The following is a 57,671-nucleotide window of genomic DNA, read 5'->3' on the forward strand; positions in this document are numbered from 1 at the left end:
CGCGAAAGGACTCCGTCCCGCTAACGCGAAAGGACTCCGTCCCGCTAACGCGAAAGGACTCCGTCCCGCTAACGCGAAAGGACTCCGTCCCGCTAACGCGATCGGGCTGGGCTTAACCCTCTGGCAGCGATCCTTTGAGGTCGTGAATACCGAATGGCTACGCTGGTGTGATCGGGAGGGGCAGGTTTTGCCCACCGGCGAAGAAAAGGCTGCTCTGGAACAACAGCGCGCTGAGGCAGAACGCCAACGGGCCGAAGCCCTTTTGGAGCTGCTGCGTTCCCACGGCAAAGGACTCCGTCCCGCTAACGCGATCGCACCGCCGGCAGCCTGAAAAATCCCGTCCCTAACGGGGCTTCCATTGTCCATTGCCTATCCACCGCCATGTCTACCCTCCCCAGCAGCAGCGAAGCCGCCCAACGGGCCGCCCGCCTGGAAAAAGCCCAACACCTGCGGGAACAAGGGATCCCGCCTTACGCCTATTCTTTCCCTGTTACCCACTTGGCTGCCGAGCTGCAGGAGCAGTTTGCCGACCTAGAGCCCGGCGGCGAGCGGGAGGATGTGCAGGTGGCCGTGGCCGGTCGGATCCGGGCGCGGCGAGTCATGGGCAAGCTGGCCTTCTTTACCCTGCAGGATCGCTCTGGCACCATTCAGCTTTATCTAGACAAGAAACGGCTGACGGAGCAGATGGGGGAGCTGGCCTTCAAGAACCTGGACAAGCTCCTCGACGTTGGCGATTGGCTGGGGGCCAAGGGCTGCCTCAAGCGCACCGAAAAAGGGGAATTGTCGGTGCGGGTGGACGAGTACCAGGTGCTAACCAAGGCGCTGTTGCCGCTGCCGGACAAGTGGCACGGCCTGCGGGATGTGGAGAAACGCTACCGCCAGCGCTACGTCGATCTCATCGTCAACCCTGAGGTCAAGCAGACCTTGCTCGACCGCGCCCAGATCATCCGCTCCCTGCGGCAGACTCTGGAAGAGCGAGGTTTTGTGGAAATTGAGACGCCAGTGTTGCAGGTGATCCCCGGCGGGGCGGAGGCGCGGCCTTTTGTTACCCACCACAACGCCCTGGATCTGGATCTCTACTTGCGCATTGCCACCGAGCTGCACCTGAAGCGGCTGGTGGTGGGCGGGATCGAGCGAGTCTATGAAATTGGGCGGGTCTTTCGCAACGAAGGCATCTCCACCCGCCACAACCCGGAGTTCACCTCTCTAGAGGCCTATCAAGCCTTCGCCGACTACCACACCATGATGGAGCTGACGGAAACCCTGGTCTGCAACGCCGCCCTGGCGGTGCGGGGATCCCTGCAGTTGACTTATCAGGGGGAAACCATTGACCTCACGCCCCCCTGGCGGCGGGTGACCCTGCAGGAGTTGGTGGAGGAGACAACCGGGATCTCCATCGATGTGGAAACGGGATCCACCGCCGAGCTGTTGCCCGCCTTGGCAGAACGGGGGATCCCCAATCTCTCACCCCAGGACTCCCCCGGCCAGTTGCTGGTCAAAGCCTTTGAGCACTGCTGTGAGAGCCACCTGCGCCAGCCCACCTTTGTTCTGGACTATCCCCTGGAGGTGTGTCCTCTTACCAAGCCTCACCGCAGCAAACCGGGGTTGGCAGAGCGCTTTGAGCTGTTCATCGTGGGGCGGGAGACGGCCAACGCCTACTCAGAGCTCACCGATCCGGTGGATCAGCGGCAGCGGCTGGAGGCCCAGGCAGCCCTGAAGGCAGCCGGCGATGAAGAGGCCCACTTTCTGGATGAAGACTTCCTCACGGCCTTGGAATATGGCCTGCCCCCCACCGGCGGCCTGGGCGTGGGGATCGACCGCTTGGTGATGCTGCTGTGCGACGCTCCCAGCATTCGCGATGTCATTGCCTTTCCGCTGCTGCGGCCCGAGACGGGAGAAGTGGCGGAGGAGGCTTGAGCCGATCCCTCTAACTGTCCATTCAAATCCCATCGATTTCTAAGAGAGGTTGGAGGTGGCCGCGGCGACGGCGCGGAGCCTTTGGGAAGTGTCTCAACCTATTTTGAAATAACTAGCGATAACGTCTTCCAAAAGCCGACCTTCGTACCCTTGCATCTGGAGGGCAGCCTGGAAATCCTGGCAGGCTCTCTGCCAATCCCCAAGGGCAGTCCGGGCCAGGGCGCGGTTGAGGTGGGCCTTGAGGTGGCAGGGATCCCTATCGCTCGCGTCAGCAGTGCAGAGTGTTATGGCTTGGTCGTAGTCGCGGATGGCCGCCGAAAAATCCCCCTGTTGGGCGTAGGCCCAGCCGCGGTTGTTCAAAACCCAAACCCGCTCCTGGGGATCCAGCTCCAGTTGCAGCAGTCGGGTGTAGTCTTCCAAAGCTTTGTCCGTCTGTCCCTCGCCATCCCACAGGAGAGCTCGGTGGAGCAAAGCAGAGTGCTCCTGGGGGTTCAAGGCCAGGGCCTGCGTGTAGTCGGCAATGGCCAGCTCAGGGCAATTGGCCTGCCGGTGTAGATCCCCCCGTTGACGGTAGGCCAGGGCAGCATCGGCCACCCCCCAGTTCTGGTCGAGGCTCAGAGCTTGGTTGAGATCCGCCAATGCCGCCTCTTGATCCCCCAAAGCCAGATGCACCCTTGCCCGCAAAGCAAAAGCCTGAGAAGCCTGCGGTTGCTGCTGGATCAGCGCCGTGAAATCGGCCAACGCCCCAGCCAGATCCCCCCTCTCTTGGCGACACAAGCCCCGATACAACAGGGCTTCGGTGACCAGCACTTCTGGATCCCCTGGGCTGGCCAGCTCCAAGACCCGATCCCAATCGGCTATTGCCCCCTCCAGGTTGTGGCGCAGGCGGCGGACTTGGGCCCGCTTCAGGTGGGCCTCCAGATAGAGCTGCCGGGACTGTTCCCCGTCTTGGGCCTCTTCCTGGATGACTTGGTCGAAGTCGGATTCAGCCTGCGCGTAGTACCCCAGCTCCAAGGACTCCGTCCCGCTGACGCGATCCTGCTCCGCACGGTTGGTAGGGCCATCGGTGCCGCGCACCGCCAACGCCAACAACAGAGAGCCGCGGGCCAAGCGGGCCATCCTGTGTTGGGGATCCTGCTGCAGCAAGCGGTTGAGATCTTGCAAGGCCGCTTCGGTCTGACCCAACTGCTGCAGGGCTTGTCCTCGGTGCCACAGCGCTTCCCTGTGGTCAGGATCCTGCTGCAAAACCCGGCTGAGATCCTGAAGGGCGGCAGCCCAGTTGCCCACCTGCCCATGGGCCATGCCCCGTCCCAGCCAAGCCGTCCAGTCCTGGGGATCCTGCCGCAACACCTCGTCGTAGTCGGCAATTGCTTCTTGCCACCGGCCTAGCCGTCGGCACAACTCAGCTCGCTCTTGGCGCAGATCCCGCCGTTCCGGCTGCAAGCGCACCGCCTCGTTCAACTGCTCTAAGGCCGCCTGCAGATCCCCTGCCTGGATTTGGGCCCGCGCCAGATCTCGGCGGATATCCGCCTGGGCCACTGCCGCCCCCAGGGCCAAAGCCTGGTGGTAGTCCTGGATGGCCCCCGGCCCATCTCCCAGAGCAGCCCGCACCTGGCCGCGATGGAAATAGGCTGAGCCCAACTGTTCGCGCCGACGGGCCGTAGGCTTCGGATCCCCTTGCAGGACTTGGTCGAAATCGGCCAACGCCCCCTGCCAATCCCCCAGCCGTTGCCGTGCCATGCCACGGCATAGATGGGCATTCAACAGCAGCTCCGGCCCGCGTGGGATCCCAGGCCTCGCCGCCCACTGCAACACCTGCGAGAAGTCCTCACAGGCTGCCGGCCAATCTTCCCGCTCAACATGGAGTTGGCCGCGGTTGAGGTAGAGCTGAGGGTTCTGCGGATCCCGCTCCAGGGCAGCCGTGTAATCCTGCAGAGCCGCCAGGGGATCCCCCAACAGCCAATGGATTCGCCCGCGGCTGCTGTAGGCACTGGCATCTTGGGGATCCAAAGCAATGGCCTGGTTCAAGTCGGACAAAGCCGCTTCAATGTTGCCCAAGTCCAGGTGGGCAATGCCCCGGTTGAGGTAGGCTTTGGCCATTTGGGGATCCAGCTCCAGGGCGCGGTTGAAGTCTGCCAGAGCGCCGCCGGGATCCCCCAGCCCCTGGCGAGCCAAGCCCCGGCAGAGATAGGCCCGCGACAGGTTGGGATCCAGGCGGAGAGCCTGTTCACAATCCGCCAGCGCCGACTCCAGGGCGTTGCTGCTCAGGTAGGCCATGGCCCGCTGCAAGTAGAGATCCGCCTGGGCTGCCGCCTCTGCCTCAGGTAGCTCAGTGGCCTCAGCAGACCGTAGGGATAGGGCCTGAGAAAAATCTTCAACGGCCCCTTGGGGATCCCCCAACGCTTGTCGGGCCAGGCCCCGGTGGTAATAGGCTTTGTCCTGGCGAGGATCCAACTGCAGCGCTTGGGTGTAGTCCTCAATAGCCCCCTGTAGATCTGGCAACTGGGCCCGCGCCACTCCCCGGTTGAAATAGGCTTCCCCGTCCTGAGGATCCCGTTTGATCACCTCTGAGAAGTCGGCGACGGCCCCTTGGGCATCTCCCAAGCTGCCCCGCACCACACCCCGGTTGAAATAGGCCCGCACATCCTCTGGGTTGAGCTCAATGGCCCGCGAATAATCCTCGATGGCTTGCTGCTGCTGATTCAGTTGCCGGTGGGCATTGCCGCGGTTGTAGTAGGCCACCGCCCATTGCGGGTTGAGGCCGAGAGCCTGGGTGTAGTCGGCAACAGCTCCCTCGTAGTCCTCCAGCCGGTAGCGAGCAATACCTCGGTTGAAATAGGCGCGGGCATCCCCTGCCAGTTGAATAACTTGGGTGTAATCTGCGATGGCCCCTGCCAAGTCCCCACTTTTGTAGCGGGCGCTGCCCCGCTGGCTGTAGGCGCGGCTGTTTTGGGGATCCAATTGAATGGCCAACGTGCAGTCGGCAATCGCCCCCTGGAAATCCCCTTGGCGAGCTTTCTCCTGTGCGCGGGCCAACAGGCGCGTCGCCAAAACCTGATCCACCGCAATATCCCGAAGCGTTGACTCCTGGGGAAAAGGCAACAGGGGCCGCAGCGCCTCCAACACCTCAGCAGCCGATTGGAAACGCTCTTGCCAGTGGGGGCAGATCAGGCGATCCAAAATCTCGGCCAGCTCCTCGCTAACCTGAACCAGATCCCGCCAGATGAGTTGGCCGGTGCGGGGATCATCCCGGATCTTGTGGGGGGGACGACCGGTGAGGGCTTGGATGGCCAACACCCCCACAGAGTAAAGGTCGCTGCAGGGCTGGGGCTTGCCGTTGAGCTGTTCGGGCGCCATGTAGCCAACCGAGCCAATCACGGTCGCCAACTGGGTTTGGCCGGGGGCATGGCTGACCAACCGCCCCACTTCCTTGACCGCCCCGAAGTCGATCAACACCAACCTGCCATCGGCATCGCGGCGCATCAAGTTGGCCGGCTTGATATCCCGATGGACGATCTGGTGGGCGTGTACATGGCGCAGGATCTCCAAAATATCCCACAACAGTTTCAAAACCTCGGCCTCGCTCAGCGGCTTGCCCGGGATCAGCTCCTGGCTGAGATCATGCCCGGCAACAAACTCTTGCACCAAGTAAAAATCCTGATCCTGCTCGAAGTGGGCCAAAAGGCGGGGCACCTGGTCGAAGTGGTTGAGCCGGTTGAGAACCTTGGCTTCCCGTTCAAAGAGCTTGCGAGCCGTGGCCAACGTATAGGGATCCGTGGAGAGGGGGCGAAGGCGCTTGACGACGCAAGGGCTATCGAAGGTGTCTTGATCCACCGCCTTGTAGGTTATGCCAAATCCCCCTTCCCCGAGGGGATGGAGAATGCGATAGCGTCCCCTGAGCACACTTCCCGCTCTGATCTTGTCTTCCATGGCCAAGTCAGTCCCTGAGCGGCGCAGCCTTTTGCCACTGCAAGCTGGCTCGATTCTGCCACAGGCGGACGCCCTTGGGCGGAGCAATCCACAGCTCCTATCCAGGGTCTTTTTCTGCTTTTTCTTTTCGCGATCTTCAATGTCTGTAACAATTCAGTCAGAGAGAAACCGCGATCTGACCTCGCCGCTCTTCAAAATCGCTGATCAGCAGTCTCACCTCGATCTGCCATTCCCCCGCCAGGGCCAGAGGCACATTTTCCACCACAAATTGGCCAGGCCTATCCGGCGCTACAGTACGGCGTAGAGGGGGAATCCCGTGTTCCGGCAGGGAAAACCCAAGGGTCAATTCCTGAGCCGGGATCCCTTTCACTTCAACTTGGATCTGGTTTTCTCCGGGACGGCAGGGCAGAATCTTCAGGTGCAGGCTGCCTTCCGGCCAGTTCAAGCTCTCTTCACAACTGGTCTGCCAACCTGATTCCAGGGGGGATCCCATGCCCTGCCTCCCATGACTGGGGGGAGCCTGGGCCACCAGGAAGCTGGTCAAGCCCAGCACCAGAATCAGCCCCACCAACTCCAGGCGGACGATCCGGCGCAGCGACCGGCCCGCGGCCTGTCCACCTTGCTGTAATCCCGGCACCAGCCGAAACTTGTTGTGGGCGCCCAGCCCCACCATCATCAGCACCAGCAGCAGCTTGGCCCAGAGATACTGGCCGTAGGGATGATCCCAGTGCCAGCCGCGGTGGATCCCACCCATCCCCACCCCCGCCAGGATAAGCCCCGGTACCGCCCAGGTGGCCACGTCAGAAAACCGTTGGATGATGCCTACAGATGGGTAGGGAGCAGATTCCTTGCCCAGCAGGCGCTCCAGCCCCCACAACCCTCCCAACCAGAAAGCTGAACCGGCCAGATGCAGCCCCAGCAGCGCCATTGTCCCCATCGGATGCTCACTGGTGAGAGCATGGCCAATGGGCAAAAAGGAGCCGAGCACCAACACCGACCCCATACCGCTGGCCCAGACGGCACCTCCCTCACAGGCCCAGATCAGGATCCCTAGCCCCACCAGCCGCAGTCCTGTACCCCAACCATAGGGAGAGAGCACCACACCCAGCAGCTCTCGCCCATTGAAGTGGGGGTAAAGCTGGGCCAAATGCAAACCGAAGGCCACCGCGGTCAAACTGAGGGTGATCCAAGCTGTCGCAAAAGCCCAAGATCCGGCCTCGGCGTTTAACCGCCCCCGCAACAGTCGCCACCAGCCCAGCACCCCCACCACAAAAAGGCTGCCCAAGTAGATCCCCCAGCGCACCCCCACCAGCGGCCAGTACAAGGGATCCCTTCCTTGAAGCTGGGTCGCCCTCACCGTCTGAACTCGCTCCGGATCCGCTCCCACCAGGAAAACAAACGAACCGCTTACCGGATGAGAATCGGCAGAAATGGCCCGCCAGCTGACAATGTAAACTCCCTCGGGGATCCCCTGCAGCAAATCCCCCTGCGGTGCCTCACCCCTGGTCACCCGATTTTCCAAGGGCAGAGCTCGTCCGTTGCTGTCTAAAACCTGGAGCTGTGTGATCTGCACCGGCTCATTGAAAACAAGCCGCACCTGGGCCGGAGCTTCCTGCAACACTGCCCCATCCTCCGGGAAGGTGGATAGCAAGCTGGCATGGGCAAAAACGGGCTGGATCCCGGCCACCCACAGCAAGGCGCAGAGGATCCCAGACCAAATCCAAGCAAAACCCCTTTTGGGATGAAACATGCTCCTAAGCAGACCGCTTAGCGGGTACCGTGACCATGCCCATGTCCATGCCCGTGGCCTTGCCCATGTCCACTGTCTCCACCTGTCAGCTTCAGCAGCGGAGCCGGCTGCGGCAAACTGTTGGGATCCTCGCCAGGCTGAGCCACCTGAATCCAGCGGTACATGCCCTGCTCGCACTCCTGAATCACTGGGATGGGGATGACCTCACCGGGGCGATTCGGCAGCTTGAGGCTGATGCTGAACTCATCCATGAACTCATCGGGCAGCGAGCCGCCGCTCCAGATCACCTCGGCAACCGTTTCGGTAATCATCTTCCCATGCGACTCATAGGGGGTCTCCAGCGGCTTTTTGACCGTCTCGATTTTCCACAGGGGATGCACCATCGGCTTCACAGAGACGAATCCCTCCGGGATCTGCACCCGCAGGCGCACGGTCGGGGATCCATCGCAGCCATGGGGCACTCGAAAGGTAAGCTTAACAAAGCTGCCCGCCGGGGCCTCTTTGGGATGGACGGTAACATGGGCCCAGGCAGAAGAAAGGGGCAAACAACTCATTCCCAGGGCCAGCAGAGATTTCTTGGCCAGGGTCAAGTAACTTTGCAGACTGAACATTCGCAGATGCTCCTTACAAGCCTGTAGGGAAAGAGAAAAATGCAGTGTTTGTTGGTCAAAACCTAGGGGTGGTGATGGGATCCGTGGGATTCCGTTATGCTCATGCTGTGCTGTCCCCAACTGGAGAGGCCCATCGACACCAGGCCGGCACTGGCCAAGCCCATCGACACCAGCCCGAACGAGAGCGCTCCCATAGCCACCAGGCCGATAGAGAGGATGCCGTGAGTCACCACGCCGATGGCCACCACCCCATGGGCGGAAATGCCCACCGCCACCAAGCCATGTGCTCCCACGCCAACCGACAAGATTTTGCGGCGGGATCCCTGTCCTTCACATCCCTGCTCGTGAGGCAGCCGCTCCACTGGTCTCCCCTGGAGCAGGGCTGGATCTTGAGTCCTCTCTTTGGACACTAGCCTCTACTCCAGTTGTGCTCAGCGCGATCCAAAACGTAGGCCGCCACCGCCTCGATCTCCTCCGGCTTGAGAATCTTGGCAAAAGCCGGCATGGCCCCTTTGCCGTTTCTCACTTGGGCCTGGATCAGCTCAGGGGTGTCTACGTGGTACTCATGAAGAGCCGCCAGAGAAAGGTTTTTCGCTGCCACCAAAGTGTTGCGCCCGTTCAAGTGACAACCCACACATTTGGCCTGAAAGACCTTGGCTCCCAAGGCCAAATCAGGCTCAGCAGAAGCCATTTGCGGGCCTAAAAAGAGGGCAAATACTGCCACCAAAAGCCCGATAAAAAGGTTGATCATTCGCATTTTCATCTCAGGGACTGACCGAAAACTAGCCTTTAAGGCCCGCCCATTATCCCAAGCCCGTTGGGCCAGGTCAAAAGACAGCCTGTCGAGTTTCCCCCGGCTACTATAAGGTCAGGATCCCCCGAAGCCATGAGCGGTCTGCCCCCCGATTTCATTCAGTTGGTGCGCCAAAAGGCCGACCTCGTGGAAGTGGTGGCCGAAAAAGTGGTGCTGCGCAAGCAGGGAAAGAACTTCGTTGGGCTTTGCCCTTTCCACAACGACCACAAACCCAGTTTTCAGGTCAGCCCCAGCAAGCAGATCTACAAGTGCTTCTCCTGCGGGGCAGGGGGAGATGTGCTGCGCTTTGTCATGCAGACCGAGCATCTCTCCTTTGCTGAGGCCGTGCGCCACTTGGCGCGGCGATACCACATACCTCTGCCCACCCGCAATCCCGAGGCGCAGCCCTTGGGATCCCTTGATGAGCGGGAGCTCTCCCACCGGGAAAAGCTGCTGGAGATTTTGGCCATGGCTGCCGATTTTTATCGGCATGCCCTCCGATCCCAGCTAGGATCCGCCGCCCGCCAGTACCTGCACAGCCGCCACCTGAGCGAAGAAACTTTGCAAAAATTTCAAATCGGCTTTGCTCCCCCCGGCTGGCAATCTCTCTACGAATACTTGGTCAACCACAAGCGCCAACCGGTCAAACTTTTAGAAGAGGCTGGATTGCTGGTTCCCCGCCAGCAGGGATCCGGCCACTACGACCGCTTTCGCAACCGGATCATGCTGCCCATTTTCGATGTGCAGGGGCGGGTGATCGGGTTTGCCGGCAGAGCCTTGGGGGAGTCAGGACAGCCCAAGTACCTCAACTCTCCAGAAACAGAGCTCTTCAACAAAAGCCAGGTGGTCTATGGCCTCAACTTTGCCCGCGATGCCATTGCCAAGGCCGATCAAGTCCTGGTGGTGGAAGGCTACTTCGATGTCATCGCCCTGCATCAGGCGGGGGTTGCCTATGCCGTAGCCGCTATGGGCACCGCTTTGACGCCCCACCAGGTGAAGATCCTGCTGCGCTACACCCAATCGAAGCGACTGATTCTCAATTTTGATGCGGATCGGGCCGGTTTGAACGCCGCCAACCGAGCCATTGAAGCCGTTGAAGAACAAGCGCGGCGCGGAGAAATTGAGCTGCGCATTCTCACCCTTCCTGAGGGCAAAGATGCCGACGAATTTTTGCGGGAGCACAGGGGCTCCGCCCCGCTGACACCAGCGGTTGCTGAACTGCAAACCCTGATCGAGCAGGCCCCCCTGTGGCTGGATTGGCGAATTGAACAGGTGTTGGCCGGTCGGGATCTGAGCCGGGCCGCCGATTTTCAACAGGCCCGTCAAGCCCTTGTGCAACTGCTGGCCGGTTTGGGTGGACAGTGGCGCTCTTTGTATTTGCACAAAGTGGCAGAACTGCTCAGTCGGGGCAATGGTCGCCTCAGTCGAGACTTGGAAGAAGACCTGCGCCGAGCCGTGCGGCAGTACCGCTGGGCCAAACCCCGGCAACCTTCCCTCAATAAGGGATCCAAACTCTTGCAATCTGAGTCCCATCTTTTGCAGATTTTTCTGCATTTTGGCGAGTATCGCCGCGAAATTCGGCAAACTTTGCTGGAGCGGGAGCTGCAATTTAGTTTTCGCCCCCACCGCGAGCTGTGGCAGTGGATCTTGGAGCTGATCTCGGCTCAGCCGGAGCTGGAAGAGCAAGAAGAGACGTTGCTGACGGCTTTGCGCACCCTCTGTGCCCAAGATGAGCAGCTCAACGAGCGCCTCAGCCATCTGCTCTGGTTGGACGAAAATACCCGCGTAGCCCTGATGCGTCCACGGATGGTGGTGCGGGCCGCCATTGCCAACATGGAGCTGGAAATTCGCCAGAAGCGCTACCGCTACTGGACCCAACTGTGGGATCAAGCCTTTTCCGAAGGCAACACTGCCCTGGCCGCCCAGTACCAGGCCAGCATCCAGCAGGAATACCAAGCGATTCAGGCGCTGCAGCGGCAGGTGCAACTGAGCCTGGAAGACCTGTCGGAAACCCCACTGGCCGAAGATTTATAGTCATTTCGATTCAAACTAGGACACTAAACCCATAACCCCATACGCGGCCAGAAGGCTTCTCTCTATAGCCCGAGTGTCTCACCCTAAACTGAACAGACTGTAGTGGCTGATGGACGGCCTGTTGGTGCTCAAAAGGGCTTCGCTCCCCTAGCGCGAGATCAGCTCCGCTTGCAACCGCTCCCGGGCCACCTGCAAAGCCTCTGCCAATTTCTCCGGCTGTTTGCCCCCAGCTTGGGCCAAGTTGGGCCGTCCGCCGCCGCCCCCTCCGGTGAGTTTGGCAATCTCGCCGATGAAGGATCCCGCCTTCAGGCCAAGTTGCTGCACAGCAGGGCTAAAGGCAGCCACCAGGCTGACCTTGCCGGCTTCCGGCACCGATCCCAGCACCACTGCCCCTTCCCCCAGCTTGTGGAGCAGATGCTCGGCAGCGGTTTTGAGGGCCTCAGGGGTGGTGGATCCCAGCTCGGCCACCAACACCTTGAGATCTCCGACGGCAACCGCTTGGGCCAGCAAACGTTCGGCCTGCACTAAGGCCAACTGGCTGCGCACCTCCTCCAGCTCCTTCTGAGCAGCTTTCAGCTCCGCCTGTAGGGCAGCAACCCGCTCCGGCAGTTCCTGGGGCTTGGCTTTGAATTGGGCGCTCAGCTCCCGCACCACCCTGTCCCGCTCGTTCAGGTATTCCAGTACAGCCGGCCCGGCCACGGCCTCGATGCGACGGATCCCGGCAGCCACCCCGGTCTCGGCGATGATCTTGAACAGGCCGATCTCGGCGGTGTTGTTGACATGGGTGCCACCGCACAGCTCCATCGACACCCCCGGAAAGTCGATCACCCGCACCTCAGCGCCGTATTTTTCCCCGAACATGGCCACAGCACCTCTGGCTTTGGCCTCGGCCAAGGGCATGATCGCCACCTGAGCAGCATGGGCCTCGGCGATCCAGGTGTTCACCAAGTTCTCGATCTGTTCCAGCTCCTCAGGGGTGACTGGCCGGGATAGGGTGAAATCAAAGCGCAGCCGGTCAAAGGCCACCAGGGATCCCGCCTGACCAATCGAGGGATCGACAATTCTTTTCAGGGCTGCCTGCAGCAGGTGGGTGGCGGTGTGGTGGGCTTGGGCGCGCCGCCGACAGGCCAGGTCGATTTGGGCTTGGACGGGATCCCCCACCCGCAGGATCCCGCGTTCCACACGGCCAAAGTGAACGAACAGATCCCCTTGCTTTTGCACATCTTCAACGCGCACCAGCAGGCCATCCCCGGAGAGGTAGCCCCGGTCGCCAATTTGCCCGCCGGACTCGGCGTAGAAGGGCGTGCGATCCAAAACGACCTGCACTGCCTGCCCTGCCTCCACTTGGGGCACCGATTTTCCCCCGACCAGCAGGGCCTCGACCACGCCGCGGGCAGAAGATTGGCTGTACCCCAAAAACTCCGTTTGGCTGAGGAAATCCGCCAGCTCGTCCAGGGATCCCTGGGCCGTGAGATCGATGGTTTGGTGGGCGGCGCGGGCCCGCTGCCGCTGTTTCTCCATTTCTTGTTCAAAGCCCTCCAGATCCACACTGAAGCCGTGTTCTTGGGCGATTTCTTGGGTCAGCTCCAGCGGAAAACCGTAGGTATCGAAGAGCTTGAAGGCGTCGGCGCCGGAGATCTGCTTTGGCGAGCTGCTGTCACGGCGGGAAGATTCGACGGCAGTAAACAAATCCAGCAGTAGCCGTTCCCCCCGCTCCAGGGTTTTGAGAAATTGCTCTTCCTCCCGTTGCAGCTCGGTCTTGATCAGGGTTTCTCGCTCCCGCACCTGAGGATAGGCAGCCTCGGCCAACTGAATCGCGGTCTCGATCACCGGGATGGTGAAAGGCTCGCCGATCCCCAGCAATCGCCCGTGGCGCACCATTCGCCGGATCAGCCGCCGCAGCACATAGCCCCGATCCACATTGGAAGGAAGCACCCCATCGGCAATCAAATGCATCACTGCCCGCGCGTGATCCCCGATCACCTTCAGGGAGATTTGCTGCTCCGGGTCGGCCTTGGAGTAGTTCAGCCCGGCGATCCCAGCCGCCGTCTGAATGATGGGAAAGATCAAGTCTGTCTCGTAGTTGTTGGGCACCCCCTGCAACACCTGGGCCAACCGCTCCAACCCCAGGCCGGTGTCGATGTTTTGCTTGGCCAGCGGCATCAGGTGACCTTCGCTATCCCGGTTCAGCTCCATGAACACCAGGTTGTAGATCTCCAGAAAGCGGGAGTCATCCTCCAAATCGATCCGCTCATCCCCCAGCTCCGGCTTGAAGTCGTAGTAAATCTCAGAACAAGGGCCACAGGGGCCAGTGGGGCCGGCAGCCCAGAAATTATCCGCCTCTCCCATGCGCTGGATGCGGTGGGCCGGGATCCCTACCTCATCTCGCCAGAGGGCAAAAGCCTCCTCATCTTCGCGAAAGACGCTCACCACCAGCCGTTCCGGGGGCAGGCCGAACACCTCCGTCACCAGCTCCCAGGCCCAGGCGATGGCCTCCTTTTTGAAGTAGTCGCCAAAGCTGAAGTTGCCCAGCATCTCGAAGAAGGTGTGGTGGCGCGCCGTTCGGCCCACATTCTCGATGTCGTTGGTGCGCACACATTTCTGGGCCGTTGTAACCCGTGGGTACTCCGGATCCCGTTGCCCCAGGAAAATGGGCTTAAAGGGCAACATGCCGGCAATGGTCAGCAGCACCGTTGGATCTTCTGGCACCAAGGAGGCGCTGGGCAACACCTGGTGGCCCCGCTGGGCGTAGAAGTCCAGAAAAGTTTGCCGAATGGCGGCACCGGAAAGAGCTGGAAACATGACAGGCGAAGATGGCTGTATTCATCAATTCTAAGTTTTCCCTCTGCAGGGCAGTCCAGCCCTTGTTGTTCTCCTCTGTTCCACCAAACCCCATCCGCCGAAAACCTAAGCGATTTGTCCGATTAACCTCAGGGCGGGCAGACGCTAAGATCAGCCTATCTGAGGCAGTTGTGCAAGATTTGTTTCTTCTTGGTCTAACCTGTATGTATCTCTCACAACTTGCCTGCCGACTTCTTGGCTCCGTCTCGGTTGTCCGGATCGCCAGCCGGTAACCCCAAACTGGTATGCCCACTTGCTACTGCCTTAACCCTGCCTGTTTGCACCCGGAAAACCCGGCGGATGCCTCTACCTGTGCCTCTTGTGGCCATCCCCTCCTGCTGCGCAATCGCTACCGGGCCTTCAAGCGCATCGGCCAGGGGGGATTTGGCTCTACCTTTTTGGCGCGGGATGAGGACATGCCCTCCAAACCTTGGCGGGTGATCAAGCAGTTGCGCCCGGTCGAGGGATCCCCGCAACTGGCCAAGCTGGCGGAGGAGCTCTTCAATCGCGAGGCCCAAGTGTTGGAGCGCCTGGGCGAACATTCGCAGATCCCCAAGCTCTACGCCCACTTTCAGGAAGGCGGCAAGTTCTACTTGGTGCAGGAATTTATCCAGGGCACCACCCTCTCCCAAGAAATGCGTCGCAATGGGCCCTTTTCCGAAGAACAAACCCGGCAGGTGATGCAGGAGGTGCTGCTGATCCTCAGCTATGTCCACAGCCAAAACACGGTTCACCGAGACATTAAACCTGCCAACCTCATTCGCCGCAAAGAGGATCAGCGGCTGGTGCTGATCGACTTTGGGGCCGTAAAGGAACTGGGGCCAGCCCAGGAGCAGGCGGCAGAAGTGACAGCAATCCGCTCCCTTGGCTTTTCTCCCCCGGAGCAAGTAGCCGGCCAGGCGGTCGGTCCCTCTAGCGATCTCTATGCTTTGGCGGCTACCTGCATCAACTTGATGACGTTGGAATCTCCGGCCAAGTTTTATAACCATGAAACGGGGCAGTGGGATTGGTCGGATGAACTGCAGCTTAGCCCTGAATTCGACGCCATTTTGCACCGCATGTTGCAGCCGGCCATCAATCAGCGCTTTGCCACCGCCACCGAGGTCTTGCGGGCGCTGCAAGGGATCCCGGTGGAAGAGGCAGGCAGCCCGATCTCTCAGCCGATTGTGTTGCCCAACTCCCCCCTGTCTGCCAATCCCAGCACATCGGTGATCTCCGGCTACTGGGCCAAGCGCCGCTCAGGCGGTTTCTCGCCCACACCCCTACCTCAGTTCACTGCAGGGGGAATGACAGCCAGCAGCCCGCTATCCATCCCCTCTGAGTGGGGGAGCACCACCGGTTTTACCCAACTGGGCCGAGCCAGCAGCATCACAGGCGGCGGACGGATCAAGCCGGCTACCCCACCGCGGATCCCTTCCATGGCGGGAGCGGATCTGCGGGGAAAGTCCTTTGCCAACCAAAACCTAGCCGGCTATGATTTGCGCCAGGCCGATCTGCGGGGGGCCGATTTCTCAGGGGCCAACTTGCAGGGGGCGGATCTGCGCGGCATCCTCTTCAACACCCCTCAACCCTACTGGCTACGGGTTTTGAGCCAACTGTCTGGATCGGCCAAAACATTGGGAGGGATCCTGACAGGCTTGGGGGGGCTGCTGGGCTCAGGGATCCTGGCCTTTTTGCTTGTCCGCCTGACCACGGGCAATTTGGTTTATGCGTTAGGAGCGGCTGGGATCGCCTTGGTGGTGGCCAGCTCGGTGATCTGGTCGATGGCCGGCAGGGTTCGTTTGGCTCGATACCCAGAAGAAAAGAGCAAGCGCTTTACCAACTTTTGCAAAGCGGATCTACGGGGGGCGCGGATGGACGAGAAGCTACGGAAGTTTGCCCGTCGGCAGGGAGCCATTTTGAGCTGACGCAGGGCGGACTGCGGATCTGAGATTTTGCGTTGTGGTCTTTTTATTATTTATAGTTATTTCAGGTTAGGATGAGACGCCTGGGCTACTGATCGCGCCAGCGGGACGGAGTCCTTGAAAAGCCTCCTGTCCCTCCGCATTATTGCCCCGCAATGCCATTGCTCCGCAACGCTGACGCGAAGACGCGACCGACGTCTTAGTGTGGGCACAGTGTCCTGGTTTGAATCGAGATGACTATAAACAAGAGATCAAGCCATCGAAGGGGGTGGGGAAGCCCATCTGCGAAGAGACCGGTTGACCTGTTCCGTCAGAGCTCGGCAGGCTACGGTTTTGCCCTGTTGCCGATCCCCAGCTTGGTCGTAAAAGACAATACCATCGGCCCGAGAAAGGCCCAACGCCAAGAACAACAGCTCCAAGACCCCAAAAGAAGCGGTCTCCAGCTCCGGCGATCGCTCCTTGAGCTCTGCCAGTGTGGTGTGGGCATCTTCCAGGTGGCCGAAGGCCGGGATCCACAGATGGGTCGTCGGCTGGGATCCCTCTGAGGATGAGTCGCCAGCAGCAGGATCCTCGACCACCCGCACCGTCAGCCAGCCGCCATCGGGGTAGCGCAAGGTGGTGTATTGCAGGTGATCCAGGTGTTGGGCCACCTGAGTGAGCACATCCGCCACCTGTTGCATCGCCGCCGTTGGGATCCCATTTTGCGGAGCGGTATCCACAAGGGTTGCGGCCTGTGCTGCCAGACTAACCACCATGATTGACAACAATCCTCGTCCACATCCAGAATAGATATTCGCAGCGATTGGGGCTGTAGTTCAATTGGTTAGAGCACCGCCCTGTCACGGCGGAAGTTGCGGGTTCGAGCCCCGTCAGCCCCGTACTCCTAAAACACTCTAGCTTAGTCGCTCCCCTGCAGCCCTCACATTTCCAGACTGATCTGATTTCTTGATTTCTGACGGTGACTGCTGCACAATGCGGCCGGCTCAGGGTTCAAGCTTCGGCGGTGGGGCCACTCTAAAATGGGGCTTAGTCCAGGGGAAAAACCATGCAGTATCGCAGATTTGGGCGTACCGAGCTGTCTATGCCCGTGCTGAGCTGTGGTGGCATGCGCTATCAACACAGTTGGCAAGATACTCCTTGGTCAGGGATCCCAGCGGCAAGCCAGCAGAACCTGGAGGCGACGATTCGCCGGGCCTTGGAGGTGGGCATCAACCACATCGAAACTGCCCGCGGCTATGGCACTTCTGAAATGCAGTTGGGCCGCATTTTGCCGCTCTTTCCCCGGCAAGATCTGATTGTGCAGACGAAAATTGGCCCCAGCGCCGACCCGCAGCAGTTCCTGGCCAAGTTCGAGCAATCGATGAGCTACTTGAACCTCGATTATGTGGATCTGCTGGCCATCCACGGGTTGAATACCTGGGAAGACTTGGAGCACAGCCTGCGTCCAGGGGGGTGTCTGGAGGTGTGTCAGCGCCTAGTACGGCAGGGACGGGTGCGTTTCGTTGGCTTCTCCACCCATGGGCCAACGGAGTTGATTGTGGAAGCCATACAGTCAGGGGGCTTCGATTACGTCAACCTGCACTGGTATTTTGTCAACCAGACCAACTGGCCTGCCATTGAGGCCGCCGCTCAGCAGGATATGGGGGTATTCATCATCAGTCCCTCGGATAAGGGGGGCAAGCTTTACGATCCGCCCGCCAAGCTGGTGCAGTTGTGCCAACCCCTCAGCCCGATGGTCTTCAACGACCTGTTCTGTCTGTCCCATCCCCAGGTTCACACCCTCAGCATTGGGGCGGCCCGACCCAGCGATTTTGATGAGCACCTGCAGGCGGTGGAGTTATTGGATCGGGCTGATGAGCTGTTGCCGCCGATCCTGGCCCGCCTAGAGCAAGCTTTGATCGAGCAGGTGGGGGAACACTACGCCAAAACTTGGCACCAGGGCCTGCCTCGCTACGACCAAACCCCCGGACAAGTGAATATCCCGTTCATTCTGCTGCTGCGCAATTTGGTCTTGGCCTATGACTTGGTGGACTATGCCAAGAGCCGTTACAACCTGTTGGGCAATGCCGGCAGTTGGCTCCCCGGCCAGCGGGCAGACAAGGTGGATGCCGAAGCCCTGCGACCTTATCTTATCCACAGCCCCCACCGCGACCGGATCCCGGCTTTGTTGCAAGAAGCCCATCGCCTGCTCTCTGGAGCTGAGGTGAAGCGCCTATCTCAGAGCTAGCTTGCTCAGGGATCCCCCCGTTTGACGGTCGAGATCCGGTGGAGAAGATGATATGGCAAGGTTTACTCTTTAACCGCAGGAAAAAAAGAGTTGTCAGCTCCCGCCAGCGGCTCCTTATCTCATTTGGGTAGCTTGTGTTAGAGTCTGAGCACTTTCGGCTATCTGAGCATGCGTTGAGACGGCTGCAGCAGCGACAAGAGATCGCAAGCCAGTGGATCGAGAGAGTTCTGAGCTGCCCTGACTACGTACAAGTGGATCCCAAAGATCCTCAGCTCAAGCAAGCCTATGGTCGAATTCCGGAGTACGGCAATCGCCTCCTGAAGATTGTTTACGATGAATCAACGGATCCTTGGACAGTGGTGACTATCTTTTTTGATCGAACAATGGGGAAAAAGCTGCCATGAGACCTTTCATCGAGTTTGATCCTGATGTGGATGCTGGATATATTCGTTTGACAACAGCTCAAGTCCAAAGCTCAGAGGAGATTGCCCCTGGGGTTGTTTTGGATTTCGACAAGGAAAATCAACTGGTTGGAGTTGAGGTTCTCTCTGTTCATCGACAAATGGATAGCGACATTAAAATGCTTCCGCAAGAGATTCAAGACTACATCGTTTTATTGAGAAACTCCGTGTTGCAAGAACAGTTACTGAGTTAGATGAGAGTCTGGCAACACTAGCCCCACCGCATCTGTAGACGCAAGAGGAGTACCATTGCGATGGCCAGCCTTTTACTGTGGCCTGTTTGGCATGGTTGTAGGTGATTGAGATAACAGTCGCCGACCTTTCGGATTGCCAACGGATGTGCCGTCACTTTTATCGGATAGGTCGCACTCTCTTGGATCTGGACGCTGCCAAAACCGTTCGGGATCAACCCACCTGGTTTGAGGCTCCATCTTAAGGTCAGGGGCAGGAACCTGTTTGCCAGCAGCCTCAATCCCCTTGGACAGAGTGCTCTCAGCCACCCAACCCCATCGCTTCAATTTGATGAATGTAGTCGGGGGGAAGCCCATGCTCTCGTGCCCCCTTCAAGATTCCTTGAAGATATCCCTCGCTTGGGATCAATGAATCATCAATGAATGAATCTCCCGCCACGTAAGTCATTGCTTCGATCACTTCACCCTCATCGCTTCGAACCTGAACCTGCTGGCGACGGTAATGACCTCCCGGAATTCCTTCATACCGATCCATCCTCTCCAGCCTGTCCGAGCTGCACAGATAGGCAACTCCCCACACAACCCCAGAGGGATCCCGGACAATGTTGGCCTTGCCGGTTCCATCGTTGCCGCGCTTGTTGAACGTCAGGCGGTATCCCTGCAAACGAGCACGCCTAGCTTCCTTGAAATCAACAGCACGGTGTCCCATCTGCTGGGCATCTAGGTTACTTCCGTATGCAAAATACCACTGCTCACTCATCTCTAGTTCCCTTGGTGTCGGGTGAACCCGCCTACCCAGAGTTACACTGAGATATTGAGCACATTAGCATCACGGGATCCCGCCCCTCCATGAGCTACTTGGTTATCGACACCGAGGGCAACCCCAACCTCAAAGAAATCGCCCTTATCGACAGCAGCGGCCAGCTTATTTACCATGCCTACACCCAAGAATACTCGCCCCACCACCCCCAGCCCAAGCCCCTGACCCAGATCGTTGCTGACCTGCGGCGCTTGGCACAAGGCAAGACTCTTGTTTTTCACCATGCAGATCATGACTTAAAGATCCTTAAACGAGCCTTTGGTCAAGTCAACCAGCCTTGGCTCCCCAACTCTGTCTTTTGCACCTGGCTAGCTGCTAGGCAATACTTTCCCAACCTCGCCGGTTACGGACTCGAGTACCTGAGCAAACATCTTGGGATCCAACTGGAGAGCGGTTACTTCAACTCCAAACTGGCCCACGACGCCAGCTACGATGCCCTCTTTACCTACCACCTCTATCGCCACCTCACCCACGCTCAGCTCAAAGCCCAGAATGTTCCCAATCCTTTCGCCAACAGCAGAGTTGACAATCCCTTTCAGCATTATCCCGACGAGACCACCATCTATCAGCCTCAGTACCAGCAGCTCACTGCCACCCTACAGGACATCCAACGGGATCCCAACCACCAGAGCCGAGGGGTTGTCTTACTGGGAGAACCTGGATCCGGCAAGACCCACCTGATCATGCGGGTGGCCCAAAACCTCCTGCGCCACAACCGTCTCCTGTTTATCCCTCAGCCCACCCATCCCGACAACATCTACCACCACATCTACAGCCACACCCTGGAATCCCTGCGCGAACGGGTAGATGCCCATCACCACACCCAGCTCGACTACTTGATTGCCAAGAGCTTTGTGGAAATCTTGAAAACCTTCCCCCAAACCTCAAAAACTGAAGAGCTTCTCTCCCTTCTCACGGCGGATCCCCTCAACCTCTTTCATCGCCTGGGAGCAGAAGGCACCGAGCGTCGTCGTCAACAATGGCAAGCCATTGAAAAACAGGTTCTGCGCTGGTGGGCAGAGCAAAACTTCCTTACCGGTTCCACCGAAAACATTCTCAAGGGCATCATCAAATACTGCAGCTACAGGGATCCCAACCGCCGTCAACAGATCATCCGCTGGCTCAGCGGTACCGACCTGGATCCCGAGGATACCGGCTTGATTGGGTTACCCCCCTGGAGTGCAGATCTCGACCGCAACACCTTTGCTCTAGAAGGAATGAAAGTCATCGGTAGGCTCTCGCTGCTTGACCGACCTCTCATTATTGTCTTTGACCAATTGGAAGCTTTGGGCCGAGAAGAAAATCGAGATATCCTCCTCAACTTGGGCGATGCCCTGAAAGAGCTTTTTACCCGTATCCCCAACAGTCTGTTTATCCTCAATCTGTTCCCCGACCGTTGGCAACATTTCCAAACCCAATTTGACCGGGCTACCGTCGATCGCCTCTCCCAAACCGTCCTCTCCCTAGATCTCCCCTCTCTTCCCCAGCTTCAAGCCCTTCTCCAGAGCCGCCTGCCTTCAGGGATCCACCTCCAAGCTCTCTTCACCGCCGATGACCTAAGCGATATTCTTGGTCAACCCTCCATCCGGGCCATTCTCAACCGGGCCTCAGCCTACTATCGCCACTACATCAACGGGATCCCTCTCCCTCCCCAGGTGCAAGTTGTACCCACTGCCAGCAATCTAGCCGCCCGTGTCCAGCGGCTCGAAACTGAGCTGCAAACCCTCAAACAACTGCTCATCCCCCTTCTTCCTGCCCAGAGTCTCCTTGCTGTAGCTCCGCCTCTCCAGCCACCCAGCCTCTCTGAGGATCCTGCCGAAGTCTTGGAACCCTACCTCCGTGATACCGAGGCCCAGCTTCGTGCCAGCTATCCCCAAGAGGCGATTATGGACAGCACAGCCGATATCGGCAAATTGCGCACCATCGTCAATGCCCTGCAAGGGATCCATCCTGTCCCCATGAGCACCCTGAAGCTGGGCAAACGCAAACTTCCAGATCACCTCTATTTCTCCGACCAGAAGCGGGTGATCGCCTTTATCCAAGTGGGTCCCAGCAGCATGTATGGACAGCTCAATAACTTCAACCAATTGGTGATTGCTCACCCTGAGCTTCAGTTTCTTTTGCTACGGGATGCCCGCCTTAAGCCTCCTTCCAAAACGGCTACCGCCACCAAAGCGGCCTTGGCCGCCCTCAACAACAGCCCCAATGGCAAGTATGCTCTGCTCACCCAAGACGACCGCATCCATCTGGAGCTTATGCACAGGATGATCACCGACATCCAAAACCGCGACCTGGAAATCGACCTGACCCAAGCCGTTCGGTATTATCTTGACCACAGGGATCCCCCCCTTATTGCCTGGATCCTGTGCCGTGATTAAGCGCTCCAGATCCGTCGAAACCCCATGTTGTTCAAGGTCGGCTCCGCATCGGGATCCAGCACCGTAAAACCGGGATCCCATATTGTCCGGCCAAGCTTGTGACCTGATTCTTAAGGCTGCCGATCAACGGAGCCAATGGCAAGGGATTGACAGCGGAGCCAAAGTACCTCAAAGTTTCCGGCATAGTGGGCTTTGTCCGGCTCAAGCCCTCCCCTGATTACTCAGTATCGGAGCGGCGGGATTTGAACCCACGACCCCCACTACCCCAAAGTGGTGCGCTACCAAGCTGCGCTACGCCCCGACGCACTTACAGGTAGAAGCCTATGAAGCGCTTAGCCAGTTTAGCATTGGATCGCCGCCAGAGTTAACCCCAAGCTGCGGGATCCTGCGAAAAACGTGCTAGCCTGGTTAAGCTGTTAAAAAATCACACGCCTGAACCACCGGGTGTCCTAACAGCCCTTTCGCGGTTTACCTGCAACGGCGCTTGAATTCCTCGCCAACGGGGGCAGAGTGCTCCAAAAGCGATGTGCAGGTCCCTGGGGGGGCTATGGCTGGGATCCGTTCGGGCGGAGGCTAACCCGTAGGAGAGGAAAAACTCATGAGCGTAGTCAGTTTGCCTCAACTGTTGGAGGCAGGGGTTCACTTCGGCCACAAGGCCAGCCGCTGGAACCCGAAAATGCGGCCCTACATCTTTACCGAGCGGAACGGCATCCACATTATCGATTTGGTGCAGACGGCCCGCTATCTGAACGAAGCCTACGAGTATGTGCGGGATGCTGCTGACAGGGGTTGGCGCTTCCTGTTTGTGGGCACCAAACGGCAAGCTGCCGGGATCATTGCTCAAGAGGCTCGTCGCTGTGGCAGCTACTACGTCAACCAGCGCTGGTTGGGGGGCATGCTCACCAACTGGGCCACCATCAAAACCCGCATCGACCGCCTCAAAGAAATTGAGGAGATGGAGAGCAGCGGTCTTCTGGATCGCCTGCCCAAACAAGAGGCCAGCCGTCTGCGGCGAGAGTTGGCCAGGCTGGAAAAGTACTTGGGCGGCATTAAAACCATGCGCAAGCTCCCCGATGCGGTGATCATCGTCGATCAGCGGCGGGAGGCCAACGCCGTTCAAGAATGTATCAGGCTTAACATCCCGATCATCTCACTCCTGGACACCAACTGCGACCCCGATCTCAGCGATATCTTCATTCCCTCTAACGACGATGCCATCCGAGCGATTAAGCTGATTGTAGGCAAGCTGGCGGATGCCATCTACGAAGGGCGGCATGGGCAGCTCGACACCGTTGAAGAGGATGAGTACGACTACGAAGGGGCCATGGATCTGGACGACGACATGCTGGAGGATATGGAGGACGAAGAAGAAGGAGAAGCCGAGGAAGGCTAGACCGAGGGCAGGGATCCCGTGCAATCCGGGCACTTCTCTGCCTGTTCCCTATCCAGAGGCGTGTATTCTTGAAATCTAGGTTTACAATTCTACCGAAGCCCGCTCATTCTCACTCATATCCCGCCACATTCTTCCCGTTCTTTCATTCGAGGAGCCCTCATGAGCATTGATGCCAAACTGGTCAAAGAGCTGCGCGAAAAGACGGGCGCAGGCATGATGGACTGCAAAAAAGCCCTGGAAGATTCCGGTGGCGATATGGAGAAAGCCATCACCTGGCTGCGACAGAAAGGGTTGGCAGGGGCAGCCAAAAAGGCCAGTCGCGTCGCGGCAGAGGGGGCGGTTGACAGCTACATCCACTTCGGCAATCGAATTGGGGTGTTGGTAGAGGTGAACTGCGAGACAGACTTCGTGGCCCGCAGCGAAGATTTTAAGAAACTGGTGCAAGACATCGCCAAGCAGATTGCCGCCTGCCAAAACGTAGAATACGTCAGCGTTGACCAGATCCCTGCTGAAGTGGTGGAGCGGGAAAAAGCCATTGAAATGGGCAAAGAAGATCTGGCCAATAAGCCGGAGAACATACGCGAGAAGATCGTGCAAGGTCGCATCGAAAAGCGCCTGAAAGAGTTATCCCTGTTGGATCAACCCTTTATTAAAGATTCCTCGATCACGGTGGAGGAATTGGTCAAGCAGCACATTGCCAAACTGGGGGAAAACATTCGGGTGCGGCGGTTTGTGCGCTTTGTCCTGGGAGAGGGGATCGAGAAAGAAGAAGTGGATTTTGCTGCTGAGGTTGCCGCTCAAGCCGGTCTCAAGCCGGCAGAGGCCCCCAAAGTGGAAGAGACTCCACCCGCTCCTCCTGAAGAACCTGCCCCAGAACCGGCCCCTGCTGCCGAGAGCAAGCCGGCCAAAAAAGGCTCCGCCAAGAAAAAGAAATAGCCGGTCAAGGCTGAGCTGTAGGGTCATGTCGGCGGTGCAGAGGCGTTGAAACTGCGTTATGGAGAGTGTGGGCACCTCTATGTCGGCAGTTCTATAACCACTACGCTTGGGTATCCCTTGGGGGAAAGGCTAGGTTATGCATGCAAATGTTCTGATCCTCCCGCCTTGGCAGGGTTAACTCCAGCACGCTAAGGTAGCAGACGGCCTTTTTGGATCCCGGGCATGAGTTTTATCTTGCGCAATGCGTTAATTCCCACCGCCACCGGCTACGAAACCGCAGATGTGCGAATCGAGGGGGAACGGATTGCTGCCATAGGCAGAGGGTTACCCGCAACGGGCGCAGACAGCCTGGAACTGGATGCCAGTAACCAACTCTTGCTGCCGGGCTTTGTCAATGCCCACACCCATTCTTCCGAAATGTGGCAACGAGGGATCATACCGCCCTATCCGCTGGAGCTGTGGCTGGCACAACTGCACGAGTATGCGCCGCCGGATCCGGAAAAAATCTATCTCAGCGCGCTGGGGACGGCGGTGGAAACCCTGCTGACGGGGGGCACCTCGGTGGTGGATCATCTGGTGTTGATCCCAGGCCAAGAGTTGGCCACCATTGAGGCGGCGGTACGGGCCTACCGAGAAGTCGGGATCCGCGCCTTCGTGGGCCCCTTGATCCAGGATCAGGCTCTCTCTCGGGGGTTGCCCAGCAGCTCCTCTTGGGATCGGGAGCCGGAAACCTATCCCCTCTCCACAGCAGAGGTGCTGGCCATTGTGGAAGAGGCGGTGCAGCGCTTTCACCGGCCAGAAGAGGGCATTACCCTCATGGTGGCTCCCACAGGGATCCAACTGTGCTCAGACGAGCTGTTCAAGGGCTGTGCGGAGTTAAGCCAGAAGTATGACCTACCCCGCCACGCCCACCTGTTGGAAACCCGCGCCCAGCAGATGTTGGCCCAGGAAAAGTACGGCTGTAGTGCTGTGGAGCATCTGGAGCGCTTGGGCTACCTAGACCGGAAAACTTCCTTGGCCCACTGCGTCTGGCTCAGCGATGCCGATATCGAGATCTTGGCCCGCACCGGCTCTACCGTTGTTCACAACCCCCTGAGCAACCTGCGCCTGGGCAGCGGCATTGCCCCCATTTTGAACTATCGCCGGGCAGGGGTGAACGTGGCCTTTGGCTGCGATGGATCCGCCAGCAACGATTCGCAGGATTTGCTAGAGGCCATCAAAATCGGCACCATCCTTCACAACATCACGGATCCCGACTACCGCCACTGGATTTCTCCCCGCGAGAGCATCGAGATGGCAGCCCGAGGTGGGGCAATCGGCTTGGGCCTGGGGGATCAGATGGGATCCCTGGAAGTGGGCAAGCAAGCGGATCTGGTGCTGTACGATCTCACCCAACTGTCGCTGTTGCCCCGTACCGATCCCATTGGGCTGCTGGTGTTGGGTCGGCCCACCCAGGCAGTGCATAGCGTTTGGGTGCGAGGAAAACAGGTGGTGTCCGGCGGAGCCGTGACGACGGTGGATGTGGCCAAGCTGCGGCAGGATCTGTTTGCCCACAGCACCTGGGATCCCTTCCGCCGATCCCAGCAGGCAGAGCATCTGGAAGCTCGTTATCGTCGGGTGATGGGCTTGCCAAAGTAGCGTTGGATGTCCCTGTGTGGCCAGAAGAAGCAGACCGGGCCAGCATCACAGAGCAGGTGAAACGACAGGCGCTGGCGCTGGGCTTTGACAAAGTTGGCATTGCCAGCACAGAGGATCCCCCCGACTTGCGGGGTCTGCAAGCTTGGCTGGCCGCAGGCATGGCCGCCGACATGACCTGGATGGCCGATCCCCGGCGAATGGATCCAAAGCAGGTGCTGCCGGGGGTGCAGTCGTTGGTCTGTGTGGCTTTGAATTACTACACCCCCATCCGCCACAGCCAGGATCCCGGCAAGGGCAAGATCTCCCGCTACGCTTGGGGGCGAGATTATCACCGCGTGTTGGGGCGGCGGCTGAAGCAGCTCCACCTCTGGATGCAAGCGCAATTTCCGAACTACCGCGGTCGATGCTATGTCGATACCGGCCCGGTGGCGGAAAAGCCCTGGGCCATGCAGGCGGGCTTGGGTTGGATCGGCAAAAACAGCCTGTTGCTCACCCGCGAGTACGGCTCCTGGGTGTTTCTGGGAGTGATCCTGACCACCCTGCCGTTGCTCCCTGACCAGCCCCACACCGCTCACTGCGGCACCTGTACCCGCTGCCTAGAGGCTTGCCCCACGCAGGCCATCGTCAGTCCGGGGGTGGTCGATTCCCGCCGCTGCATCGCCTATCACACCCTAGAAAGCCACGCTGAGCGGATCCCTGCAGAAATTGCCCAAAACCTGCACAACTGGGTGGCTGGCTGCGACATTTGCCAAGAGGTCTGCCCTTGGAACCAACGCTTTGCCCAACCCAGTGGGATCCCGGATTTTCAGCCTTACCCTTGGAACGTTGCCCCCGATCTCCAAGAACTGGCCCAGATGGAAGATGGGGAATTCGACCAGAAGTTTCCCGCCTCTGCCTTGCGCCGGCTCAAGGCCCGCCGACTGCGACGCAACGCCCAAGCAGCCCTAGAAGGCAATTCCAGCTCCGCAGCCCACAGCAACGATTTGGAAGCCCTCCCTACCTAATTGGGATACACTTTCCCAGCGGGATCTGGCACCGGAAAACGGTGGGGCTGTTGCCCCTGGGCCGGGGACGCAAGCTAACATACATGCCCTACCCCCTTTTTGAGACCCCAGTGCCGGGCCGCCATAGTTTCGCTCTCGTGGGAGAGGCATCCACGCCCCAGCAAGCCCACCGATTCCCCCTTTTCCTAGCCCCTAACCCTGCATGGATAACGGTTACGACGACTATTACCCCAGCTACCGGCAGACCAACAGCTACAATCTCCTGCAATCCGGGTGGAGACCTCTGCTCCGCCATTTCGATGTCGAGTATTTCTGGCAACTGGCCATGCAGGATCCCTGGGAATTGGCCGAGAAAATTCTGGATGTGTGCAGCGATATCGCCAACGCAGTGGGACGCAACGAATATAGCCCGCTGGCCAATTTGCTTAACCTGTTTTCAGAGAACACCCGTTACGAGATCGAGGAATTCTGGAACAGCATTACCCCACCCCCACCCGGCCCCGACTGCACCTTTCGAAGCTATCTTTCGACGGAAACTCCGCTGCGGCAGCAGGTGAGCCGCGACCAGATTCCCATTCATTACGTCTTGAATTGTCTGCAAGAAGTTATCGTTCTCAAAATCTTGGCGCATCTGGGGCGACCGGCACAGATCGTGCAAGTGTACATGGATCGCTACTTCTACTACCCGGTTGAGCATTTCAACGGCTGGGATCAAATCAGTAGTCCGGGCACCGTCTATGCCTTTTGGCCGGAGCATCAGATTTGGCTGCAAATCCAGACCACCTATCAAACCCGCCGTCGCTACACCCTGATTGGGGTAGATCTCAAGCCCTTGATCCGCAAGGTTACCTACAACCTGGCGGTGATGGTGAGCGGCTACCAAAGCCGAATTGGGCAAATCCAGAGCCCACATCCAATCAGTTCTTTTCCCGCCGAGATTCAAGCCTTCACCGATCAGGTTCAACAGCGAATTCTGCAGCAGGAGCGATTGGCGGTCTTGGTACACGGGATCCCAGGTACCGGTAAAACTGCCTGGACGCAAGCGGTGGCCCACGAGCTGCTGGTACCACTGGGCTATGTGGTGTTCATCTTGGATCATGAAGCCGTGCAAGAGTTCATTGCGCCTTCCTATCTGGAGCGGGTGTGCCTGATCATCAATGAGGCAGATAACCTCGCCCAAGACCGCGCCAGCGAGGTGGCCCAACGGAGCACCAAAACTGAGCGCATCCTCAGCCTGCTGGATGGCACCCTCCACCAAAGCGTGCTCGACGCAGAATACGCCGACTGTGAACAAAGGCTGGTGGTGCTGATGACTTGCAACACGACTGAACGTTTGGATCCGGCAGTTTTGCGCAAAGGGCGTGTGGACTTGGTGCAGGAGTTTACCTACCGCTTTGTTTGAGCTGGATCGGCATCCACCTGCTCTCTGAACATGGGACAAGAGCCACCGAGGCTGTTCTTCAATTAGTTCCCTAGGACTAGGTAGCCCGTAGCTGCACCGGCATGACCAAATAACAGAGCCGCATCGCCCCAAGGGGCTTCCAAATAGCTGGCTGAGTGGCACCGTTTAGCTCCAGGCTCACCTGCTGCGTATGAAACACCTTAAGGGCATCCAGCAGGTAACGCACATTGAAGGCCAGCTCCAGGTCAGGGCCGGACATTTGCACCGGCAAAGATTCCTCGCCACTTCCTACATCGGGCGCCTCGGTGCTGATGCGCAGGGTTTGGGTTGCGGCAGAAAGATTGAACTTGACGATGTCGTTTCTTTGGGCAGCAAGTACTCCCACCCGTTCCAGCGACTCAATCAAAGGCCGACGCTCCAGGGTTATCTGCCGCTCAAATTGCCTGGGAATCAGGCGGTTGTAGTCGGGATATTGGCCCTCCAAAAGGCGGCTGGTGATCCGCTGTTGGCACTGGGTTTTGCCGGCGCGAGGGGGCAGGACAAACTGCACCTGGGATCGGTCAAACCTCAGCTCCACCGTAGAGGCGACGGTCTGTGTGCCGAGGATGCGCTCCACCTCCCGCAAAGTGCGAGCGGGAATGGTGAAATCCAACCCCATTCCCGTATTGGCCGACGCAACCGGGATCCCGTCCGCCTCCACCTGCACCATCGCCAGACGATGCCCGTCGGTGGCCGCAAACTCTAGGCAAGGGGGATCCCCTGGCAAGAGCTTGACATGCACTCCTGTGAGCACCTGCTTGGTCTCATCTCCAGAGGCCGCAAAAAGGGTTTGGCCGATCCCTTGCAACAGGCTCTCGATGGGCAGCTCCAGGGCCTGAGCTGTTGGGCTTTCCTCCCCCACAAAATCGCCATCTGCGTCGGCGGTGCGGAGCGATATTTCCGGTAGGGTGGGGTACTCTTCAGCCGACATGCTGCGCACTTGGTACTGGCCGGCTGCCGACATGAGAATCACAGGGGCACTCTCCTGGGCTTGGCTGCTTGCGTCAAGAGTCACTGGGCCGCTGGGCAGACGGCTGACGATGTCGCTGAGCAGCTTGGCCGGCAGGGTGGTGCGACCGGATCCCCTGACCTGAGCCTCGAACTCGCTGCGAATGCACAAGTTCAAGTCAAAGGCGGTCAAAGCAACCCGCTGAGTTTCCGCGTCGGCCTCCACCAACACATTGGCCAAAACGGGCAGGGCGGGGCGGCTGGCCGCAGCCCGTCCAACGGAAGTGAGGTGGTGGCTGAGATCGGCTTGCTCGCAGGTGAAGCTGAAACCCTCCGGAGACGAGTCCACGGCCCCGTCAAGGTATCCCTCCCCACGCTGAGGAGCTGCAGTCTTGCTGCTGCGCAACACTGCCGCAAATGACTCGGCCTCGAGTTCTCGATCCACAGGACGTTGAGCTTGCACCATGGGGGGCACTTGAGGGCTGCACACGCAGATCCTACACCGACTGCCCCGGTTGGATCCCTCCCCTTGCGGTCGAGTTTTGGAAAATTTGCCTCGCGCGTAGGACAGATCTGAAATTTCGATCCCTGCCTAATTTAATTTTTTGATCTAGTAGTAGTAGGGGCTGTGGAAACTGTGGAAAGTGATCGTCAACACCTTGCGCCATGAGCTTTTGAGCTTATTCCCCACCTGTGGAAAAACTGTGGATAACTTGGCCACTTTTCCACAGAGTATTTATACCTGTTAATAACTTGGGGGGTTTTTCCACAGGTTTTCCACAAATTTTTCAGGTTTTTCCACAGGTTTTCCACAGGCTAATGTTATGGTTTTCTGACAAATTCATAAAAATTAACGCACAGTCAGTGTGAGATCCCCTAAGGTAGTGGATCCTTCCCCCTAGATATGGCTGGGGATTCCACCGGAGCTGGGGCGGGCTTCGCTGGATTTCCACAGGTTTTCCACAGGCTGTCGAAGAAAGCCTGGGATATTGCTCTGGGCTTGTCGGCCTTGCCTGGCCACCTGTGAGCTGACACGGGATTTTTGGCAAAACCCCAGAGGAGCGGGAAAGCGCTCTGCGCACCAGAAGCGGCAAAGGAGGTCAGGATGAGGATGGGACAGCGCCTGACCCAAAATTGGGCTGCTGCAGGAGCGAGTCGCAATAGGGATGCGGTCTAGAGTCCGTACCCGCGAAGGGCCAGGCGTAGGTCAACGGGATCCGTTTTGGTGATGGCGGGAGCGCAGCACGATCACGTCAGAAAGCTGGCGCAGTTGACTTTGAACCTGGGTGAGCTGTTTCTTATCACGTACATCGATACAGAGATCGATCAGGGCGGTGCGGTTGGCAAAAGTTTGTACCTTAGCATTGCGAACATTAATGCCTTGATCCGATAGACGGGAAAGAATGTCCCGCAGCACCCCAACGCGGTCGATAACCTCCAGATGCAGTTCTACCGGGTAGATCTGGGTGCTCTGCCGCAGTTGCTCTTCGTTCCAGCGTACTGGCACCAGGCGTTCCCCCGAAACCTGAGCCACCCGTGGACAGTCCTGATGGTGGATACTAATACCCTTAAAGCGGGTGACTACGCCCAAAATCGGATCCCCCGGCAGCGGATTACAACACTTGGCCAACTGGTGTTTCAGACCCTCCACCCCCAGAATGGGAGATTGGGATTTGATAGAACTGGGAGCCGCAGAAGCCCGTGGCAACAACAGCTTGGATCCCTCAAGCGATTCTTCCTCTGTGGGAGCAGATACTGCCGGCCTGCTGACCTCCTGCAGCCGATGGATCACCAGCGTGGGGGTTGTCTCACCATAACCCAGAGCGGCCAACAAATCCTCTACACTGGCGTAGTTGAGCTTTTCGGCTACCTTCTGCATCCGCTCTGATTTGAGCAGGGCATCAAAGCCCGTTTTGCCCAGCTCCCGCTCCAGCAAATGCCGGCCCCGCGCGATGTTTTGCTCGCGATTGGAGCGCTTAAACCATTGGCGAATGCGATTGCGGGCAGAGCTGGTGGCAACGAAATTGATCCAGTCCAGGCTGGGATGGGCATTTTTGTGCGTGATGATCTGCACAATGTCGCCGTTGCGCAGGCGGGTATCCAGGGGCACGATCTTGTTGTTTACCCGCGCTCCTGCACAGTGATCCCCAATTTCGGAGTGGATGCGATAGGCGAAGTCCACCGGACAGGATCCCTGGGGCAGGGCCAGCAAGTCCCCCTTGGGCGTGAAAACGTAAACCTCGCTCTCAAACAGATTCTCGCGAAGGGTGTCCAGATACTCTTTGTCGTCTTTGAGGTCGTTTTGCCACTCCAAGAGCTGCCGCAGCCAGGTGAAGCGCTCCTCGTCCGCCTTGACGGTGGTGCTGCCGGCCTCCTTGTACTTCCAGTGGGCGGCGATCCCGTACTCAGCCACGCGGTGCATCTCTTCGGTACGAATCTGCACCTCCACCGGTCGTCCCTGCAGGCCGATCACTGCCGTGTGCAAAGATTGGTAGCGATTGGCCTTGGGCAAGCCAATGTAGTCTTTGAAACGCCCGGGGATGGGGCGAAAGCAGTTGTGAACGACTGCCAGCACCCGATAGCACTCGCTGTTGGTATGTACGATTACCCGAACTGCTGAGAGATCGTAAATCTCGTGAAATTCTTTGCGCTGCTGCTGCATCTTGCGATAGATGCTGTACAAATGTTTGGGCCGCCCGCTGATCTCGAAATGTTCCAGCCCCGCTTGAAGAAGGTTCTGCCGCAGCTCTTCAATAAAAGCTTGAATCTCTGCCTCTCGCTCGGCGCGCTTGGCATTGACCAATTCCTGGATCTTCCGGTAAGCTTCGTAGTCCAGATACTTAAAAGCCAGGTCCTCCAGTTCCCATTTGAAGTGCCAGATCCCCAGCCGGTTGGCCAAAGGGGCGAAAATTTCCATTGTTTCGGCTGCAATCTGCCGTTGCTTGCTGGGGGAGAGATACTGCAGGGTGCGCATGTTGTGCAAGCGATCCGCCAGCTTGACCACGATGACTCGAATGTCTTTGGCCATGGCCACAAACATGCGGCGGAAATTTTCCGCTTGCTGCTCGGTTTTGCTGGAGAAATTGAACTTGGAGAGTTTGGTAACCCCCTCTACCAGTAGGCGAACTTCAGAGCCAAATTCGGCTTCCAGGGCCTCTAGAGTAACTTCTGTATCTTCGACAACATCGTGCAAAAGGCCGGCTGCCACTGTCACCGCATCCCCCCCCAGCTCCCGCAGGAGAGTAGCCACGGCTACCGGATGGGCAATGTAGGGATCCCCCGATTTGCGTTTTTGGCCCTGATGCAAACAGTAAGAAAACTCAAAGGCACGGCGCAGCAGATCGGCTTCTTCAGCCGTGTAAGGCCGCAGCCCATCGCCGGGATCCTCGGCACCGGAAAGCAGAGCACGCAGCCACCCTGGCACCTCAAAACCGAGGCTATTCAGGTCGAGACCTCCATCTGAGGTGGCAATGACAGCCGTCTGACCCATGCGAACCCGGCGAAAAGGGATGTTTGATTACTGACTATAGTTCATCCAGCTTAACCGCCGACAGATCAAGAGGGAAAAAACGGGTGGAATAGAAAGAAGCATTGGCTGTCTGCCAACGCCGACCGCTTGCCATCCTCGGCAGATCGAGGCTTAGTCTTCGCCCCACTCCTCGCAGTCGCCGATTAAATCGCAGAGAGGATCCGAGGGGCAGTAGTCTTGCAGCTCCAGCTCTTGGGCAATCGCCTGCCACTCCCGCTGCGGGAAAAAGGGTTGCAGGTGGGCAATGGCTGCAGAGCGGCGTAAGACCCCCTGCTGAATGAGGCGACGAGCTTCCTCCTGGATGGCCTCAACCGCATAGTGGGTGGCTTGTAAAGTGGGCATAGCTTAACCTACACGTGGAATGGATGGGACGCACCGAAGGGTCAGGGAAAATCTTGCCTCGCTACCCCCATCATAGAACTGGGTCTCGTTTCGTAGCAAGAGATACAAGTTTGTATTGCAGGCAACCTTAAGGCCCGCTTAAAAGCCCAAGCCATCGGCTCCTGCGGTCACTATGCCTTTTTCTGGGTTCAGAGTGACGATAGATCCATCCCGGATTAAGCGGGTAGCATCCTTGACCCCCACCAGCACCGGCACCCCCAGCCGCAGGCCAATGACTGCTGCATGAGAGGAGGCTCCCTCTTCTTCGGTAATCACGCCGGCTGCCTGTTTGATCGCCTCCACATAGTTGGCGTCGGTGGATTGGGCAACCAAAATGTCTCCGGCGGTGATTTTGCTGGCATCGAGGCTGGATCTCAAGATGCGGGCCGGGCCGCTGACAATGCCTTTGCCAAACCCTTTGCCTTGAGCCACCACCGCTTTCACCACATCCACCTTGATCAGATCGGTGGATCCCGCAACGCCTGGCAGGGTTCCTGCACTGAGCACCACCAAGTCGCCATCCTTGAGCAAGCCATCTTCCTGAGCCAAGCTGATGGCCGCTTGAAAGGTCTGGCGGGTGGTGGCCAAATCCATAACCAACAGCGGATGTACCCCCCAAACCAACTGCAGCCGCCGTGCCACTTCCACATGGGGGGTTACGGCTAGGATGGGAGTGCGGGGGCGAAACTTAGAGACATTGCGAGCAGTAGCCCCTGTTTTGGTCAGGGTCATCACGGCTACAGCATCCAACTCTTGGGCGATCTCCCCCACGGCGCGGCTGATCGAGTCGGTGATCAGGGTTTTGGGCCGCATCCCGGCAGGACTGTTGCCGTTGTTTTGGCTCAGCTCCTGCATGGCAAGGGCGCGAAGGCGTTGTCGTCGGTCGGCGGAGGTCAGGTCAAAGTAATCGCGCTCGGTGCGCACGGCAATGCGGGCCATGGTGGCAACGGCCTCGACAGGGTATTTGCCCACAGCCGTCTCGTTGGAGAGCATGACGGCATCGGTGCCATCCAAAATGGCGTTGGCCACATCGGAGATTTCGGCACGGGTGGGTCGGGGGCTGTGCACCATGCTGTCCAGCATTTGGGTGGCCGTAATTACCGGGATCCCCAGGGAGTTGGCCAGGGCGATCACCCGCTTCTGCAGGATCGGCACCTCTTCCGCAGGCAGCTCTACCCCCAGATCTCCCCGCGCCACCATCACACCGTCGCTGAGGGCCAAAATCTGGGGCAGCTGTTCAATGGCCTCGTGTTTCTCGATCTTGACGATGATGGGTACCCGCTTGTCGGCTGAGCCGGAAGAAGGCCGTTTGGCTGAGGCAATGAGCTCCCGCAGCTCCAGCACATCAGAGGGATCCCGCACAAAGCTGAGGGCCACCCAATCCACCCCTTGGTTGAGGCCGAAGTAGAGATCTTCTTTGTCTTTTGGAGTCACGGCGCGGATGCTCAGGCGCACACCGGGGAAATTGACCCCTTTGTTGTTGGAGAGGGTACCCCCGACAATGGTGCGGCAGAAGAGTTCGCCCGCTTCCGGATCCACGGCTTCCACCCGCATCTCCACTCGACCATCGTCGATGAGGATCGTCGCTCCTTCGGGCACTTCTTGGGCCAGCTTGTCGTAGGTGACCCAACTGCGCTCTTGGGATCCCAAGACAGGTTTGCTGGTCAACACAAAGGGATCCCCTGCCTTGAGGGTGATCGAGCCTTCGGCGAACTTGCCCAAGCGGATTTTCGGCCCCTGTAGGTCTTGCAAGATGGCGACCTGGATGCCCAGATCCATCGCGGTTTGGCGGATCAGGCGAATGCTGCGGCGGTGTAGCTCGTGATCCCCATGGGAGAAGTTCAGGCGAAGGGTGGTTGCCCCTTGCAGGATCATCTCCCTGAGAATGGCTGGATTTGAGCTGGCAGGGCCGATGGTGGCAACAATTTTGGTGCGTCGAAAAGAATCCCTCAAATGCATGTCCACTGTTCCCAAGGGAGAGCAGCCCAGATCCTTCCCCCACATAGGGATCTCTCTGATTACGATAACCCGTTATGTCTTTTTTGAGGCACCGCTTTTTTAAAATCCCCAGCGAGAGAGGATGGGAAAATAGGCAAAGCAGAGTGTAGAGATCCATCTGGAGTCGAGCGATGCCGGTTGCCCCCGAATACGCCTTCCCCTTCGAGCACCATCAGAAGTTCTCTCTCGACAACCCCACCATCTCCAGCCCAGGGGTTTCCAAGCGGGAATACATAGCCAGCAAGGTATTGCAAGGTATCGTGAGCAATCCCCAGACTCCTGTTGGCGATTTGTCTCCTGAGCAACGACAGGCTTTGGTCTATACGGCGGTGTCATTGGCGGATGATTTGTTGGCCGCTCTCAGCGCCCAGTAGATCAGCACCCAGTAGAGAGGCCACCCTCTGCGGTTGAGGTTTAGGCTGAGGTTAGCTGCTTGCGGCAGCGGGCCGTAGGCTCTGCTGCTACCTACGCCGCAGCTGTTGCGTCAACTCTTCCCCCAAGCGCATCCATTTTGCTATCTCTTCGGGACTCACCTGTCGGTTATTTTGCCAAAGAATGAGGTGGGCGCCAGCTCCTTCGGCGCAATAGTTGGGATGCTGCTCCCAAAAACCAAGGACGCCAGGATGGAACCGCAGCCGAACTTGGGCTTCATTCTCTCCTCGCAAGAGATAGCTCCGGGAGAACTTAGGGTGGCTCTCGAAATTGATATCTTGCATGCCAAAAGCTTTGGCGATGCCGTGGAAAAAGGCATTTTCGGGGTGCAGCCGAAAACGCGGCAGATGAAGATCCTCGTGATAGGCGTAGAAGACGGACTGGCGATAAGTGCTGGAACTCTTGCCACTGCCGCTGGTGTATTGGTAATCAAAAACGGTAATCTCAGTGCCATCGATCAGCCGCTTGGACATCGAATTATAGAAACGCCGCCCATGGCCTCGTTCAAACAGTCCAAAGCCTGCTTGCAACAAGCGAGATCGAATCTCTTCAGGCAACTGGGCAGAAAAGCGCATTCCTAGCTGTGCAGCTACCCGCTCCAGAGCTTCTCGACGTTTCTTTTCGTGGTAAAGGGCTAGAGCCAAGATCCCGGCAGCCAGAGCTAAAAACAAGATAAAAATAAGCAACCCCATACCGTCTCCCTCGGCTTACAGACTGCAGCGCCCATCCCCACAATACCTGAGCAGATTTCCAAAAGGATCCCTGCCTTCGACCATTCAGCCGAGCGGTCTCCTCTTGTCTTTTGTAGAGAAGTGACCCAATACAGCTGAGTGTGTCAAAGTTTGACGAAATTGTAGGGAGCGGTGAAGTTGTTGTAGCGAATGCGCAGCCGCCCCTGGAAGGTCTGGTCTAGCTCCTCTACTTTTTGGGCAAAAACCGGCTCATCTTCCCAATTGATCAAAAACGAGCCGTTGTAGGCCATGTTTTCGGTGAGCAGATCTCCTTCTACGCGGTCGCTGGCCAAGGGGCTGAGGGCTGCTGTAAAGGTCTGGGCAATGCGCTGACGTCGCTGCTCTAAGAGCTGCTCCAGAGCCCGTCCGATCTCGACTACCGCGTCCAGCCCCAGAGGAGCGCCGGCCATTTCGTCCCGCCGAGCTTTGAGGGCAGGGTTTTCCTCTAGCCCCAGCTTGAGCTCCTGCTCGGGATCCCAGAAGACCTTTACTCCCACCTCCCGCTTGCCCTCTAGGCGCTCCAGCAGAGCCAGCAGATCCGCCAAGCGGGGCTGCACCAAGTCCCGTTCCACCTGCTCCCAGCCGCTGACCACCAGACCAAATTGCAGGGGCAGCAGAGCCCGATGTCCCTCGTTCATCACTTTTTCCAGCACGGCTTCATGGGCAAGCAAGTTGGCCCGGCTGGCCAGGTAGCGCTCTTGTCGAGCCTGGGAATACAAGAAGGCCAGGGATCCCAGCCCGTGAACCTGCACCGGCTGCTTGTCCAATCCCACCACACTCAGGTGGCGCGGGCCGGGGGCAGCGACGATCCCGTAGAGGTAGAGGGAGCTATGGGGATTTGCCGTTGGCATTGCTGCGGGCATCTCCGATCAGCCACGTGAGGTTGGACTCTTCGGTATCGATGGCATTGCCATCCGAGGAAATGCAGTAGCGACCCATCACCATCTGGTGGCGCAGGGTTACGCCTGCCGCGATCTGGGTGTAGTTAAAAATTAAGCTGCCATCCAGCGTACACCCTTCATTCAACACACATCCGTAGCCAATGGCTGTGGGGCCGATGAGTTTGACCCCGTCCGCCAAATGGCTGCTGGCCCCGATGTAGACCGGTGGCTCAATATGGATGCGATCCCAGTTGGCGCGGATGTTGATCCCCGTCCATACGCCGGGTTGAATCTGGATCCCGGGCACCTTGACCCCCTTGATCTCGCCGCGCAGCACTTTTTGCACTGCCAGCCAGTAGTCGTGGGTGCGGCCAATGTCCACCCACTGAAAGTCAGCCGTGATCCCATAAAAGGGAGCGCCCGCTTTCACCAAGGCCGGGAAGAGATCGCTGCCGATGTCGTAGGGGCAGCCGGGGGGAATGTAGTCGAACACTTCCGGCTCGAAAACGTAGATGCCGGTGTTGATGGTGTGGCTGAGGGCCTCTTCCCGCCTGGGCTTTTCTTGGAAGGCAGTGATGCGACCCGTCTCATCGGTTACCACCACTCCGTAGCTGGAGACCTGGCTGGGATCCACCTCCCGCAACACCACGGTGGCCAGCGCTCCCTTGGCTTTGTGGAAGTTGACGATCTGCGTGAGGTTTAGGTCGATTAGCGCATCCCCACAGAGCACCACAAAGGTGCTGTCGAAAAATCCGGAGAAATCCTGGATCTTGCGCATGCCCCCTGCGGATCCCAGGGCCTGGGCCACCGGCTGGCCGTTCTCAAAGTGACCCTCGAACGAAAAGCCGATGTGAACCCCCCACTGCTGCCCATCGCGGAAGTAGTCTTCGATTTGGTGGGCCAAGTGGCTGGTGTTGATCATAATTTGGTTAAACCCATGTTCCCGCAGCAGCTCCACCAAAAATTCCATGACAGGCTTGTGCAAAATGGGGATCATCGGCTTCGGCATCATGTAGGTGATGGGCCGCACTCGCGTGCCTTTGCCTGCTGCCAGGATCATGGCTTTCATGCCGTTGTCACTCCTCCGGGCTAACCGTGCTCTGACTTTATCAAAAATTTGGGTCTAAAACCCCGCCCTTGAGGGCGGCTTTTCTTGATTTTGGCTGTAAGCAACTAAGACTTGTAGAGGAGCCCCACCCACACTCGATGCAAAATAGCTAGGGCTCCACAAGGCAGTTTTGCCGTAGGGCTTGGGAAACTTAGCCTGGCCGTACCTGCGACTGGAGACTCTTGAGAGCGTTAACCATCTGGAAATAGACCACTTAGGTGGGTAGAAAATCAAAAGATGAATATGGTCTGCTCCACCGTTAAACTCTAAAATCTCAAAATCCATCGATTGGGCAACGCTCTTAAATGCTGCCGCAATTAAGTCCAAACCTTCCTGCGTTAGTATCCTGCGTTTGTATTGGGTGACAAACACCAAGTGCGCTTGCAAGCTGGAAACGCTGTTGCGGTCTCTCCTTAATCCCATATGCTAAGATGACGCGCCAACCTAACTTCAACCCATGCAAGCCCGCTATAGGTATAGGTTCTACCCTACAGACCAACAGAAGCAAGCCCTAGCCAAAGTATTCGGTTGTGTCAGGTTTGTCTGGAACGAGGCCCTGGCCCACTGCCAAGCCGTTGGCAAGTATCCAGGGTACAACGCTTTGTCAAAGCGGCTGACAGGGTTAAAGCAATCAGTGGCATGGCTCAAGGAGGTATCCAGTGTTGCCCTACAGCAATCCTTGAGGCACTTAGACCAAGTGTACCGGCGTTTTTTTGAGAACAAAGGAGGTTTTCCACACTTCAAGAAGAAACAATCAAAGCAGTCATTGACTTTAGTGGCCAATAGCTTTTCCCTGAAAGGGGAGCGTGTGCATCTCGCCAAGATAGGAACTATCCAGCCTATCTGGAGCCGTCCGCTGCCAAGTCAACCAAGCTCTGTAACCGTAATCAAGGACTGCGCGGAGCGGTACTTTGTTAGCTTCGTCGTAGAGGTGGAGCCTATGCGTGTTCCTGCTCAGTCTCCCAGCGTTGGGGTGGATTTGGGCATCAAAACCGTTGCCGCTGTAAGTAACAGAGCTCAGTACCACAGCCCCAACGATGAGCCTTTGTACCGGCGCATCGCTCAGTTGCAAAAGCCATTGGCCAGACGGGTCCAAGGGTCAAAGCGGTGGGAGCGGACAAGGCTGAGGATGGCCAAGTTGCACCGTCGCCTTGCTGACCTGCGGTTGGACTTCCTGCACAAGCTGTCTACCAAGCTCATCAGCGAAAACCAAGTGGTTTGTTTGGAAGACCTGAATGTAAGTGGGATGTTGAAAAACCGCAAACTGTCCAGGGCAATTAGCAGGCAAGGGTGGGGGATGTTTCGCGCTTTGTGCGAGGCAAAAGGGGGCAAGTACGGCAGGGAAGTGCGGGTCATTGACCGCTGGGCAGCAACCAGTCAGCACTGTTCGAAGTGTGGCTGGCATTGGGGCAAGCTTGACCTAGCTACTCGGGTGGTGGTCTGCGACGGTTGTGGCACAGTCCACGACCGGGATGGGAATGCTTCCCGAAGCATAGAGCAAGTCGGGATGGGGCAAAGCGCTCCGCGCCGCCAAGGCGAGCGCCCGACTCTAGAACGGATGTGGAGACTGTTCGCGCCAGCGGGACGGAGTCCTAGTAAGACCAGCTTGCTGGCATCGGTCTGTGAAGCGTCAAGAATCCTTGCTCTTTAGGGCATGGAGTATGTCAACCCACTCTGGCCCTGAACAACTGGCGCAGGTGCGGCTTGTGTTGGTGCAGCCGGCTGGGCCACGCAATTTGGGCGCTGTTGCTCGCATCATGAAAAACATGGGCCTCAGGCAATGGGTGCTGGTGGATCCCCAATGTGATCCCCTGGATGCCGAGGCGCTCACCGCAGCCGTGCATGGGGCGGACTTGCTCCACCAAGCCCAGAAGGTGCATACCTTGCCCGAAGCCCTGCAGGGGTGTGTGCAAGTTTTCGGGACAACGGGACGCAGCCAAACCTACCCACCCGAATGGCAAATTCAGTCTCCTCGCCAAGCCTTCCCTGCCCTGCTGGCCGCCGGCCCTGCTGCCCTTGTGTTTGGCCCCGAAGATCGCGGCTTGAGCAACGAGGAGCTGGCCCTCTGCCATCGCCAGATCCAGATCCCCACCGATGCGACCTATCCCTCTTTGAACTTGGCCCAAGCCGTGGCCATTTGTTGCTATGAGCTGTACACCCTTGCCTGCGAGAGCCCTTCTCCCGCTCCTCCTGTGCCCTCACCGCAAAGGCTTGCCCCCTTCGAGCTGCTGCAAGGCTTTTTCGCTCACCTGGAAGCGCTGTTGCTGCAGATTGGCTACCTACGCCCCCACACAGCCCGCCGCAAAATGCTCAAGTTTCGCGCCCTGTTCCAGCGGGCCGGCCTAACCGTGGCCGAGGTGGCCTTGCTGCGCGGGATCCTACGGCAACTGCAATGGAGCCAGAGATCCTCCTGTCAAGAACCTCTAGAAGCAAATAGGGATCCTGTCCCGCCGACGCGACCGGGTTCCAGCGGGATCCCATCCTAACTGCTAGAGCTTGAGGGCGGCGCGGGGATTGTAGGATTGAACCTGCTGCAGCTTTTCGTAAAGTTCTCGCTCTTCGCCAGAGACCTGGGTGGGCAAATGGATCTGTACCACCACGTAAAAATCCCCCCGTTCTCCGTTGCCTTTGGGAAATCCCCTTTCCGCCAGCCGCAACTTTCGCCCCGGCTGCATGCCAGGTGGGATCCGCAGCTTCACCACCCCATCTAAGGTGGGCACTTCCACCTGGGCGCCCAAAACCGCTTCGCTGGGACTGATGGGCAGATCGCAGTAAACGTCGAATCCCTCTAGGCGATAGAAGGGGTGGTCTTTCAGCTCGATTTTGAGGTACAGATCACCAGCACCGCCGTTGGGGTTGGGGTGGCCTTGACCGCGCAGGCGAATCCGCTTGCCTGGGGTAATGCCGGGAGGGAGATTGACCTCTAGCGTGCGATCCCCGCCCACCCGCAGACGGCGCTTGCCCCCCTCAAAAGCTTCTGGAATGCTGATCTGGATGGTGGCCTCAGCATCGTAACTGGTGTTGCCGCTGGATCCCGAAAATCCACTGCTGCGGTCTGTGGTTTGGCTGCGCACCCGGCCCAGCAGTTGATCGATGAAGTCTTGAAAATCATCAAATTGGCTGAAATCGACGCCACTCCCCCCAAATCCGCTCCCCCCGAAGTCTTCGCTGAAGGGGCTGCCGGTGTAGGCATTGCGGCTGGAGCGGAACCCGCCCTGCTGATAGTATTGGCCAAATTGGTCGTATTGCCTGCGTTTGCCGGGATCCGAGAGAACTTCGTAGGCTTCGTTGATGTCTTTGAACTTCTCTTCGGCAGTTTTGTCATTTGGGTTGACATCTGGGTGATACTTGCGGGCTAGGCGCCGATAGGCTTGTTTCACCTCATCGGCAGTGGCCGTTTTGCTGACCCCCAAAATCTTGTAGTAGTCCTTAAAGTTTTGCATGGAGGCGTCCGCAGGCAAATCGCTGAGAGTGGGCAGAAAACCACGAGGCTAGGCGTCCCCGGCAAGGGCTCCTTCCCTCCGACCTACTGAAGAAAATGAGGAGGCGGGCTAGACGCCATCGCCCATCCCGTCCCTCCTCATTATCGGCGCTACAAGTAAGGGCGGGATCCGCCCTGGGCCCGCGGCCCACGGAGGGATCCCTGAGCAGTCACTTGCTCTCGGTGAAGTCGGCATCGATCACATCATCGCTGCCGCCGGAGGTTTTCCCTGAGCCGGGAGTGGGGCCAGAGGAGGCCCCCGGCTGTTGATACAGCTCGCTGCTCATGGCGTAGAGAGCCTCTTGCAGCTCCCGCTCTTTGCTCTGGATGGCGCTGTCGTCCTCCCGCTGGATGGCCTCCCGCAGTTCTCGCACCAGAGTCTCGATTTGGCTGCGTTTGCTGGAGGAGATCTTGTCGCCCAACTCCTTCAACTGCCGCTCGGCTTGGTAGGCCAGCGAGTCGGCCTTGTTGCGGCGCTCAATTTTCTCCCGGCGGGCCCGGTCTTCGGCAGCGTATTTTTCTGCCTCAGCAATCATGCGCTCCACCTCTTTGCTATCCAAAGTAGAGGCGCCGGTGATGGAGATGCTCTGCTCTTTGCCGCTGCCTTTGTCTTTGGCCGTCACCTTGAGGATGCCGTTGGCGTCGATGTCGAAGGTGACCTCGATCTGCGGCACACCGCGGGGGGCCGGCGGGATCCCGTCCAGCTTGAAGCGGCCCAGAGATTTGTTGTCGCGGGCCAGCTCCCGCTCCCCTTGCACCACGTGGATTTCCACAGAGGTCTGCCCATCTTCGGCAGTGGAGAAGATCTCCGACTTGCGGGTGGGGATGGTGGTGTTGCGCGGGATGAGCTTGGTGGCCACGCCGCCCAAGGTTTCCACCCCCAAGGACAAGGGGGTGACATCCAGCAGCAGCACGTCTTTGACTTCGCCCGCCAGCACACCCGCTTGGATGGCCGCCCCAACCGCCACCACCTCATCGGGGTTGACACTTTGGTTGGGTTCTTTGCCCAGCAGCTCCCTCACCAGCCGCTGCACCGCCGGAATGCGGGTGGATCCCCCCACCAGCACCACTTCGTTGATGTCGGCCTTGGTGAGCTTGGCATCCCGCAGGGCTTGTTCCACCGGCCCCTTGCAGCGCTCCAGCAGGTCGGCACAGAGGTGTTCAAATTGAGCGCGGGAGAGCTTCAGCTCCAGGTGTTTGGGCCCATCGGCAGTGGCAGTGATGAAGGGCAGGTTGATGGTGGTTTCGGAAACGCTGGACAGCTCGATCTTGGCTTTTTCCGCAGCTTCCGTTAGCCGTTGCAGCGCCTGCCGGTCTTGCCGCAGGTCGATCCCTTCCATTTGCTTGAACTGCTCGGCCATCCAATCGACGATCTTCTTGTCGAAGTCGTCGCCCCCCAACTGCGTGTCGCCGCTGGTGGATTTCACCTCGAAAACGCCATCCCCCACTTCCAAGATGGACACATCGAAAGTGCCACCGCCCAGGTCGAAGACGAGGATGGTCTCGTTGTTGCGCTTGTCCAAGCCGTAGGCCAAAGAGGCTGCCGTCGGCTCGTTGATGATGCGCAGCACTTCCAAACCGGCAATGCGGCCCGCGTCTTTGGTGGCCTGCCGCTGCGAGTCGTTAAAGTAAGCGGGAACCGTGATCACCGCTTGGGTGACTGGCTGGCCCAGGTAGCGGCTGGCGTCATCCACCAGCTTGCGCAGCACCATGGCCGAGATCTCTTCCGGCGCAAATTCCTTGTTCAGGCGGGGGGCGTATAACTTGACATTGCCCCGCTCATCCCGCCGTACCTGGTAGGAGACCCGCTTGGAGTCGGCATTCAGCTCATCGTACCTACGACCGATGAACCGCTTAACCGAGTAAAACGTGTTTTCCGGGTTGAGCACCGCTTGGCGGCGTGCCATCTGGCCCACCAGGCGCTCTCCATCTTTGGTGAAGGCAACCACCGAGGGCGTGGTGCGAGTGCCCTCAGCATTGGCGATGACGGTGGGGACACCCCCTTCCATTACGGCGACAACCGAGTTGGTTGTGCCCAAGTCAATTCCTACGACTTTTCCCATCGGCTTTTTGTTCTCCTCTTCAGTACGTCGCTCCGGTTACCGCCGCCAGGCTGTGTGAAGTAGCTTGGGCAGCCAATCCGTGAAAGTCCAGCAGGTAACTTAACCGTTTTCTGGGTCGATCCTATCCGGCCCAGCCGCTTGGCCAGGGCGAGAATGCCGCCCATTTCTCGGGGTTGAAAAGCGGACCCATTACGGATCTCCGTACCTGCTGTGTCCGGGCAAGCGGGATTGGTGCGGTTTTGGAACCTAGCTTTGAATGAGTTGCAGGGCTTCGAGGCTGCGGGCCACAACGGTTTCAGCCAGGGGAAGGTAACCCATAGTTTTGGCCAGGGATTGCCCTTCGGTGAGGGCCCAACGCAGCACGGCTTGCAAGGCAGCGGCCATGGCGGGATCCGGGTACCGGCGGTAGGTCAGGATCCAGGTGTAGGTGACGATGGGATAGGCTCCAGAGCCGGCAGGATCCGGCACAAAAGCTCGCAGGTTTTCCGGCAGCTCAACTTCGCTGAGGGCCAGGGCCGAGGCTTCCGGTGAGGGGAGAACAAACTCGCCGCGGCGGTTCTGCAGAGCCGCCACCGACAGATCCAGCTCGCGGGCATAGACCGACTCCACATAGCCGATCACCCCTTCGCTGAGGAGCATTTGGGCGCTCATGCCCTCGTTGCCCTTTACCCCAATGCCCACCGGCCACTCTAGCGACATGCCAACACCGATTTCTGAGGCCCAAGCCGGATCGATGGCGGCCAGGTGGCGGGTAAAGGTATCGGTGGTGCCGCTGCCATCGGAGCGGTAGCAGACGGTGATGGGCAGATCGGGAATGGTCAGCTCCGGGTTCAGGGCCAGGATCTCCGGATCCCGCCACTGATCGATTTGGCCGCGAAAGATCTTCACCAAGACAGGTCGAGACAGCTTGAGTCCAGAAGGGATCCCCGGCAGGTTGTAGCCCACGGCAATGCTGCCTGCGGTCATCGGGATCATCACCACACCCCGCTTCACCTCGGCGATCTCGGCGTCGGTCATGGCCACGTCGCTGGCGGCAAAGTCCACCGTTTGGTCGATAAATTGCCGGATCCCGGCGGCGCTGCCCACCGGTTGGAAGTTGATCTCCACCTTGGGATCCACCTGGCGGTAATCGGAAAACCAGCGCAAGTAAAGAGGAGCCGGAAAGGTGGCCCCGGCCCCGTTGATCAGCAAAACTTTGTCGGAGGACTGGCTGCGGGAGGCAGGAACGGGATCCCTGCCGCTGGGTTGGTCAGAACGGGATCCCCTTTGGCAGGCGCTCAAGGTAGCGCCGGTGGCCAATAAAGAAAGCAACACTTCTCGGCGACGGAAGCGGGGCAGTTGAGCCATGGTTCAGGTTCTCCGAGGTCACCGCCCCGATCCTTGTCTTGCCGGCGGGGCCCTGTCAAGGGTTGCCGGCGAGAGCTCTTGGGATCCCGTGCGTGGCCCACTTTCCCCAGGTGGCTGTCTTTCCCTCTGTACCATCCCCGTATTCCTCGCTACGCTTCCCAGCAAAAGTCGGGATCCGACCCAAGCTCAGAAAGGAGAGACGGAAAACGGAGAATTCAAGAGGAAAATCAAGAAAAACAGTGAAAACAAGAGATTGAGCGAGATGACTTCTGCGGCAGTTGAATAGAGATCCTCAAGCTAAACCCTTGTCTGGCAAGGCTTAGCGGTTTTTGGGCCTGAGTCCCCCCGCATTGGAAAAACCTTGACATATTCTGGAATAGGGCAATATATTGTGAATTCTGTGCAGAAATCCTGCGCTGTTCACATCTCGGTATCTGGGGGACTACTATGCCGACTTTGACTCGTTCTCCCTGGACACTGCGAGACAGCGAAAAGCTCTATCGCATCTCAGGTTGGGGGGATCCCTACTTCCGTATCAACGCCGCCGGTCATGTGGAGGTGACCCCACAGGGCTTACAGCAGCAGGAACCGGGCATTGACCTGTACCACTTGGTGATGGATCTGGTGGCGCGGGGCCTGCAGTTGCCCCTCTTGATTCGCTTTCCCGAGATCGTGGCCGACCGCATGCGGCAAATTTGCGAGAGCTTTCAGCAGGCCATCCAGCGCTTTGGCTACCCCAACGTGTATCGAGGGGTCTATCCCGTCAAGGTGAACCAGCAGCGCCACCTGGTAGAAGAAGTGGTGAAACACGGTCGTGCCTACCACTTTGGCCTGGAGGCGGGATCCAAGCCGGAGCTGTTGATTGCCCTAGCTTTGCTGGATACTCCCGGGGCTTTGCTGATCTGCAACGGCTACAAAGACCGGGATTTTATGGAGACGGCTCTCTTGGCCCAGCGGCTGGGGCGCACACCCATCATCGTTTTGGAGCGGCTGCAAGAGCTGGAGCTGGCGCTGCAGGCTGCCGACCAACTGGGCATTGACCCCATCTTGGGGGTACGGGCCAAGCTCTCCGCCCAGGGCAGTGGACGCTGGGGCACCTCGGCTGGGGATCGGGCTAAGTTCGGCCTCACGGCCACCGAGATTTTGCAAGTGGTGGAACGGCTGCGGGAAGCGGGCAAGCTGCATTGTCTACGCCTGTTGCACTACCACATCGGCTCCCAGATCTCGATGGTGAGCGTGCATGGACGGGCCGTGCGGGAGGCCAGCCAAATCTACATCGAGCTGGTCAAGCTGGGGGCCCCCATGGGCTACCTGGATATCGGCGGCGGCTTGGGGGTCGATTACGACGGATCCCAGTCCCCCAATCCTTTTTCCCAGAGCTACAGCATGGAGGACTACGCCGCCACCGTGGTGCAGACCGTGCTCACCGCCCTGGAACCCCACGGGATCCAGCCGCCGGTACTGGTGACCGAAAGCGGACGCGCCCTCATGTCCCACCAGTCGGTGCTGGTGTTTGACGTGCAAGATGTCAACGCTGCCAGCCCCTACCCGATGCCCACCCAGCTCACTTCCGATGCGGAGGTGATCCAGAAGCTAAACCAGCTTTACTACCAAATCCAGCCCGATACTCTGGTGGTCAATTACCGCCGTTGTCAGGAGCTGAAGGAGGCTGCTCTGCGTCAGTTCACCGAGGGATCCCTCAGCCTGCAGGAGCGGGCCGAGGTGGAACGCCTGTTTTGGAACTGCTCCGACAAGATCTGCACCTTGGCCTACGAGCAGCACCAAGCGGGGCATCCGGTGGCGGTGGATCTCCTGGATCTGGACGAGATGCTGGCCAGCATCTACTACGGCAATTTCTCCCTGTTCCAATCCCTGCCGGATAGCTGGGCCATCGACCAGGTCTTCCCCATCATGCCCATCCACCGTCTGGATGAGGAGCCACGCCAATGGGCTACCCTGGCGGATCTGACCTGCGACAGCGACGGCAAGATCAACCGCTTCTTTGGCGAAGACGGGCAAATCACCTCGGTTTTGCCGCTGCACGACCCCAACGGACATCCCTACCTGCTGGGGGTGTTTCTGGGGGGCGCTTACCAGGAGATTCTCGGAGATCTGCACAACCTGTTTGGCGATACCAACGCGGTGCATATCCGCTCCCGCCCCGGCGGCTACCACGTTTCCCAAGTCATCAAGGGGGACACCATTGGCGAAGTGCTGAGCTGGGTGCAGTACAACAGCGAAGATCTGGTGGAGACCCTCCACCACGCCACCGAAGCCGCCCTACAACGGGGGCAGATCAGCCTATCCCAGGCCCGCGCCTTGCAACGGCACTTTGAAGACAACTTGCGGGCCTACACCTACTTGCACTGAAGCTGGGTTTTTTCTACGAAACCCTTGAAACCAGAAAGGGATCCCGGTTTAGGCCGGGATCCTTATCTCTCTGCATCTGGAAGTTTGGGATCAAACTTGGCCGGTTACAGGCGCACTGGACTGTTCAGGGTCAAGTTAATCGTTTGGTTAGGGCGCAACACCACGACTTGAGGTGCTGTGATATTGCCCACCGCCACTCCGGCTCCGGCTCCGCCAATGACCCCTAAGGCAGAAACGCCTCCTGTGAGCAAGCCCAGCACCGTACCCCCCACAGCACCAATGGCTGCATCTTGAGCAATCGCTTCGGCAGAATAGTGGCGCGGGTCTTTCTCGTCGTGGATCAAATCAGAAGACATCTGTACCGAGTAAAGTCGCCCATTGACAATCAAAGCCGTGCCGAAGAACCTGGCCCCTCCCTGAGTCGGTCGCAAGCTGCCTCGCACCTCGCTGCCTGCTGGGATTACCAATTGGCCGCTGCCGTTGTAGATGTCCTGAGCCACCCGCAGGGTAAGTGGGTGGGTGCTGTTGGGGCTGAAGTACTGGGGCTCTTCTCCCTTGAAGCTTTGGACGGGAATGATGGTGCCCGGCTGCAGTTGGCGCACTCCCAAATCAAACAAGTGCTGGGCAGAAGCAGATGGCATTGTCAACAGACCCAAGCTGGGGATGGCTAAGCCAATCATCGCTGCCGAAAGAACACGAATGCTCATAAAAATTCTCCGGTAAATGTTCGATCAAGATCCCAACGGAAACACAAGCCCTTGCGGGCCATCTTAAAGATCAAGCCCGACGAACAAAGCTAATTAACGCCAACAAAACCAAAGCCCCAATCGTGGCCATCAACAAGCTTCCCAACAGGCCCGTAGCCGACAGGCCAAGTAAATCGAAGAGGAATCCTCCAAAAAATGCCCCGCAAACACCAACAATTATGTTGCCTATCAAGCCAAAGCCATAGCCGCGTCGGATATTTCCTGCCAGCCAACCTGCTAGGGCTCCGATTAGGAGAAACCAAAGTATGCTGTTCATAGAACCTACTTCCTCAAGGTATGCCGTTCCTACAGATTACCCCTTGTTGCAAGAAAATAAATGCTCCAAGAACCAACCTTCTATACACTCGGAACACTTGACGGCTACTTACCAAATTGGTAGCCTTTGCCGAGAACAGATGGTTATTTGTCTTTTGATAACAGACCTCTATGGAGATAAAGATAAGAATCTTGTGAATGATTATGAAAGGGATCCCCCGCTCGCTGCGACTTCACAGCCCCCAGGCCCTAAACAAAAAAAGACTGGCAGTGTGAGGTCTACCAGTCTGAGTCAGTTCCCTGTGAGTGAGCTGATGCCGTCGTTGCCAACGTCTTCAACCCGATTCCCAGTTTGTGTTGCTTTTTGCCATTTCGAAGTGATTCAGATCACTTGAAACTTGAGGAGCCCGCAGCTTTGGCGAGCACTCCTGTCCTGATTTCTTCGTACAGGGATCCCCAATCCCCACCCCTACGAACCCTGAGGCGACAAAGGGAGCATCTCAAAACAAAGGCAACTGCTCCTCTTCTGCTGAGGCAGGGCTTGAAGCTCCCGGCTCCTCCCAGTTGGGATCCCAGTCCTGCAAGGGATCCGCATATTCCTCCAACAACTGACGGGCGGCGGCCAGCAAATCGTTGTGCAAGGGGGCCAGATCGCTGCGGTTGGCCAAATACTGCTCCAGAGCCGTCAGGGGCTCAAGTCGGCTGGGATCCCATCCCGGCAGACGGATGCGGCTGGGGCTGACCACTTCTGGGGCGATGGTGTAGCTAAAAGCAGGGGCAAGAGCGTTGTGCAGAGCCCGCTCATCAATGCACTCTAGCTGGTCGGGCCGTATGCGGTAGATCAACCGCAGGATGGAGCCGGCCACGGGGGCCTTGGCGATGGCGGCCAGCAGCTTGGACTGCGCCTGCTGGGGTGGATCTGCGCTCAGATCCAGGCGAATGGTGTGAAAGGTACGGGTTGGCAGGGGCAAAAATTCATAGCTGGCCCCCGTAGGGGTGACTTCCACCAGCACACAGCCTTTTTCTTCTTTTTCTTCGCCAAAATCCACCCGCTCAATGCTGCCGGGATAGAGCATCAAGGGATCCCGACACAGCACCTGGTGACGGTGGACATGCCCCAAGGCAACATATTGGTAGGCAGGTCGAGCCAGCAGCGAAAGGGGCACTGTAAACCCTCTGCCCACCGAAAGATGGCGTTCTGCTCCGTAGCGGGCCGTCTCCACCATGACGTGAGCCAACAAAATCGCCGGGATCCCTGGCTGCAGGGTGCGGATCTCCCCTTCTAGAGCCAGGTGCAGACGCTGCAAGAGCTGGTGGGCGAGGATTTCTGCATCAAGTCCCAAGCTCTCTTGTTGGGCCAGCAGAGCGGAGCGATTCAGCCAGGGTAAGGTGGTTACTTGTACCGGGCCACCACGGGTTTCGATCCAATGAGTTTGCAGCTTGTCTCCCACAATAAAGCCTGAGACCCCCAAAGCGCGGTAGATAGCCAGGCTATTGCCCTCTTGCCCCTGCCCGTACTGATCGTGGTTGCCCACCAACAGGACAGTTGGGATCCCAGCATCGGCCAAGCGGCGAAACTGCTGGGCAAAAAGCTCTTGATGGAGAGGGGGTGGCGTCGCATCGGGAAAAGCATCGCCCCCAAACAGCACCAGATCCACCGCTTGGTTGAGAGCATGGTCAATGCATAGGCGCAAAGAAGCTACAAAATCTTCCAAACGGGTATTCAGCCCGGTGGCCGGGTTAATGTGGCCGTAGGCAAGGCCACTGCCCAGATGAATGTCGGAAAGATGTAGCAGCCTCACCATCTTGGGCGCTCTTGGAGACTTTGCAGCTCTCCCATCTGTTGGGATAAATCTTGCCGTTCGCGTTAGCGGGACGGAGTCCTTTGGTTGTCTAGAATCGCAGACCCAGGGTTGAACAATCTCCGCTTAAGCTTGCCGACGGGGCCTGGCTCGATCCAAACGCAAAGGCCGACCCATGAATTCTTGCCCGTTCGCGCTCTCAATAGCTTCATCTTCCTCGGCCTCGGTTGCCAGATCCACAAACGCGAAGCCTCGTGTCTGCCCGGTTTCTCGGTCTATCGGGATTGTAACCGACTTAACGTTCCACCTCTGCTGGAAGAAAGCTTTCAGTTCTTCTGTTGAGGCTTTATAGTTTAGGTTCCCCACAAAAATGGTCATGGCAATTCAAGCAAAGTAAGTCACCAATCAGCAAGGGTGGCAACAAAGCTCCAGAGTACTTCACTTCTATCATGGAGCCTTGCTAAGTCGCACAACGTGAAAGGATGTAAAGGGATCCCTGCCGGAAAATCTTCCCCCTTCCCCATCCAAAATGCACCTTTGTCCAACTTGACGGGCCTGTACTTTTTCTGCCACTGGGTTGAGGTTCTCTGCCCTCGCCTCGGCCAAGCTCCCTCCCGGCACGTCGAGATCCGGCATCTTGTCACGTTGTTGCGATTTGTTAAGATATGTATTATCCTGCTTGCACTACCTGGCCAGATCTGCGCTGTTGGAACTCTTTGCAGACCTCTCTACCTGAGCACCCTGAGGTGATAATGATGGATGAAACGCTAGAGCTCTCTTTGGAGCAGCAATTTCGCCAGCGGGCTTTCGAGACCTTGGTTTCTCGCATGAGCCCCGAGCAGGCCAAAGACATTTTGGTCAAACTGCACAAGCAAATGCTGTTGCAGGAGGCCACTTACCGCCAACTGCTGCGTCATTCCCTCAGCGCCTGATGCACGCCCTTTCGCTTCCCACCTGGTGGATTCACATTGCCAGTGTTTTGGAGTGGATCGCTGCTGTTGTTCTCGTGTGGCAATTTGGGGAGCGAGTGGGCCGGCCCGAATGGCGAAGTTTGAGCTGGGCGATGCTGCCTGCTTTGTCGGGGGCAATGTGCGCGATCACCTGGCACTGGTTTGACAACGACCCCAAGTTGGACTGGGTGGTCACTGCACAGGCCAGCTTGACCTTGCTGGGCAACTGTACCCTGGCTTGGGCTGCCTACCGCATTTGGCGAGCTGAGAGAGCCGACGAGCCTGCACAGGAGGGGGATCCCGACTAGGCGATGAACAGTTTATTTGCCCTCTCTCTGTTCCCTTACTTGGTCTTTTTATTCTTTCTGTCGCGGCTGCACCGGATCCCACGTTTGGCTTTGGTTGGATTTTGGCTGTTGTTGCTTTTTGTGGCCGTCAGCATCCCGGCAGGGCTGTACGCTCAGATGCACTACGGCACTTCCCTGGCCAATGTGGATCCCTTGCATGGAGGGGCAGAGGCTTTTCTCACCCTCTCCAATATTTTGGTGGCCTTGGGCTTTAAGCAGGGAATTGACCAACAGGCCCAACGACTTCCAGAGGCTGGCGACGGCAACCCTGAGCCATGATCATCCCAAACAGGTCCCTACCCCCTCTTCAAAATCAAAAAGGAGAAGAGAGTTAGGCAACAGTGGTTTCGGCGCAACTGGGACTGAATGTAGAATAGGGATCCAGGCCTGATACCTGTTGTTATTCTGTGAGATCTGCCAGATGGTGGCTACCCTTTCTGTTGCTGTTCCCAAAGTGAAGCTGAAGCATCCGCCCCTGCACATTTATCGCATGGGGGACAAGGTGCTGCGGCAGCCGGCCAAGCGCATCAGCCAGGTCAACGACGAGATCCGCCAGCTTGCCCGGGACATGCTGCAGACCATGTACAGCTTTGATGGGATTGGTCTGGCGGCTCCGCAGGTTGGCATTCCCAAGCGCATGATTGTGGTGGATCTTTATCCCGATAAGCCGGAGGTGCCACCGCTGGTGCTGATCAACCCGGAGATCCGGGAGTACATTGGCGAGGCCGTTGCCGGGCAGGAGGGTTGTCTAAGCATTCCGGGGGTGTTTTGCGAGGTCGTGCGCCCAGAAGGGATTGTGGTTTCGTTTAAGGATGAAACGGGGCGGCCCCGCACCCTTCGAGCGGACGATTTGCTGGCGCGGGTGATCCAGCACGAAATCGACCACCTCAACGGCGTGTTGTTTGTGGATCACGTGGAAAACGAGCTGGTGCTGGATCAAGAGCTGCGCAAACACGGCTTCCAGATGCAGGATGTGCAACGCAAAGGCAAGCCCTCTGCTGTTCCCCGTTGAAGCCTTTCCAGACCGGTCCGGACGACTGTCGGTTTGGTTTAGTGTTGCAAGCGCTGGGCCAAGAGCTGCTCTTCCAAAGCGGCAATGCGGTTGTAGGCAGCGGTTAACTGGGCACTCAGGCGCTGTATTTGGGCTTCGGGGGCCAGCTCATGCCCCATGCTGCGGTTGCTCACCACGGTGGGTTCATCATCCAGCAGGAAGTTGTGGCTGCCATCTTCCACCAAGTCTGAGATTAGAACGCTGTAACGGGAGGGGGCGGGGGTGTTTTTTTTGGCTTCCTGGGTAGCCAGGAGAACAGCCACCACCTGCTCGGGCATCCGCTCGATGGCAGCTTTTAGCTCCTGTATTTGCGACTCCAGACGCTCAAGGTAGTGCTGCACTGCTTCGCTCATAGCTGCCCCAGTTTTCGACTACCTTCATTGAAAAAGGCAAATTTCGGATCCCCTCTTCTTCCCCCAGATCATTTAACGATTGCTTCCGGGAGGTGTTCCCCGAAACTCCTGGGTTCTCTCACAAGCCACAATTGAGGTGTGCATTTTCCGGAGATTTTGGTTTTCCGGTTACCCATTTCCCAAGCAAAAATCTCTGAAGATGCAGGATGCTGTTCAGGGATCCCGACCGCGGGGCTATACCTTGCCGGTTTTCGCCGTTGCTTCGGCCAGAGCTGCTCTTCACCACCTTCTGGGGATCCCTTTGGAGAAGGAAGGGGGGCGCTTGGCGATTGCGGTGCAGGCTGAGCCCCGGTCCCTTGAGGCTTGGATCCGGATCCCAGTGGAGCAGGTAGCTGCCTTGGAGAAGACAACAGCTCTGGCCATTACCCGCTCGGATCCCGGCCCCCACCTGGATCTCACCCGCGACACACCGGTCTGGGCTTGGGTGAGGTTGGAGGAGAGGGATCCCGAGGATCCCCCCTTGATCTTGGAAGCCGGGGAAGGGCTGGGGCGACGCACCGATGGCAGCCCGGCCATTTATGCCTATGCCCGCCGTTTGTTTGAGATCAATCTTTTGCCCGGGATCCCAGAGGGCTGCCGCCTGCGGGTGCGCATCATTTTGCCGGAAGGAAAGCTCCTGGCGGAGCGCACCTCCAATGCCGCTTTTGGGGTGCTGGAAGGGCTGGCCCTGTTGGGAACGCGGGCGGAGGTGGAGCCTTCCTCAAGTGTTGAGAGCTTAGAGCAAGCCCGCCAAGAGCTGCAACAAAAGTTGGAGCGGCACAAGCATTTGATCTTTTGCGTGGGCAGCCATGGGCAGCAGGTGGCGCTGGGGCAAGGGATCCCGGAAGACCAGATCCTGCGAGTAGCCAATTGGATAGGGCCGTTGCTGGTGGAAGCGGCGCTGCGGGGGGCGGAGTCCATTCATTTGATCGGCTACCACGGCAAGCTGATCAAGCTGGCAGGGGGGATCTTCACCACTTCCAGCCACGTGGCCGATGCCCGCTTGGAAATTCTGGCGGCAGCCCTGATCCGGCGTGGGGGAACGGCAGAACAGGCACGGCAAGTGCTGGAGTTGCGGACAGTAGAGGCAGCGGTGCACTATCTGGATGGCCTTGGCTGGGCAGCACCCGTGATGCAGGAGTTGGCCCGTCAAATCCTGGAGCGAGCCGCAGGCTATATGCAGAAATACGCCAGCCGATCCCTGCCCTTGCGGGTGACGTTGTTCGACCGACAGGGGCACATCTGCGCCCAGGTGGGGATCCCTTTCTCCTAATCCCCCAATTCGGGATCCGGTCGTACCCGCACCCCCATCTGGCGCAGCAGGCGTAAAGAGTTTTCTGGCCCATCGATCATCTGCTGCTCGTTGATCCAGTAGGTGGCAATGCCCAGGTCTTCTAGAAATCGCACATAGGGATCTGGCGGTGGCCCATCGAAAACGGCGGCCTTCTGAACGGAAAAGCCCTGCTCGATCCAAGGGCCGAGGGCAAAGCGCTCATAGTAGAGCAACTGTCCCACCACTTCCTGCAAAGCCTCTGCCGCATCCTTGTGGTGCAGGAGCTTCACTTCGGCCAAAAGCAGATGCCCGTCCGCCACGGCCAAAAAGTCAAAGGTATGCTGATCCTCCCGGACTTCCAATCCTGCCAGGCGGAACCAGCGGCGAAACTGGTGCAAGATCTCGTTGTGGCGCTCGCTGCGCTCCAACTGACGTCGACGGCGGCGTTCTGCCATCAGCGGGTCTGTCCCGGCGCTGTGAGGGATCCCACTGCTGCGGAACTGGGGCGGCTCATCGGGATCCAAAACCACCTTGCCCCCAGCAGGTTGATGCAGGAGGGGCGGCATCTGGGGCAAGAGTTCTGTGGATCCCCACTCCACCTCTGGCTGCTGAGCCCAGGTAAGCAGGTGTCGATTCAAGGGGTGCTCAGGGTGGGTGTCGAACAACAGGTGCAGTTGAGACTGGCTAAACTGAAAATCCAGACGAAATTGCTCGATGGAGAGGCTGCTCCGCCCCTTTTGCAAAGTTTCCTGGCCAAAGTAAAGCATCACCAAGAGCGGGTAAATCGGCAGCGGACGATGGGAGGGAATAAGCATCGCCCACATGTCATCCGTCCAGTGGGGGAGCAGGATCTCGGCCTGTTTGCCTTTGCCCACCACCTGCAACATTTTGGGGTGTCCCGGCTGCCAGCCACAGGGGTGATCGTCAAAGCCGCAAGTCTGTCGCCCTTGATCCACGCTCAAGGGGTAGCGCCCATCATAAAGGCGGAAAGGACAGAGATCCCGGTCTTCGGCCAAAAAGCGCTCGTCTTGCCACAAGTGGGCCGCCAAGGCATGACAGCCGATCCCTTCCTGGCTGTTGCAGGCTTTGAGCCAGCGCCGTTCCGCCAGTTTCCCGCCCACTTTGCTCGGGGCCAGGGGCCGGATCAAACCGTTTTCCCCCTGGTTGAACAGAGGCCACACCAAAGGCTCGCCGGTTTCGGGTAGGGTCGGCAAAAGAGGATGGGTTTTGCTGTAAAACGGGTCGCAAATGCGCTGGGCCACTTGCTGCAAGGGTAATCCGCGGGGGGATCCCACCCAAGGCAGCAGGGATCCCGATCCGGCCTGAGCGCGGTGATACTGGATGGCCAGGGCCACCTCCAACCCTACTGGACGCAGTTCCGGCGTCAACTGCCGGTAGCGCTGCAGCAGCCGGGAAGCCTGCACAAACAGGTCGTAGCGCCGAACGGGAACTGCGTCAGCCATAGTGTTGCAGGAAAAACTCCCCACTGCCTTGGGCAAGAGCTGGCACAGACAAGCACCATGGCCTCAAGAAATGAGACCTTGGCAACTGTCTCTGCAGACCCTGACCTTGCCGAGGATATCGGGCCGACACCCATTCCCCTTGGCGTCAGGTCAGTAGTCAGTGTAGTGGAGAAACCCAGGCGCGAGAAGATGTTGCCACCTGGCGGCAGGTTGTGGGAAAAATGCGCAGCAGGCCCTAGCGTCGCGGCCACCAAGGAAACCAAGGAAAGGGAAAGGGGCGCTCTGTCTCTGCGTCGCGGTCGTACTCCGTAGGTCGGCCTGTATCCCCCTGAATCACCAAGCTGCCCACATAGTCGGCCTCTCGGTAGACGCGGGCAATTTGATGGTGGATTTGGGCCATGTCCTCGGCGGAGACCACGCCATTGTCGGTGGCTTTGTAGAACTGGATCGTGACCCGAATGGGAAAGCGAGGATCCCGCTCGATGTCCAGGTTGTTGATCTCGGTGAAGGGGCCCTCTACCTCTCCATGTCCGATGACAGCGGCTTCTACATTGCTGAGGCCGGCCAGGCCGGCTGCGGGTCCGAAATTGACAGAGATATCCTCAACTTCCCTTCGCGGCGGCTGCCGCTGCTGGAGAGGTACTTGGATCACCATCACCAGGTTCAGGGCTTCTTCTGCTACTTCCGCCGAATGGGGATCTCTGGGGGTTGGGTTGGCGGCTTGCTCGGCCCGAAAATCGCTGAGGCGCTGCCCGGTGAGGCTGGCCCGTTCACCGTTTTGATTGAAGAAAAGGCGCTGGCCCCAAATAGCCCCGCCCACCCTATCTTCGGTGCGGTTCTCGATCACCGTAATGCTGGTGCCCTCGCGGGTGGCCAAGATTGCCAGCACGGCTGGGTTACCGGGATAGGATTGGTAGTTGAACAACACCGGGTTGAATTGGGCAGAGCCCCCGGCAGGGATAGGCAAAAAGGCAGCTTGGGCGCTCACCAACACATGGCTATCCCGTGGAGCCAGCAGAGAGTTGCGGTTGCCGGCCCAGGAGCCAGGATCGTGCAAGTAGCGGCGCAGATTCCCCAGCAGCTCTCGCAGCGACACGGGTTGCAGGGGTTTTCCTTTTTCGTTGCCCACCAGCACCTGTAGGCTGTCGAGGGGCAGGTCGGCAGACAGATCGGCAAAGTTGGGGTAGCGGATCACCGGCATCAAGCTCAGCTCGTAGTGACCCGTTCTGGGGTTGAGCTGTTGTACCTGGATGGTCATGTCGCTGATGTTGGGGCCAAGGGCAGATCCCTTGTGGCGTCCGGTATCTTCCCAGGTGATGTTGACGATATCCAGCCCATACTGCTTTGCCAAGGCTCGCGCTTGCGGATCCCAGGTCATGGAGATCGTCCGGTCGATGACCTGCCTGTAGGCCAAGTATTCCGCCCACTCTGAAGGAGTGGGGGAAGAAAGGGACTGGTGGAGCGGAAAATCCATAGGGGTTGCCTGCGAGGTGGACACCATCAGTGTAGGGACGAGGGCTGCTCCGGCCAGGGAAATGCCCACCCAGCTCAGTGAACTCAGCAGCCAGGGGATGGGGGCGCGCATAGCAATATTCCTGAGGATTGGAAATTGGGGGACTATACCCTGACAATAGCTCCCAAAAGGGGAGAGGACGTGGCGGTTTCACTTTTGGCAACCCCATGCTTTTGCCGGGATCCCAGGCTGCCTGGGCTACGATAAAAAGCTGTAGCACCCTTTCGAAATATTCCAGATCATGGCCAGTATTCGCCGGGATCCCGAGGTCAACGCTTCTGTGGCTTCTGTAACTCCAGCTTCTCCAGAGCCTCAGGTGC

48 protein-coding genes, 2 tRNA genes and 1 pseudogene (1 of these 51 cut by a window edge) are annotated in these 57,671 nt (G+C 58.4%); 24 read left to right on the top strand and 27 right to left on the bottom strand.

Features of this window, described 5'->3' with window-relative positions; translation table 11 throughout:
- The first annotated feature begins 142 nt into the window (after positions 1–142).
- Together NW816_RS07060 and lysS are read left to right on the top strand one after the other, a co-directional pair.
- Positions 143–331: a hypothetical protein gene (locus NW816_RS07060; RefSeq protein WP_414408695.1), complete on the top strand. Its 189-nt coding sequence runs from the start codon at positions 143–145 to the stop codon at positions 329–331.
- 50 nt (positions 332–381) lie between these two features.
- Positions 382–1,917 (top strand): lysine--tRNA ligase, encoded by a 1,536-nt coding sequence (lysS, locus tag NW816_RS07065; RefSeq protein ID WP_414408696.1) that lies wholly within the window; start codon positions 382–384, stop codon positions 1,915–1,917.
- A 93-nt stretch (positions 1,918–2,010) separates the two neighbouring features.
- Here lysS and NW816_RS07070 read toward each other — a convergent pair whose 3' ends face one another.
- The 5 genes from NW816_RS07070 to NW816_RS07090 form a co-directional block, all read right to left on the bottom strand.
- On the bottom strand, positions 2,011–5,847 hold the full coding sequence (locus tag NW816_RS07070; RefSeq protein ID WP_414408697.1) for a tetratricopeptide repeat protein: 3,837 nt from the start codon (positions 5,845–5,847) through the stop codon (positions 2,011–2,013).
- A gap of 157 nt (positions 5,848–6,004) precedes the next feature.
- A complete protein-coding gene (locus NW816_RS07075) occupies positions 6,005–7,597 on the bottom strand; it encodes a copper resistance CopC/CopD family protein (RefSeq protein ID WP_414408698.1) in 1,593 nt (530 codons plus the stop codon).
- Between the two features lie 17 nt (positions 7,598–7,614).
- Entirely contained in the window at positions 7,615–8,208 is a 594-nt protein-coding gene (locus NW816_RS07080; RefSeq protein WP_414408699.1) for a YcnI family protein, read from the bottom strand.
- Between the two features lie 62 nt (positions 8,209–8,270).
- Positions 8,271–8,570 (bottom strand): hypothetical protein, encoded by a 300-nt coding sequence (locus tag NW816_RS07085; RefSeq protein ID WP_414408700.1) that lies wholly within the window; start codon positions 8,568–8,570, stop codon positions 8,271–8,273.
- Positions 8,571–8,617: 47 nt separating this feature from the next.
- Positions 8,618–8,959, bottom strand: a complete 342-nt coding sequence (locus NW816_RS07090; RefSeq protein WP_011433133.1) for a c-type cytochrome — start codon at positions 8,957–8,959, stop codon at positions 8,618–8,620.
- Between the two features lie 135 nt (positions 8,960–9,094).
- Between NW816_RS07090 and dnaG the strand changes: the two genes are divergently transcribed.
- Complete coding sequence (dnaG, locus tag NW816_RS07095) at positions 9,095–11,035, top strand: DNA primase (protein ID WP_414408701.1); 1,941 nt, start codon at positions 9,095–9,097, stop codon at positions 11,033–11,035.
- 147 nt (positions 11,036–11,182) lie between these two features.
- Here dnaG and alaS read toward each other — a convergent pair whose 3' ends face one another.
- Complete coding sequence (gene alaS / locus NW816_RS07100) at positions 11,183–13,837, bottom strand: alanine--tRNA ligase (protein WP_414408702.1); 2,655 nt, start codon at positions 13,835–13,837, stop codon at positions 11,183–11,185.
- 284 nt (positions 13,838–14,121) lie between these two features.
- On the opposite strand from alaS, the gene NW816_RS07105 reads away from it, so the two are divergent.
- A complete protein-coding gene (locus tag NW816_RS07105; RefSeq protein ID WP_414408703.1) occupies positions 14,122–15,783 on the top strand; it encodes a protein kinase domain-containing protein in 1,662 nt (553 codons plus the stop codon).
- Between the two features lie 248 nt (positions 15,784–16,031).
- Here NW816_RS07105 and NW816_RS07110 read toward each other — a convergent pair whose 3' ends face one another.
- Positions 16,032–16,535, bottom strand: coding sequence for a hypothetical protein (locus NW816_RS07110; protein ID WP_414408704.1), 504 nt, complete (start codon positions 16,533–16,535; stop codon positions 16,032–16,034).
- Positions 16,536–16,584: 49 nt separating this feature from the next.
- Here NW816_RS07110 and NW816_RS07115 point away from each other — a divergent pair.
- The 4 genes from NW816_RS07115 (at position 16,585) to NW816_RS07130 (ending at position 18,662) form a co-directional block, all read left to right on the top strand.
- Positions 16,585–16,658 (top strand) — tRNA-Asp (locus NW816_RS07115).
- A gap of 167 nt (positions 16,659–16,825) precedes the next feature.
- A complete protein-coding gene (locus tag NW816_RS07120; RefSeq protein WP_414408705.1) occupies positions 16,826–18,007 on the top strand; it encodes an aldo/keto reductase in 1,182 nt (393 codons plus the stop codon).
- Between the two features lie 134 nt (positions 18,008–18,141).
- Positions 18,142–18,411, top strand: coding sequence for a DUF4258 domain-containing protein (locus NW816_RS07125; protein WP_011433139.1), 270 nt, complete (start codon positions 18,142–18,144; stop codon positions 18,409–18,411).
- On the top strand, positions 18,408–18,662 hold the full coding sequence (locus NW816_RS07130) for a DUF2283 domain-containing protein (protein ID WP_011433140.1): 255 nt from the start codon (positions 18,408–18,410) through the stop codon (positions 18,660–18,662). Before NW816_RS07125 ends, NW816_RS07130 begins: the two co-directional genes overlap by 4 nt.
- Positions 18,663–18,960: 298 nt before the next feature.
- On the opposite strand, the gene NW816_RS07135 is transcribed toward NW816_RS07130, so the two are convergent.
- On the bottom strand, positions 18,961–19,419 hold the full coding sequence (locus tag NW816_RS07135) for a gamma-glutamylcyclotransferase family protein (RefSeq protein ID WP_414342279.1): 459 nt from the start codon (positions 19,417–19,419) through the stop codon (positions 18,961–18,963).
- 89 nt (positions 19,420–19,508) lie between these two features.
- Here NW816_RS07135 and NW816_RS07140 point away from each other — a divergent pair, with 89 nt between their 5' ends.
- A complete protein-coding gene (locus NW816_RS07140; protein WP_414408706.1) occupies positions 19,509–21,857 on the top strand; it encodes an AAA family ATPase in 2,349 nt (782 codons plus the stop codon).
- A 227-nt stretch (positions 21,858–22,084) separates the two neighbouring features.
- Here NW816_RS07140 and NW816_RS07145 read toward each other — a convergent pair.
- Positions 22,085–22,158 (bottom strand) — tRNA-Pro (locus tag NW816_RS07145).
- Between the two features lie 297 nt (positions 22,159–22,455).
- Here NW816_RS07145 and rpsB point away from each other — a divergent pair.
- From rpsB to NW816_RS07170, 5 genes and pseudogenes are all read left to right on the top strand, one after another.
- Complete coding sequence (gene rpsB / locus NW816_RS07150) at positions 22,456–23,250, top strand: 30S ribosomal protein S2 (protein ID WP_414358039.1); 795 nt, start codon at positions 22,456–22,458, stop codon at positions 23,248–23,250.
- A gap of 159 nt (positions 23,251–23,409) precedes the next feature.
- Positions 23,410–24,054 (top strand): annotated as a pseudogene (gene tsf, locus NW816_RS07155) (translation elongation factor Ts); the annotation flags it as partial.
- A gap of 354 nt (positions 24,055–24,408) precedes the next feature.
- Complete coding sequence (locus NW816_RS07160; protein ID WP_414408707.1) at positions 24,409–25,824, top strand: amidohydrolase; 1,416 nt, start codon at positions 24,409–24,411, stop codon at positions 25,822–25,824.
- Between the two features lie 56 nt (positions 25,825–25,880).
- Entirely contained in the window at positions 25,881–26,828 is a 948-nt protein-coding gene (queG, locus tag NW816_RS07165; protein WP_414408744.1) for a tRNA epoxyqueuosine(34) reductase QueG, read from the top strand.
- 202 nt (positions 26,829–27,030) lie between these two features.
- Entirely contained in the window at positions 27,031–28,230 is a 1,200-nt protein-coding gene (locus tag NW816_RS07170; RefSeq protein ID WP_414408708.1) for an AAA family ATPase, read from the top strand.
- Positions 28,231–28,306: 76 nt separating this feature from the next.
- On the opposite strand, the gene dnaN is transcribed toward NW816_RS07170, so the two are convergent.
- The 4 genes from dnaN to pyk all read right to left on the bottom strand — a co-directional run bounded on the left by dnaN (position 28,307) and on the right by pyk (position 35,086).
- The gene (gene dnaN / locus NW816_RS07175; protein ID WP_414408709.1) at positions 28,307–29,683 is read right to left on the bottom strand and encodes a DNA polymerase III subunit beta; all 1,377 of its coding nucleotides are present in this window, start codon (positions 29,681–29,683) and stop codon (positions 28,307–28,309) included.
- Between the two features lie 741 nt (positions 29,684–30,424).
- On the bottom strand, positions 30,425–32,707 hold the full coding sequence (locus tag NW816_RS07180) for a RelA/SpoT family protein (RefSeq protein WP_414408710.1): 2,283 nt from the start codon (positions 32,705–32,707) through the stop codon (positions 30,425–30,427).
- Between the two features lie 150 nt (positions 32,708–32,857).
- Entirely contained in the window at positions 32,858–33,088 is a 231-nt protein-coding gene (locus NW816_RS07185) for a DUF4327 family protein (RefSeq protein WP_011433156.1), read from the bottom strand.
- Positions 33,089–33,226: 138 nt separating this feature from the next.
- Positions 33,227–35,086: a pyruvate kinase gene (gene pyk / locus NW816_RS07190; RefSeq protein WP_414408711.1), complete on the bottom strand. Its 1,860-nt coding sequence runs from the start codon at positions 35,084–35,086 to the stop codon at positions 33,227–33,229.
- Positions 35,087–35,256: 170 nt separating this feature from the next.
- On the opposite strand from pyk, the gene NW816_RS07195 reads away from it, so the two are divergent.
- A complete protein-coding gene (locus NW816_RS07195; protein ID WP_414408712.1) occupies positions 35,257–35,499 on the top strand; it encodes a hypothetical protein in 243 nt (80 codons plus the stop codon).
- Positions 35,500–35,586: 87 nt separating this feature from the next.
- On the opposite strand, the gene NW816_RS07200 is transcribed toward NW816_RS07195, so the two are convergent.
- The 4 genes from NW816_RS07200 to tnpA form a co-directional block, all read right to left on the bottom strand.
- The gene (locus NW816_RS07200) at positions 35,587–36,249 is read right to left on the bottom strand and encodes a hypothetical protein (RefSeq protein ID WP_414408713.1); all 663 of its coding nucleotides are present in this window, start codon (positions 36,247–36,249) and stop codon (positions 35,587–35,589) included.
- Between the two features lie 143 nt (positions 36,250–36,392).
- Positions 36,393–37,139: a GvpL/GvpF family gas vesicle protein gene (locus tag NW816_RS07205; RefSeq protein ID WP_414408714.1), complete on the bottom strand. Its 747-nt coding sequence runs from the start codon at positions 37,137–37,139 to the stop codon at positions 36,393–36,395.
- The gene (locus tag NW816_RS07210; protein WP_414408715.1) at positions 37,117–38,238 is read right to left on the bottom strand and encodes a sugar phosphate nucleotidyltransferase; all 1,122 of its coding nucleotides are present in this window, start codon (positions 38,236–38,238) and stop codon (positions 37,117–37,119) included. The genes NW816_RS07205 and NW816_RS07210 overlap by 23 nt, the downstream gene beginning before the upstream one ends.
- A gap of 54 nt (positions 38,239–38,292) precedes the next feature.
- Positions 38,293–38,700, bottom strand: coding sequence for an IS200/IS605 family transposase (tnpA, locus tag NW816_RS07215; RefSeq protein WP_414408716.1), 408 nt, complete (start codon positions 38,698–38,700; stop codon positions 38,293–38,295).
- A gap of 34 nt (positions 38,701–38,734) precedes the next feature.
- Between tnpA and NW816_RS07220 the strand changes: the two genes are divergently transcribed.
- Together NW816_RS07220 and NW816_RS07225 are read left to right on the top strand one after the other, a co-directional pair.
- Complete coding sequence (locus NW816_RS07220) at positions 38,735–39,928, top strand: RNA-guided endonuclease InsQ/TnpB family protein (RefSeq protein WP_414374316.1); 1,194 nt, start codon at positions 38,735–38,737, stop codon at positions 39,926–39,928.
- A gap of 10 nt (positions 39,929–39,938) precedes the next feature.
- The gene (locus NW816_RS07225) at positions 39,939–40,763 is read left to right on the top strand and encodes an RNA methyltransferase (RefSeq protein ID WP_414408717.1); all 825 of its coding nucleotides are present in this window, start codon (positions 39,939–39,941) and stop codon (positions 40,761–40,763) included.
- A gap of 3 nt (positions 40,764–40,766) precedes the next feature.
- Here the strand turns inward: NW816_RS07225 and NW816_RS07230 are convergent, their stop codons facing one another.
- The 3 genes from NW816_RS07230 to pstS all read right to left on the bottom strand — a co-directional run bounded on the left by NW816_RS07230 (position 40,767) and on the right by pstS (position 45,168).
- On the bottom strand, positions 40,767–41,720 hold the full coding sequence (locus NW816_RS07230; protein WP_414408718.1) for a DnaJ C-terminal domain-containing protein: 954 nt from the start codon (positions 41,718–41,720) through the stop codon (positions 40,767–40,769).
- 208 nt (positions 41,721–41,928) lie between these two features.
- On the bottom strand, positions 41,929–43,821 hold the full coding sequence (gene dnaK, locus NW816_RS07235; RefSeq protein WP_414408719.1) for a molecular chaperone DnaK: 1,893 nt from the start codon (positions 43,819–43,821) through the stop codon (positions 41,929–41,931).
- A gap of 246 nt (positions 43,822–44,067) precedes the next feature.
- Entirely contained in the window at positions 44,068–45,168 is a 1,101-nt protein-coding gene (pstS, locus tag NW816_RS07240; protein WP_414408720.1) for a phosphate ABC transporter substrate-binding protein PstS, read from the bottom strand.
- A 447-nt stretch (positions 45,169–45,615) separates the two neighbouring features.
- Between pstS and speA the strand changes: the two genes are divergently transcribed.
- Positions 45,616–47,538 carry a biosynthetic arginine decarboxylase gene (speA, locus tag NW816_RS07245; protein WP_414408721.1) on the top strand — a complete coding sequence of 641 codons (1,923 nt, stop codon included), beginning with the start codon at positions 45,616–45,618 and terminating at the stop codon, positions 47,536–47,538.
- Positions 47,539–47,642: 104 nt separating this feature from the next.
- Here speA and NW816_RS07250 read toward each other — a convergent pair whose 3' ends face one another.
- From NW816_RS07250 to NW816_RS07265, 4 genes are all read right to left on the bottom strand, one after another.
- Entirely contained in the window at positions 47,643–48,245 is a 603-nt protein-coding gene (locus NW816_RS07250) for a hypothetical protein (protein ID WP_414408722.1), read from the bottom strand.
- Positions 48,246–48,315: 70 nt separating this feature from the next.
- Positions 48,316–48,561 (bottom strand): GlsB/YeaQ/YmgE family stress response membrane protein, encoded by a 246-nt coding sequence (locus NW816_RS07255; RefSeq protein ID WP_414357675.1) that lies wholly within the window; start codon positions 48,559–48,561, stop codon positions 48,316–48,318.
- Positions 48,562–49,060: 499 nt separating this feature from the next.
- A complete protein-coding gene (locus NW816_RS07260; RefSeq protein WP_414408723.1) occupies positions 49,061–50,365 on the bottom strand; it encodes a metallophosphoesterase family protein in 1,305 nt (434 codons plus the stop codon).
- 123 nt (positions 50,366–50,488) lie between these two features.
- On the bottom strand, positions 50,489–50,740 hold the full coding sequence (locus NW816_RS07265; RefSeq protein ID WP_011434316.1) for an RNA recognition motif domain-containing protein: 252 nt from the start codon (positions 50,738–50,740) through the stop codon (positions 50,489–50,491).
- 374 nt (positions 50,741–51,114) lie between these two features.
- Between NW816_RS07265 and NW816_RS07270 the strand changes: the two genes are divergently transcribed.
- The 4 genes from NW816_RS07270 (at position 51,115) to def (ending at position 52,671) form a co-directional block, all read left to right on the top strand.
- The gene (locus tag NW816_RS07270; protein WP_238376817.1) at positions 51,115–51,294 is read left to right on the top strand and encodes an NblA/ycf18 family protein; all 180 of its coding nucleotides are present in this window, start codon (positions 51,115–51,117) and stop codon (positions 51,292–51,294) included.
- A complete protein-coding gene (locus tag NW816_RS07275) occupies positions 51,294–51,620 on the top strand; it encodes a DUF2499 domain-containing protein (RefSeq protein ID WP_414408724.1) in 327 nt (108 codons plus the stop codon). The genes NW816_RS07270 and NW816_RS07275 overlap by 1 nt, the downstream gene beginning before the upstream one ends.
- Before the next feature lie 3 nt (positions 51,621–51,623).
- On the top strand, positions 51,624–51,938 hold the full coding sequence (locus NW816_RS07280) for a DUF3593 domain-containing protein (RefSeq protein ID WP_414408725.1): 315 nt from the start codon (positions 51,624–51,626) through the stop codon (positions 51,936–51,938).
- A gap of 142 nt (positions 51,939–52,080) precedes the next feature.
- A complete protein-coding gene (gene def / locus NW816_RS07285; RefSeq protein ID WP_414350211.1) occupies positions 52,081–52,671 on the top strand; it encodes a peptide deformylase in 591 nt (196 codons plus the stop codon).
- A gap of 38 nt (positions 52,672–52,709) precedes the next feature.
- On the opposite strand, the gene NW816_RS07290 is transcribed toward def, so the two are convergent.
- Positions 52,710–53,063: a hypothetical protein gene (locus NW816_RS07290; RefSeq protein WP_414350209.1), complete on the bottom strand. Its 354-nt coding sequence runs from the start codon at positions 53,061–53,063 to the stop codon at positions 52,710–52,712.
- A 199-nt stretch (positions 53,064–53,262) separates the two neighbouring features.
- Here NW816_RS07290 and cbiD point away from each other — a divergent pair, with 199 nt between their 5' ends.
- Positions 53,263–54,375, top strand: coding sequence for a cobalt-precorrin-5B (C(1))-methyltransferase CbiD (gene cbiD, locus NW816_RS07295; RefSeq protein ID WP_414408726.1), 1,113 nt, complete (start codon positions 53,263–53,265; stop codon positions 54,373–54,375).
- On the opposite strand, the gene NW816_RS07300 is transcribed toward cbiD, so the two are convergent.
- A complete protein-coding gene (locus NW816_RS07300) occupies positions 54,372–55,838 on the bottom strand; it encodes a hypothetical protein (RefSeq protein WP_414408727.1) in 1,467 nt (488 codons plus the stop codon). The two genes, cbiD and NW816_RS07300, sit on opposite strands and share 4 nt — an antisense overlap.
- A gap of 235 nt (positions 55,839–56,073) precedes the next feature.
- Positions 56,074–57,423, bottom strand: a complete 1,350-nt coding sequence (locus NW816_RS07305; RefSeq protein WP_414408728.1) for a hypothetical protein — start codon at positions 57,421–57,423, stop codon at positions 56,074–56,076.
- 169 nt (positions 57,424–57,592) lie between these two features.
- Between NW816_RS07305 and NW816_RS07310 the strand changes: the two genes are divergently transcribed.
- A protein-coding gene (locus tag NW816_RS07310) for a BCD family MFS transporter (protein ID WP_414408729.1) crosses the window boundary here: on the top strand, positions 57,593–57,671 show its 5' portion. Its footprint extends 1,382 nt past the window's final position; 79 of the gene's 1,461 nt are visible here — the first part of the coding sequence; it begins with the start codon at positions 57,593–57,595; its stop codon lies beyond the right edge, outside the window.

The sequence above is a fragment of the Synechococcus sp. W55.1 genome, from assembly GCF_047461655.1.
GTDB lineage: Bacteria > Cyanobacteriota > Cyanobacteriia > Thermostichales > Thermostichaceae > Thermostichus.

Coding starts and splice junctions, on each gene's coding strand:
- NW816_RS07210 (WP_414408715.1), bottom strand. CDS start 38,238: ATGAAAGCCATGATCCTGGCAGCAGGCAAAGGCACGCGAGTGCGGCCC.
- speA (WP_414408721.1), top strand. CDS start 45,616: ATGCCGACTTTGACTCGTTCTCCCTGGACACTGCGAGACAGCGAAAAG.
- NW816_RS07110 (WP_414408704.1), bottom strand. CDS start 16,535: ATGGTGGTTAGTCTGGCAGCACAGGCCGCAACCCTTGTGGATACCGCT.
- NW816_RS07120 (WP_414408705.1), top strand. CDS start 16,826: ATGCAGTATCGCAGATTTGGGCGTACCGAGCTGTCTATGCCCGTGCTG.
- lysS (WP_414408696.1), top strand. CDS start 382: ATGTCTACCCTCCCCAGCAGCAGCGAAGCCGCCCAACGGGCCGCCCGC.
- NW816_RS07270 (WP_238376817.1), top strand. CDS start 51,115: ATGATGGATGAAACGCTAGAGCTCTCTTTGGAGCAGCAATTTCGCCAG.
- NW816_RS07080 (WP_414408699.1), bottom strand. CDS start 8,208: ATGTTCAGTCTGCAAAGTTACTTGACCCTGGCCAAGAAATCTCTGCTG.
- NW816_RS07205 (WP_414408714.1), bottom strand. CDS start 37,139: ATGCCAACGGCAAATCCCCATAGCTCCCTCTACCTCTACGGGATCGTC.
- NW816_RS07160 (WP_414408707.1), top strand. CDS start 24,409: ATGAGTTTTATCTTGCGCAATGCGTTAATTCCCACCGCCACCGGCTAC.
- NW816_RS07090 (WP_011433133.1), bottom strand. CDS start 8,959: ATGATCAACCTTTTTATCGGGCTTTTGGTGGCAGTATTTGCCCTCTTT.
- NW816_RS07135 (WP_414342279.1), bottom strand. CDS start 19,419: ATGAGTGAGCAGTGGTATTTTGCATACGGAAGTAACCTAGATGCCCAG.
- def (WP_414350211.1), top strand. CDS start 52,081: ATGGTGGCTACCCTTTCTGTTGCTGTTCCCAAAGTGAAGCTGAAGCAT.
- NW816_RS07180 (WP_414408710.1), bottom strand. CDS start 32,707: ATGGGTCAGACGGCTGTCATTGCCACCTCAGATGGAGGTCTCGACCTG.
- pstS (WP_414408720.1), bottom strand. CDS start 45,168: ATGGCTCAACTGCCCCGCTTCCGTCGCCGAGAAGTGTTGCTTTCTTTA.
- dnaN (WP_414408709.1), bottom strand. CDS start 29,683: ATGGTGCAAGCTCAACGTCCTGTGGATCGAGAACTCGAGGCCGAGTCA.
- NW816_RS07070 (WP_414408697.1), bottom strand. CDS start 5,847: ATGGAAGACAAGATCAGAGCGGGAAGTGTGCTCAGGGGACGCTATCGC.
- NW816_RS07265 (WP_011434316.1), bottom strand. CDS start 50,740: ATGACCATTTTTGTGGGGAACCTAAACTATAAAGCCTCAACAGAAGAA.
- pyk (WP_414408711.1), bottom strand. CDS start 35,086: ATGCATTTGAGGGATTCTTTTCGACGCACCAAAATTGTTGCCACCATC.
- NW816_RS07130 (WP_011433140.1), top strand. CDS start 18,408: ATGAGACCTTTCATCGAGTTTGATCCTGATGTGGATGCTGGATATATT.
- NW816_RS07200 (WP_414408713.1), bottom strand. CDS start 36,249: ATGGGGTTGCTTATTTTTATCTTGTTTTTAGCTCTGGCTGCCGGGATC.
- rpsB (WP_414358039.1), top strand. CDS start 22,456: ATGAGCGTAGTCAGTTTGCCTCAACTGTTGGAGGCAGGGGTTCACTTC.
- NW816_RS07255 (WP_414357675.1), bottom strand. CDS start 48,561: ATGAACAGCATACTTTGGTTTCTCCTAATCGGAGCCCTAGCAGGTTGG.
- alaS (WP_414408702.1), bottom strand. CDS start 13,837: ATGTTTCCAGCTCTTTCCGGTGCCGCCATTCGGCAAACTTTTCTGGAC.
- NW816_RS07300 (WP_414408727.1), bottom strand. CDS start 55,838: ATGGCTGACGCAGTTCCCGTTCGGCGCTACGACCTGTTTGTGCAGGCT.
- NW816_RS07220 (WP_414374316.1), top strand. CDS start 38,735: ATGCAAGCCCGCTATAGGTATAGGTTCTACCCTACAGACCAACAGAAG.
- dnaG (WP_414408701.1), top strand. CDS start 9,095: ATGAGCGGTCTGCCCCCCGATTTCATTCAGTTGGTGCGCCAAAAGGCC.
- NW816_RS07260 (WP_414408723.1), bottom strand. CDS start 50,365: ATGGTGAGGCTGCTACATCTTTCCGACATTCATCTGGGCAGTGGCCTT.
- NW816_RS07225 (WP_414408717.1), top strand. CDS start 39,939: ATGTCAACCCACTCTGGCCCTGAACAACTGGCGCAGGTGCGGCTTGTG.
- NW816_RS07230 (WP_414408718.1), bottom strand. CDS start 41,720: ATGCAAAACTTTAAGGACTACTACAAGATTTTGGGGGTCAGCAAAACG.
- NW816_RS07280 (WP_414408725.1), top strand. CDS start 51,624: ATGAACAGTTTATTTGCCCTCTCTCTGTTCCCTTACTTGGTCTTTTTA.
- NW816_RS07075 (WP_414408698.1), bottom strand. CDS start 7,597: ATGTTTCATCCCAAAAGGGGTTTTGCTTGGATTTGGTCTGGGATCCTC.
- NW816_RS07170 (WP_414408708.1), top strand. CDS start 27,031: ATGGATAACGGTTACGACGACTATTACCCCAGCTACCGGCAGACCAAC.
- NW816_RS07185 (WP_011433156.1), bottom strand. CDS start 33,088: ATGCCCACTTTACAAGCCACCCACTATGCGGTTGAGGCCATCCAGGAG.
- NW816_RS07140 (WP_414408706.1), top strand. CDS start 19,509: ATGAGCTACTTGGTTATCGACACCGAGGGCAACCCCAACCTCAAAGAA.
- cbiD (WP_414408726.1), top strand. CDS start 53,263: ATGCAGGATGCTGTTCAGGGATCCCGACCGCGGGGCTATACCTTGCCG.
- NW816_RS07195 (WP_414408712.1), top strand. CDS start 35,257: ATGCCGGTTGCCCCCGAATACGCCTTCCCCTTCGAGCACCATCAGAAG.
- NW816_RS07275 (WP_414408724.1), top strand. CDS start 51,294: ATGCACGCCCTTTCGCTTCCCACCTGGTGGATTCACATTGCCAGTGTT.
- tnpA (WP_414408716.1), bottom strand. CDS start 38,700: ATGGGATTAAGGAGAGACCGCAACAGCGTTTCCAGCTTGCAAGCGCAC.
- NW816_RS07105 (WP_414408703.1), top strand. CDS start 14,122: ATGCCCACTTGCTACTGCCTTAACCCTGCCTGTTTGCACCCGGAAAAC.
- NW816_RS07305 (WP_414408728.1), bottom strand. CDS start 57,423: ATGCGCGCCCCCATCCCCTGGCTGCTGAGTTCACTGAGCTGGGTGGGC.
- NW816_RS07290 (WP_414350209.1), bottom strand. CDS start 53,063: ATGAGCGAAGCAGTGCAGCACTACCTTGAGCGTCTGGAGTCGCAAATA.
- dnaK (WP_414408719.1), bottom strand. CDS start 43,821: ATGGGAAAAGTCGTAGGAATTGACTTGGGCACAACCAACTCGGTTGTC.
- NW816_RS07250 (WP_414408722.1), bottom strand. CDS start 48,245: ATGAGCATTCGTGTTCTTTCGGCAGCGATGATTGGCTTAGCCATCCCC.